General features: G+C 69.7%; 60 protein-coding genes and 1 pseudogene (3 of these 61 cut by a window edge). 35 read left to right on the forward strand and 26 right to left on the reverse strand.

The window, feature by feature from the left end; genetic code table 11:
- Positions 1–614: the 3' end of a nucleoside phosphorylase-I family protein gene (locus tag I8N68_RS04270; RefSeq protein ID WP_200207868.1), read on the forward strand. 778 nt of this gene lie to the left of the window's left edge; the window shows 614 of its 1,392 coding nt (coding positions 779–1,392); its start codon lies off the left edge, out of view; it ends in the stop codon at positions 612–614.
- A 50-nt stretch (positions 615–664) separates the two neighbouring features.
- Here the strand turns inward: I8N68_RS04270 and I8N68_RS04275 are convergent, their stop codons facing one another.
- Positions 665–1,330, reverse strand: coding sequence for a response regulator (locus I8N68_RS04275; protein ID WP_200207870.1), 666 nt, complete (start codon positions 1,328–1,330; stop codon positions 665–667).
- The gene (locus I8N68_RS04280; protein WP_234038794.1) at positions 1,327–2,439 is read right to left on the reverse strand and encodes a sensor histidine kinase; all 1,113 of its coding nucleotides are present in this window, start codon (positions 2,437–2,439) and stop codon (positions 1,327–1,329) included. Before I8N68_RS04280 ends, I8N68_RS04275 begins: the two co-directional genes overlap by 4 nt.
- A 154-nt stretch (positions 2,440–2,593) precedes the next feature.
- Here I8N68_RS04280 and I8N68_RS04285 point away from each other — a divergent pair, with 154 nt between their 5' ends.
- The 7 genes from I8N68_RS04285 (at position 2,594) to I8N68_RS04310 (ending at position 9,384) form a co-directional block, all read left to right on the forward strand.
- A complete protein-coding gene (locus I8N68_RS04285; RefSeq protein WP_200207879.1) occupies positions 2,594–3,538 on the forward strand; it encodes an ABC transporter ATP-binding protein in 945 nt (314 codons plus the stop codon).
- The gene (locus I8N68_RS04290) at positions 3,535–5,034 is read left to right on the forward strand and encodes an ABC transporter permease subunit (protein ID WP_200207886.1); all 1,500 of its coding nucleotides are present in this window, start codon (positions 3,535–3,537) and stop codon (positions 5,032–5,034) included. Before I8N68_RS04285 ends, I8N68_RS04290 begins: the two co-directional genes overlap by 4 nt.
- A gap of 74 nt (positions 5,035–5,108) precedes the next feature.
- Positions 5,109–5,831 carry an ABC transporter permease gene (locus I8N68_RS04295; protein ID WP_234038692.1) on the forward strand — a complete coding sequence of 241 codons (723 nt, stop codon included), beginning with the start codon at positions 5,109–5,111 and terminating at the stop codon, positions 5,829–5,831.
- 294 nt (positions 5,832–6,125) lie between these two features.
- A complete protein-coding gene (locus I8N68_RS34175) occupies positions 6,126–6,383 on the forward strand; it encodes a DUF6993 domain-containing protein (protein WP_372433672.1) in 258 nt (85 codons plus the stop codon).
- A 231-nt stretch (positions 6,384–6,614) separates the two neighbouring features.
- The gene (locus tag I8N68_RS04300) at positions 6,615–8,150 is read left to right on the forward strand and encodes a SagB family peptide dehydrogenase (protein WP_200207890.1); all 1,536 of its coding nucleotides are present in this window, start codon (positions 6,615–6,617) and stop codon (positions 8,148–8,150) included.
- A gap of 303 nt (positions 8,151–8,453) precedes the next feature.
- Positions 8,454–8,942, forward strand: coding sequence for a hypothetical protein (locus tag I8N68_RS04305; protein ID WP_200207892.1), 489 nt, complete (start codon positions 8,454–8,456; stop codon positions 8,940–8,942).
- 40 nt (positions 8,943–8,982) lie between these two features.
- Positions 8,983–9,384, forward strand: coding sequence for a type II toxin-antitoxin system VapC family toxin (locus tag I8N68_RS04310; RefSeq protein ID WP_200207894.1), 402 nt, complete (start codon positions 8,983–8,985; stop codon positions 9,382–9,384).
- 169 nt (positions 9,385–9,553) lie between these two features.
- Here the strand turns inward: I8N68_RS04310 and I8N68_RS04315 are convergent, their stop codons facing one another.
- On the reverse strand, positions 9,554–10,432 hold the full coding sequence (locus I8N68_RS04315) for a dihydrodipicolinate synthase family protein (protein WP_200207903.1): 879 nt from the start codon (positions 10,430–10,432) through the stop codon (positions 9,554–9,556).
- Positions 10,433–10,502: 70 nt separating this feature from the next.
- Here I8N68_RS04315 and I8N68_RS04320 point away from each other — a divergent pair, with 70 nt between their 5' ends.
- Entirely contained in the window at positions 10,503–11,393 is an 891-nt protein-coding gene (locus I8N68_RS04320) for a LysR family transcriptional regulator (protein WP_200207906.1), read from the forward strand.
- A gap of 234 nt (positions 11,394–11,627) precedes the next feature.
- Positions 11,628–12,077 (forward strand): iron chaperone, encoded by a 450-nt coding sequence (locus I8N68_RS04325; RefSeq protein WP_200207909.1) that lies wholly within the window; start codon positions 11,628–11,630, stop codon positions 12,075–12,077.
- Positions 12,078–12,496: 419 nt separating this feature from the next.
- On the opposite strand, the gene I8N68_RS04330 is transcribed toward I8N68_RS04325, so the two are convergent.
- The 3 genes from I8N68_RS04330 to I8N68_RS04340 form a co-directional block, all read right to left on the reverse strand.
- Positions 12,497–12,667, reverse strand: coding sequence for a hypothetical protein (locus tag I8N68_RS04330; protein WP_200207911.1), 171 nt, complete (start codon positions 12,665–12,667; stop codon positions 12,497–12,499).
- Between the two features lie 90 nt (positions 12,668–12,757).
- Positions 12,758–12,913 (reverse strand): hypothetical protein, encoded by a 156-nt coding sequence (locus tag I8N68_RS04335; RefSeq protein ID WP_200207915.1) that lies wholly within the window; start codon positions 12,911–12,913, stop codon positions 12,758–12,760.
- A gap of 253 nt (positions 12,914–13,166) precedes the next feature.
- A complete protein-coding gene (locus I8N68_RS04340; RefSeq protein WP_234038693.1) occupies positions 13,167–13,865 on the reverse strand; it encodes a GAF and ANTAR domain-containing protein in 699 nt (232 codons plus the stop codon).
- Positions 13,866–14,701: 836 nt separating this feature from the next.
- Here I8N68_RS04340 and I8N68_RS04345 point away from each other — a divergent pair.
- The 3 genes from I8N68_RS04345 (at position 14,702) to I8N68_RS04355 (ending at position 18,986) form a co-directional block, all read left to right on the forward strand.
- The gene (locus tag I8N68_RS04345; protein WP_200207919.1) at positions 14,702–15,064 is read left to right on the forward strand and encodes a hypothetical protein; all 363 of its coding nucleotides are present in this window, start codon (positions 14,702–14,704) and stop codon (positions 15,062–15,064) included.
- Positions 15,065–15,108: 44 nt separating this feature from the next.
- Entirely contained in the window at positions 15,109–16,338 is a 1,230-nt protein-coding gene (locus I8N68_RS04350; RefSeq protein ID WP_200207921.1) for a cytochrome P450, read from the forward strand.
- A gap of 377 nt (positions 16,339–16,715) precedes the next feature.
- Positions 16,716–18,986 carry a hypothetical protein gene (locus I8N68_RS04355; protein ID WP_200207923.1) on the forward strand — a complete coding sequence of 757 codons (2,271 nt, stop codon included), beginning with the start codon at positions 16,716–16,718 and terminating at the stop codon, positions 18,984–18,986.
- Positions 18,987–19,098: 112 nt separating this feature from the next.
- Here I8N68_RS04355 and I8N68_RS04360 read toward each other — a convergent pair whose 3' ends face one another.
- The 5 genes from I8N68_RS04360 to I8N68_RS04380 form a co-directional block, all read right to left on the reverse strand.
- Positions 19,099–20,172: an FUSC family protein gene (locus I8N68_RS04360; protein ID WP_307812575.1), complete on the reverse strand. Its 1,074-nt coding sequence runs from the start codon at positions 20,170–20,172 to the stop codon at positions 19,099–19,101.
- 264 nt (positions 20,173–20,436) lie between these two features.
- Positions 20,437–21,381 (reverse strand): hypothetical protein, encoded by a 945-nt coding sequence (locus tag I8N68_RS04365; RefSeq protein ID WP_200207927.1) that lies wholly within the window; start codon positions 21,379–21,381, stop codon positions 20,437–20,439.
- Positions 21,378–21,869, reverse strand: coding sequence for a hypothetical protein (locus tag I8N68_RS04370; protein ID WP_200207929.1), 492 nt, complete (start codon positions 21,867–21,869; stop codon positions 21,378–21,380). Before I8N68_RS04370 ends, I8N68_RS04365 begins: the two co-directional genes overlap by 4 nt.
- Positions 21,870–21,872: 3 nt before the next feature.
- Entirely contained in the window at positions 21,873–23,090 is a 1,218-nt protein-coding gene (locus tag I8N68_RS04375; RefSeq protein WP_200207931.1) for a macrolide family glycosyltransferase, read from the reverse strand.
- A gap of 169 nt (positions 23,091–23,259) precedes the next feature.
- Positions 23,260–24,099, reverse strand: a complete 840-nt coding sequence (locus I8N68_RS04380; protein ID WP_200207933.1) for a helix-turn-helix domain-containing protein — start codon at positions 24,097–24,099, stop codon at positions 23,260–23,262.
- A 107-nt stretch (positions 24,100–24,206) separates the two neighbouring features.
- Between I8N68_RS04380 and I8N68_RS04385 the strand changes: the two genes are divergently transcribed.
- Together I8N68_RS04385 and I8N68_RS04390 are read left to right on the forward strand one after the other, a co-directional pair.
- Entirely contained in the window at positions 24,207–24,800 is a 594-nt protein-coding gene (locus I8N68_RS04385) for an NADPH-dependent FMN reductase (protein WP_200207934.1), read from the forward strand.
- 367 nt (positions 24,801–25,167) lie between these two features.
- Entirely contained in the window at positions 25,168–25,797 is a 630-nt protein-coding gene (locus I8N68_RS04390) for a cysteine hydrolase family protein (protein WP_200207936.1), read from the forward strand.
- A 16-nt stretch (positions 25,798–25,813) separates the two neighbouring features.
- On the opposite strand, the gene I8N68_RS04395 is transcribed toward I8N68_RS04390, so the two are convergent.
- From I8N68_RS04395 to I8N68_RS04410, 4 genes are all read right to left on the reverse strand, one after another.
- Positions 25,814–26,233 (reverse strand): DUF2267 domain-containing protein, encoded by a 420-nt coding sequence (locus tag I8N68_RS04395; protein ID WP_200207938.1) that lies wholly within the window; start codon positions 26,231–26,233, stop codon positions 25,814–25,816.
- Between the two features lie 200 nt (positions 26,234–26,433).
- Positions 26,434–27,174: a VOC family protein gene (locus I8N68_RS04400; protein ID WP_200207940.1), complete on the reverse strand. Its 741-nt coding sequence runs from the start codon at positions 27,172–27,174 to the stop codon at positions 26,434–26,436.
- Positions 27,175–27,440: 266 nt separating this feature from the next.
- Positions 27,441–28,223 carry a transposase family protein gene (locus I8N68_RS04405; RefSeq protein WP_200207942.1) on the reverse strand — a complete coding sequence of 261 codons (783 nt, stop codon included), beginning with the start codon at positions 28,221–28,223 and terminating at the stop codon, positions 27,441–27,443.
- Between the two features lie 444 nt (positions 28,224–28,667).
- A complete protein-coding gene (locus I8N68_RS04410; RefSeq protein WP_234038695.1) occupies positions 28,668–29,339 on the reverse strand; it encodes a class I SAM-dependent methyltransferase in 672 nt (223 codons plus the stop codon).
- Positions 29,340–29,439: 100 nt separating this feature from the next.
- On the opposite strand from I8N68_RS04410, the gene I8N68_RS04415 reads away from it, so the two are divergent.
- On the forward strand, positions 29,440–30,036 hold the full coding sequence (locus I8N68_RS04415; RefSeq protein ID WP_200207944.1) for a helix-turn-helix domain-containing protein: 597 nt from the start codon (positions 29,440–29,442) through the stop codon (positions 30,034–30,036).
- Positions 30,037–30,345: 309 nt separating this feature from the next.
- Positions 30,346–30,648 carry a GNAT family N-acetyltransferase gene (locus I8N68_RS04420; protein WP_200207946.1) on the forward strand — a complete coding sequence of 101 codons (303 nt, stop codon included), beginning with the start codon at positions 30,346–30,348 and terminating at the stop codon, positions 30,646–30,648.
- A gap of 116 nt (positions 30,649–30,764) precedes the next feature.
- On the opposite strand, the gene I8N68_RS04425 is transcribed toward I8N68_RS04420, so the two are convergent.
- Positions 30,765–31,829 carry a saccharopine dehydrogenase family protein gene (locus I8N68_RS04425; protein ID WP_200207955.1) on the reverse strand — a complete coding sequence of 355 codons (1,065 nt, stop codon included), beginning with the start codon at positions 31,827–31,829 and terminating at the stop codon, positions 30,765–30,767.
- A 102-nt stretch (positions 31,830–31,931) separates the two neighbouring features.
- On the opposite strand from I8N68_RS04425, the gene I8N68_RS04430 reads away from it, so the two are divergent.
- Positions 31,932–32,870: a helix-turn-helix domain-containing protein gene (locus I8N68_RS04430; protein WP_200207957.1), complete on the forward strand. Its 939-nt coding sequence runs from the start codon at positions 31,932–31,934 to the stop codon at positions 32,868–32,870.
- 78 nt (positions 32,871–32,948) lie between these two features.
- Here I8N68_RS04430 and katG read toward each other — a convergent pair whose 3' ends face one another.
- From katG to I8N68_RS04465, 7 genes are all read right to left on the reverse strand, one after another.
- Positions 32,949–35,225, reverse strand: a complete 2,277-nt coding sequence (katG, locus tag I8N68_RS04435; RefSeq protein WP_200207966.1) for a catalase/peroxidase HPI — start codon at positions 35,223–35,225, stop codon at positions 32,949–32,951.
- On the reverse strand, positions 35,226–35,678 hold the full coding sequence (locus tag I8N68_RS04440; protein ID WP_200207967.1) for a Fur family transcriptional regulator: 453 nt from the start codon (positions 35,676–35,678) through the stop codon (positions 35,226–35,228).
- 304 nt (positions 35,679–35,982) lie between these two features.
- Positions 35,983–36,432: a CBS domain-containing protein gene (locus I8N68_RS04445; protein ID WP_200207969.1), complete on the reverse strand. Its 450-nt coding sequence runs from the start codon at positions 36,430–36,432 to the stop codon at positions 35,983–35,985.
- 3 nt (positions 36,433–36,435) lie between these two features.
- On the reverse strand, positions 36,436–36,639 hold the full coding sequence (locus I8N68_RS04450; RefSeq protein WP_200207971.1) for a rhodanese-like domain-containing protein: 204 nt from the start codon (positions 36,637–36,639) through the stop codon (positions 36,436–36,438).
- Positions 36,639–36,965 carry a DF family (seleno)protein gene (locus tag I8N68_RS04455; protein WP_200207973.1) on the reverse strand — a complete coding sequence of 109 codons (327 nt, stop codon included), beginning with the start codon at positions 36,963–36,965 and terminating at the stop codon, positions 36,639–36,641. Before I8N68_RS04455 ends, I8N68_RS04450 begins: the two co-directional genes overlap by 1 nt.
- Before the next feature lie 87 nt (positions 36,966–37,052).
- The gene (locus I8N68_RS04460; protein WP_200207975.1) at positions 37,053–37,274 is read right to left on the reverse strand and encodes a hypothetical protein; all 222 of its coding nucleotides are present in this window, start codon (positions 37,272–37,274) and stop codon (positions 37,053–37,055) included.
- Positions 37,275–37,634: 360 nt separating this feature from the next.
- The gene (locus I8N68_RS04465; protein ID WP_200207977.1) at positions 37,635–38,642 is read right to left on the reverse strand and encodes a glycoside hydrolase family 15 protein; all 1,008 of its coding nucleotides are present in this window, start codon (positions 38,640–38,642) and stop codon (positions 37,635–37,637) included.
- 53 nt (positions 38,643–38,695) lie between these two features.
- Here I8N68_RS04465 and I8N68_RS04470 point away from each other — a divergent pair, with 53 nt between their 5' ends.
- The 6 genes from I8N68_RS04470 (at position 38,696) to I8N68_RS04495 (ending at position 42,594) form a co-directional block, all read left to right on the forward strand.
- Positions 38,696–39,091 (forward strand): patatin-like phospholipase domain-containing protein, encoded by a 396-nt coding sequence (locus I8N68_RS04470; protein WP_200207979.1) that lies wholly within the window; start codon positions 38,696–38,698, stop codon positions 39,089–39,091.
- Between the two features lie 68 nt (positions 39,092–39,159).
- The gene (locus I8N68_RS04475) at positions 39,160–40,341 is read left to right on the forward strand and encodes an AI-2E family transporter (protein WP_200207981.1); all 1,182 of its coding nucleotides are present in this window, start codon (positions 39,160–39,162) and stop codon (positions 40,339–40,341) included.
- A gap of 86 nt (positions 40,342–40,427) precedes the next feature.
- On the forward strand, positions 40,428–40,850 hold the full coding sequence (locus tag I8N68_RS04480) for a low temperature requirement protein A (protein ID WP_267909505.1): 423 nt from the start codon (positions 40,428–40,430) through the stop codon (positions 40,848–40,850).
- A 15-nt stretch (positions 40,851–40,865) separates the two neighbouring features.
- Entirely contained in the window at positions 40,866–41,024 is a 159-nt protein-coding gene (locus tag I8N68_RS04485) for a hypothetical protein (protein WP_200207985.1), read from the forward strand.
- A 51-nt stretch (positions 41,025–41,075) separates the two neighbouring features.
- Entirely contained in the window at positions 41,076–41,363 is a 288-nt protein-coding gene (locus I8N68_RS04490; protein ID WP_200207987.1) for a low temperature requirement protein A, read from the forward strand.
- 88 nt (positions 41,364–41,451) lie between these two features.
- Complete coding sequence (locus I8N68_RS04495) at positions 41,452–42,594, forward strand: FUSC family protein (RefSeq protein WP_307812581.1); 1,143 nt, start codon at positions 41,452–41,454, stop codon at positions 42,592–42,594.
- A 36-nt stretch (positions 42,595–42,630) separates the two neighbouring features.
- On the opposite strand, the gene I8N68_RS04500 is transcribed toward I8N68_RS04495, so the two are convergent.
- Positions 42,631–43,278 (reverse strand): TetR/AcrR family transcriptional regulator, encoded by a 648-nt coding sequence (locus I8N68_RS04500; protein WP_200207991.1) that lies wholly within the window; start codon positions 43,276–43,278, stop codon positions 42,631–42,633.
- Positions 43,279–43,421: 143 nt separating this feature from the next.
- Between I8N68_RS04500 and I8N68_RS04505 the strand changes: the two genes are divergently transcribed.
- From I8N68_RS04505 to I8N68_RS04530, 7 genes are all read left to right on the forward strand, one after another.
- Complete coding sequence (locus I8N68_RS04505) at positions 43,422–44,552, forward strand: VOC family protein (RefSeq protein WP_200208000.1); 1,131 nt, start codon at positions 43,422–43,424, stop codon at positions 44,550–44,552.
- A complete protein-coding gene (locus I8N68_RS04510; protein WP_200208002.1) occupies positions 44,549–45,487 on the forward strand; it encodes a fumarylacetoacetate hydrolase family protein in 939 nt (312 codons plus the stop codon). The genes I8N68_RS04505 and I8N68_RS04510 overlap by 4 nt, the downstream gene beginning before the upstream one ends.
- The gene (locus tag I8N68_RS32700) at positions 45,484–47,367 is read left to right on the forward strand and encodes an acyl-CoA synthetase (protein WP_234038799.1); all 1,884 of its coding nucleotides are present in this window, start codon (positions 45,484–45,486) and stop codon (positions 47,365–47,367) included. The genes I8N68_RS04510 and I8N68_RS32700 overlap by 4 nt, the downstream gene beginning before the upstream one ends.
- Positions 47,364–47,720, forward strand: coding sequence for a DoxX family protein (locus tag I8N68_RS04515; protein WP_200208004.1), 357 nt, complete (start codon positions 47,364–47,366; stop codon positions 47,718–47,720). Before I8N68_RS32700 ends, I8N68_RS04515 begins: the two co-directional genes overlap by 4 nt.
- A 14-nt stretch (positions 47,721–47,734) precedes the next feature.
- Entirely contained in the window at positions 47,735–49,195 is a 1,461-nt protein-coding gene (gene mhpA / locus I8N68_RS04520) for a bifunctional 3-(3-hydroxy-phenyl)propionate/3-hydroxycinnamic acid hydroxylase MhpA (RefSeq protein WP_200208006.1), read from the forward strand.
- 224 nt (positions 49,196–49,419) lie between these two features.
- Entirely contained in the window at positions 49,420–49,776 is a 357-nt protein-coding gene (locus tag I8N68_RS04525) for a hypothetical protein (protein WP_200208008.1), read from the forward strand.
- Positions 49,777–49,878: 102 nt separating this feature from the next.
- Positions 49,879–51,195: an ISL3 family transposase gene (locus tag I8N68_RS04530; RefSeq protein WP_200208010.1), complete on the forward strand. Its 1,317-nt coding sequence runs from the start codon at positions 49,879–49,881 to the stop codon at positions 51,193–51,195.
- Positions 51,196–51,691: 496 nt separating this feature from the next.
- On the opposite strand, the gene I8N68_RS04535 is transcribed toward I8N68_RS04530, so the two are convergent.
- Positions 51,692–52,000, reverse strand: coding sequence for a transposase family protein (locus I8N68_RS04535; RefSeq protein WP_234038699.1), 309 nt, complete (start codon positions 51,998–52,000; stop codon positions 51,692–51,694).
- A gap of 534 nt (positions 52,001–52,534) precedes the next feature.
- Positions 52,535–52,690 (reverse strand): annotated as a pseudogene (locus I8N68_RS04540) (IS5/IS1182 family transposase); the annotation flags it as partial.
- 287 nt (positions 52,691–52,977) lie between these two features.
- Here I8N68_RS04540 and I8N68_RS04545 point away from each other — a divergent pair.
- The gene (locus I8N68_RS04545) at positions 52,978–53,592 is read left to right on the forward strand and encodes an RNA polymerase sigma factor (protein WP_200208012.1); all 615 of its coding nucleotides are present in this window, start codon (positions 52,978–52,980) and stop codon (positions 53,590–53,592) included.
- A complete protein-coding gene (locus I8N68_RS04550) occupies positions 53,585–54,493 on the forward strand; it encodes a CU044_5270 family protein (protein ID WP_200208014.1) in 909 nt (302 codons plus the stop codon). Before I8N68_RS04545 ends, I8N68_RS04550 begins: the two co-directional genes overlap by 8 nt.
- A gap of 243 nt (positions 54,494–54,736) precedes the next feature.
- On the forward strand, positions 54,737–55,239 hold the 5' portion of the coding sequence (locus I8N68_RS04555) for a hypothetical protein (protein WP_200208018.1). 7 nt of this gene lie beyond the right edge of the window; 503 of the gene's 510 nt are visible here — the first part of the coding sequence; the start codon lies at positions 54,737–54,739; its stop codon lies off the right edge, out of view.
- Positions 55,207–55,239, forward strand: the 5' portion of a protein-coding gene (locus I8N68_RS32705; RefSeq protein WP_234038800.1) for a hypothetical protein. 864 nt of this gene lie beyond the right edge of the window; only the first 33 of its 897 coding nucleotides appear in the window; it begins with the start codon at positions 55,207–55,209; its stop codon lies beyond the right edge, outside the window. The genes I8N68_RS04555 and I8N68_RS32705 overlap by 40 nt, the downstream gene beginning before the upstream one ends.

Below are 55,239 nucleotides of genomic sequence, written 5' to 3' on the forward strand. Positions count from 1 at the left end.
CGACGCCCGACAGCGAAAGCCCTGAGGCGGAATGGGGATTCGAACCGGCGTTACGGGACGAGGCGACCGCGTTCGCGCGCCGACACGGCTATCAGGTACGGCGGCTGATCTTCGACGACCCCGAGGACCTCAGCCCGCTCATCGCGGACCTGTATCGCTGGTGGTACCGACAACGCGGCCTGCCAACCAACCGACTGCTGGTGGAGTCGTTCATCCTCGCCGACCCCTGGTGGGCTCTCCGGACCGGTTGCGTGCCCTACTGGAGCACCTTCCCCGTCCAGAGTTCAGCCGACGCACTCGAGCGCTATCTCGATCAGTCGGACACCTACGACTACTTGCACCTCACGCTTTTCTGCCATGGTGTGGAATCCGTGGGACTGGCAAGCGTCGACCAGTGGCACCGGGTGCTTCAACATGCCCGAGTGGCGGGATCGTTCGCCGGAGTGGAGCCTGGTCGGTACCCGAGCGACCTTGCGACGTTCTTCCGCTACCAGTCCGCTCTGCGCGCCCTACCCGCCCGATACCCGATCCCCGAGCCACTCCAGCTGAGGGAGTTCGAGGGATTCTTCGCGCAGCGTTGCCATCGCTATCCAGCCGTGCGGATGGAAGGCTGAAGTCCCAGCGTCGGTTCAACACGCCCGCCGATCCGACAGCGCACGGCGCCTTACCGGTCGCCTGGGACCACCAGGCCGGACTCGTACGCCACGACGACGGCCTGGGTGCGGTCGCGCAGGCCGAGCTTGGCGAGCACCCGGCTGACGTGGGACTTGACGGTCTCTTCCCCGACGACGAGCCGGGCGGCGATCTCGGGGTTCGACAGCCCCTCGGCGATCAGCCGCAGCACCTCGGTCTCCCGGGTGGTGAGCGCTTGGAGCGCCGCATCCGGTTCGCGGCGGCGTACGCGGATCCTGGCGAATTCGGCGACGAGCCGTCGGGTCACCGTCGGGGCGAGCAGGGCCTCCCCGGCGGCGACGATGCGGACGGCGTCGAAGAGGCGCTCGGCGGTCGCGTCCTTGAGGAGGAAGCCGCTCGCGCCCGCATCGAGGGCGTCGTACACGTGCTCGTCGAGGTCGAACGTCGTCAGGATCAGCACCCGAGGCGGCTCGGGGTCGGTGAGGAGGCGGCGGGTCGCTTCGATGCCGTCCATCCCCGGCATGCGGATGTCCATGAGGACGACGTCGGGGCGCAGGTCGCGGCAAATCCGCACGGCCTGCTCGCCCTCGGCGGCCGAGCCGACGACCGCGAAGTCGGGCTGGGTCGCCAGCAGGACTTCGAAGGCGGCCCGCACGACGTCCTGGTCGTCGACCACGACGATGCGGGTGGCCGTCACGGCGTGGCTCCCTTCGTCGGCAGGACGGCCTCCACGAGGAACCCGGCCCCCGTTGCGGCGCCGGCCGTGACCTGGCCACCGACCATAGCCGCCCGTTCCCGCATCCCGGCCAGCCCGTGCCCGCTGCTGCCGTTCGAGGCCGGGCCGGGGCCGTTGTCGTAGACCCGCACGTTGAGGTCATCGCCGCGGTAATGCAGCTCCACGTCGACGGCCGCGCCGGGCGCGTGGCGGCGGGCGTTGGTCAGCGCCTCCTGCACGATGCGGTACGCCGTCAGCTCCACCCCGGGGTCGAGCGGTTCGACCGAGCCGCTCACGATCAGGCGTACGCCACCGCCCACAGCCGCGTCGCGTACCTCGTCGAGAAGGGCGTTGAGCTGGCCGAGCCCGGGTTGAGGGCGAAGCGTGGGCTCGGCGTCCACATCCTCCCGGAGTACGCCCAGCAAACGCCGCATCTCCGTCAGGGCCATCCGCGCGGTGTCCCCGATGGCGGTCAGCCGACGAGCCCCGTCCGGTGGCAGGCCCGGTGTCGCGAGCCGGGCCGCCTCGGCCTGCAAGGCGATGATGGTGATGTGGTGCGCCACCACATCGTGGAGTTCCCGGGCGATGCGGGCTCGTTCGCCGCGGGCGGCGTGCTCCATCAGCGATGCGGCAGCCGACTGTTGAGTAGCGCGGTGGCGGCGCCGCTCGTCCCGCAGTTGCATGGTGGCGCCGGCAGCCGTCGCCAGCGCCGCGACCGCCAGCAGGATCAGGGCGAAGGGCTTCCCGCCCGGCCGGTCGCTCGACACCGGCACCGCCGCGTACCCGGCAAACGGCAGGATCAAGGAACAGGCCGTCCGTAGTGGACGCAGGCGGCCGGCGACCCCGTAGAGCAGGGCCAGAGCGGTGACCCCGGCGACGGTAACCGGATAGGAGATCATCAGGCCGGACAAGGCCGCCGAAGCGGACAGGACAGCCGCCGTCGCGGGCCAGAGGCGTACCAGGGCGACGGGTGCGACGACCGCGAGAGCGATGAGGGCCGCGATCGCCGTCGGCGGCCGGTCGGACGCGCGCGCCGCCGCCTCGGTCACCGCCACGGCGCCGAGTGCGGCCGTCGCTGCGGCCAGCCCCATCCCCCTCACGCCAGCCATTGTGACCGGCCCGGGCGCCGGTGTCGTCCATCGCGGCAGGGATGCGGCCTCCCCCGCAGGAGGGAGGCGGCCACCGGCAGAAGACCCCTCTGCGCCGTGACGCGCCCGCCGGGCGCCGCCGCATAACCTGCCTGCCATGGAACCCACGATCGAGGTACGCGGGCTACGCAAGCGCTACCGCACGACCGTCGCGGTGGACGGGCTGTCGTTCACCGTTCGGGCCGGCGAGGTGACCGGCTTCGTCGGGCCCAACGGCGCCGGCAAGTCGACGACGATGCGGCTGATCCTCGGGCTCGACGCGCCGGACGAGGGCGAGGCTCTGGTCAACGGCCGCCCCTACCGCTCGTTGCGTACGCCGCTGACCTACGTCGGCGCCCTGCTGGACGCCTCCGCTGTGCACCCGGGCCGGCGAGCCCGCGACCACCTGCTCTGGCTGGCTCACAGCAACGGCATCGGCAAGCGCCGGGTGTCCGAGGTGCTCGACCAGGTGGGCCTGGCCTCGGCCGCCCGCCGCCGGGCCGGAGGCTTCTCGCTCGGCATGCAGCAGCGGCTGGGCATCGCCGCCGCGCTGCTCGGCGATCCGCCGGTGCTCATGTTCGACGAGCCGGTCAACGGGCTCGACCCGGACGGCATCGTCTGGATCCGGGGCCTGATGCGGTCGCTGGCCGCCGGGGGCCGGGCGGTCCTGGTCTCCAGCCACCTGATGGGCGAGCTCGAGGGAACCGCCGACCATCTGATCGCGGTCGGCCGGGGCCGCCTGATCGCCGACACGAGCGTGGCCAAGCTCCTAGCGGCGGCGTCCAAGGACCGCGTCGAGGTCACCACCGCGCAGCGGGCCGAGGCGACGACCGTGCTCGCCAACGCGGGCGCGACAGTCACCGTGGCCGGCCCGGAGACCGTCGTCGTCGAAGGGCTGCGCGGCGACCGGGTGTCGGCGCTGCTGACCGAGGCCCGCATCCCGTTCTCCGAACTGCGACGGCACCGGGCCTCCCTCGAGGAGGCGTACATGGACCTGACGCGCGGCGCCATCGAGTTCGCGCCCGAGACCGGCGCGCCGGCGGCCGAAGGGAGCGTACGGTGACCGCTCGCGAATCCTTCCCGCGTTTGCTGCTGGCCGAGTGGACCAAGCTGCGGTCGGTGAGCCGCTGGGCCATCACGCTCATCGGCGCGGCGGTGCTCACCATCGGCCTGAGCTACCTGGCCGCCTCCGGGAACAAGTGGGACCCCCGAGCGCAGGCCGAATTCGTGACCGGGCCGCTCGGCAAGCCGGTCGCCGACAACTTCTACTACGTCCACCAGCAGATCACCGGCGACACGACGCTCACCGTGCGGGTCGCGTCGTTGACGCCCGCGCAGAACCGGCGCGCCGTCCAGATGGGTTCCGACCAGATGACCAAGGTCGACGATCCCAGCCCGTTCGCCCAGCCCGCCGCCGGCATCATGATCAAGGACGGTACGACCCCGGGCTCGTCGTACGCCTCGGTGATGTTGACCGCCGCGCAGGGCGTACGCATGCAATGGGATTTCGACGCGGACCGCAAGGGCAGCGCGAGCACCGGAACCCGCTGGTTGAGGCTCGTGCGCTCCGGTCCCACGATCACCGGGTACGAGTCGGCCGATGGTGCCCAGTGGCAGAAGATCGCTACGGCGACACCGAAAAACCTTCCGTCCACGGTGGCGGTCGGCTTCTACGTCTCGTCACCGTCGGCCTTCTACACGACGCGGGGCGGCGGCAGCTCGTCGCTGGGCGAACACCCGACGCGCGCCGATGCGACGTTCGACAACGTGCTCGGATCCGGCGCCACATGGCACGGCGATGCTGTCGGCAAGGTCGTGCCGACCGGGAAAGGCGGGGCCCCCGAGGGGCAGTTCACCGAAGCCAACGGCACGTTCACGGTGAAGGGCACGGGCAAGGTCGGCCCGAAGCAGCCCGACGACGACATGGTGGAGGCGGCGCTGATCGGCGTCATCGCCGGGCTCATGGCCCTCATCGCGGTCGGCGTCCTGTACGCCACCTCGGAGTACCACCGGGGCATGATCCGGACGACGTTCGCCGCGACCCCGCGCCGGGGCCGTGTGCTGGCCGCGAAGGCGATCGTCCTCGGCACCACCTCGTTCCTCGTGGGGCTGGTCGGTGCCGTCGGGTCGTTCGTGCTCGCCATCCCGATCCTGCGGAAGCAGGGCTTCACGACGCCGGCCTTCCCCCGACCGTCCCTCATGGATGGTTCTGTGCTGCGGGCGCTGCTGCTGACCGCCGCGTTCATGGCCGGGGTCACCGTCGTCGGCCTCGCGATCGGCGTACTGCTGCGGCACAGCGCGGCCGCGATCACGATCACCATCGTGCTGGTCCTCGGACCGCTGATCGTCGGCATGATCCTGCCGGGCACCTCGCCGAAGTGGCTGATGTACACCACGTTGGCGGGCGGGATGGCGACTCAGCGGGCGAAGCCGCCGACCATCACGCTGGCCGAGCCGTGGGCCATGATCGGGCCGTGGGCCGGGATCGGTGTGGTCGCGGCGTGGGCCATTGTCACCCTCGGGCTCGCCTGGTGGCAGCTGCGAAGGCGGGACGCATGACGGCGCCGCGCCCCCTGCGTGCAGTTCGGGCGGAGTGGACGAAGCTGAGGACCCTGCCGAGCACGGGATGGCTGATGCTGCTCGCCATCGCCGGCACGGTGGGCCTCGGTTTCGCCATCACCGGATCGCTAAAGTACACCCACTGCGACTCGCCCTGCACCCTCGATCTCACGAAGCTGTCGCTGGCGGGCGTACGCCTCGGCCAGGTCGGGATCGTGGTCCTCGCGGTCCTGGCGGTGACGGCGGAGTACCGCACGCGGACGATCCAGCCGACGCTGGTGGCCGTACCACGCCGGTTCCTGGTGGTGCTGGGCAAGCTCGGTGTCCTGGCCGTTTTCGGAGTGGCCACCGGGGTACTGGCCGTTGCCGGGTCCCTGACCGCCGGCCGGACGATGCTGCCCGGCAACGGGTTCACCGCAGCACACGGCTTTCCGGCGCTCTCGCTCGCCGACGACCTCACCCGGCGGGCGGCCATAGGTACGGTCATCTACGTAGGGCTGGTCACCTTGCTGGGGGCGGGGCTCGGGCTTGTCCTGCGGGACACCGCCGGTGCGCTCACGGCAGCGCTGGCACTGCTCTACGGATCGCCGGTTGTCGCCATGTTCGTCAGCGATCCGAAATGGCAGCACCGCATCCACCGGTTCTCCCCGATGGACGCCGGGCTGACCATCCAGTCCACGCGCAACCTCGCCGCCGAACACATCGGGCCGTGGTCCGGGCTCGGCGTCCTGTCCCTGTACGCCACGGCAGCGGTCATCGCGGGGCTGATCATGTTCCAGCTCCGCGACGCCCACTGACCGCCCGACCAAGGCCGACCGCCACACTGGGGTCTTCGTAATTGCCAGTATTGCGGCGCTGATGGTGCCGATCGTCCGGGCTGCATCGAGCTCGCCGGAGGCGGCTGCCACACCGTCCGGACTCCCTCGCATGGCGGTCGCCTGCGCAGATGTGCCCAGCGATGACTATTGCGAGAGGTACGCCCAGGACATAGGGCGGCGTGTCCCGCTCAGTGAGGTCCAGCGCATGGAGGCTGAAGCGGTGCGCCAACAGGTCATGGCGGCTCTGCCGCGGGGCCAGGCCGGACCGCCATCTTGCGGCGGCCCGACGAGCCGTGTTCGCTCACCTACACCCCACCCACCGCTGATCAGGTTCGTCGCGCGCTGGTCGAAGCCGGCTACAGGGATGTCGTGGTTCGCACGGCCAAGATGGGTGATCCGGCTCCGCTCGCGAGCGTGCTGATTGCGGTCCCGGTCGGTCCCTCCTGCGTCGTGGTGCATATTCGCCAGGACTCCACGGCTGCAAGCAGCATCAGCGGCAACCTACCCGACGGCCGATGCCTGGGGGCCTGATCTAGGCGATCCGTTAGGCATGAGCTGGGCCGAGGCCGTGACCAGCGAAACCCGGGTCACGGCCTTGATCGGTTCTATTCAGCCTGAGTAGCCGCAGGTCAGGCAGTGGCACTGCTCAGGTTGGATGCAGCACACGTGCGGTCCGGCGGGGGCGGACCGCGGGACGGCTGGCCGCGCCCGGCACCGCGCTCGTTGCGGTGTATGCCGGGTACCGGCGGGTATGCCCGGCGGATGCGTACCGGCGAGGTGACCACCCGGCTCTACCACCATCAGACGAACCAGTGTCGCGGCGGCCGGCGGCCGGACGTCCCGGGGTTCGTCCCGATGGACCCGAGCAACCAGCCCCAGCCCTTCAAACGCCACCTCGGGGCGCCGGTGCACCCCCTGCCCCGCGACCTGCCACCGACTGGGCCGCCGGCCGCGGCGACCCTGTCCGGGCGGGTACCGCCGAGCGACCCGAGCATCGACGGCGAACTCCTCGCCCGGCTGCTGTTCTACTCGGCCGGCGTCACCCGAACCGCCGGAGACAACCTCTGGTTCCGGGCCGCCCCCTCCGCCGGCAATCTCCATCCCCTTGAGATCTACGCGGCGGTCACCGAGGTGGCTGGGCTCGACGCCGGGCTGTACCACTTCGCGCCTGAGGTGTTCGGCCTGGAGGCACTCGCGGCCGGGGATCACCGCCGGGCACTGGCCGACGCCACCGCTGACCCGGACGTCGCAGCCAGCCCGCTCGCCCTCGTCGTCACCGGCATCCCGTGGCGAACCGCCTGGAAGTACGCCGAACGGGGCTGGCGGCACGTCTACTGGGACGCCGGGACAATGCTGGCGAATCTGCTCTCCGTCGCCGAAGGCCACGGGCTACCCGTGCGGGTGCGGCTGGGCTTCGTCGACGCCGCCGTGTCCCGCCTGCTCGGCGTAGACGGCGTGACGGAGTTCCCGCTGGCGGTGATCACCTGCGGCCGACCCACCGCGACCGCCGCCGCGGAACCGGTCGAGCTACCTCCACCACAGTTCGCGCCGACGCCGCTCTCCCCCGCGCCGGTCGACTTCCCGCTGGTCATCGGGGTGCAGCAGGCCGGTGAGCTCACCACGGGCGACGACGTGACGGGCTGGCGGGCGGCCGTCGGGGGCCTGCCTCGCGCCACCGACACCGTCGGCGCACCGGTTGCCGCCGGCAGCGAGCCGATCGAGTCGGTCATCCTGCGCCGCGGCTCCACCCGGCGCATGCGCCGCCAACTCGCCCCCGCCGAGCTGCTGCACTGGGCGATGTCGGCGGCGACCCGAGCCGTCCCCGCCGACGCAATCCCGCCCGGGAGCACCCTGCTCTCCCACGAGGTCGCGGTCCACGCGGTGCACGGCACGGATCCGGGCCTGTACCAACAGGTCAACGGCTCGCCGCAGCTGCGCCGGCCGGCGCCGGAGCCCAAGGTACGGGCGTTGAGCCAAAGGCTCTGCCTCGACCAGCCGCTCGGCGGCGACTCCGCGTACACCGACTTCGCCTGCGCCGATCTGGACCAGGTGCTCGACAGGTACGGCGAGCGCGGGTACCGGGTCGCCCAGTTCGAGGCCGGGGTGGCCGCCGGCCGCCTGCAACTGGCCGCCTTCACCCTCGGTCACGGCGGCACCGGCCTGACCTTCTGCGACCAGGACATCTCGGATGCGTTCGACACCCGTGCGGCCTGCATGCTCGCCGTCGCCATCGGGCCACCCGCCTACCGGTCCAAGCCGGGCGGCCCGCCGGGCCGGCCCCGGCGGATCACCCGCTGACGGGGCACGCAGTGGTCGATTACGCGGCACCTCAACCCGGCAGCACCTTCGGATGTGGGGCGGGCGTTTTAGGCTAGGCACCCGGGTGGGCCGAGCAGGACGTGAAGAGGCCCGCCGAGACCAGATGCACGCTCCATGCGCTTGGTCGGTCGTTGGCTGCTCGGCGGGTGCGGAACTCCGACCATGCCAAGTTGCGGAAGTCGTTCCGGCCGGTGCGATCATGCTTGCGGACGAAGGTGCGAGTGAGATGACACCGTTCGTGCAGCGACGAAGTACGCGGCGATGCACGGCAGGCGGAGCGTGATGATTACAGGACACGACACGGTCTTCGTGACCGGCGCACCCGTCGATGCCGGCATCCGGGCGATGCTGGACGCTCTTCATCGCCAATGGCCCAACATGCTGGTTGCGGTCAGCGGGGTTGCCGACGGCGTGTTCCTACCCTGGCTGACGTCGCGTAACGACGTACCGGCTGGCACAGGCGAGCTGCTCGTCGCGCGTGATGCCCATATGGAACAGCGTTGGGATGAGGTCGGCTACTCGCTCATGGAGTACGACGAGGGACCATTCGCGGTGCTCTACCAACCATCCGGTCGGACCGCGGTCGAGATCCAAGTCGACGAGGACCCATATGGCCGGTCCAGATCCGGATTCGAGCCACACTCGGCGACGTTGGTCACCGCCGGCCTGTCACTCGTCACGGTGGTGACGCCGGACCTCGAAAGTCCGTTCAGCCGGCGGATCCTCGATGCGCTCAGGCAAGCGCTGATCAGCCAGACCCGTCACACCTGATGCATTGTTGTCCGATGACGTCCCAACCATGCAGAGGGGGATGACCTTGACCAAGTTTGTGATCGGTCCGGACGTGGCTCTTCGCCTGGCCCGCGACGAGGCCGTGATCCCCGACGAGCACCGGCTCCTGGCTCCGACACTTCTTCGCTCGCAGGTGCTGTCGCTGCTCTACCGAGCAGTTCGCCAAGGTGAGCTGAGCAGGAAGGACGCCGATCGCCGGCTCAACTACGTGCGCGGCCTGCAGATGCGACTGCTCGGAGATCGTGTCCTCCAGAACGTCGCCTGGAAGATCGCCGACCAGCTCGGGTGGCCCGACACGCTCCACGCCGAGTACATCGCGCTGACCCAGCTCCAAGCCGACGCGTTCATCACGCTCGACGCCGAGCTCGCCCACGCTGTGGAGGGCCTGGTGATGGTCGCACCCATCGAAGCGCTGTCCTGATCGAGAGGCGGCGGCAAGCGCGGTGAGATCGAGCGCTGCTGCCAGAGGCTCCTCGTGAACAGCATGCTCCATTTCCGCGAGGGCCGGTCTCCCGTGGGCCGGCCCTCGCCGCGTTCAATGACCTGCCCTCCGGGAAGCGGAGGCCGGAACGTGCCGCACCTGCTCAGCCTCACGCGGACATGGCGACCGTCTCGTCGACGTACCGCAGGGCCCGCGCGGTGGTCTCGGGCCCAGCGGGCAGCAACGGCGGGCGGACGTCCGGCTTCGGGATGCGGCCCTGGGCGTGCAGGACCGCCTTGACCACAGACGGGTTCGGCTCGGCGAAGAGCGCCGCGGACAGCCCGGCGAGCCGGTGGCCGAGCGGCCGGGCGCGGGCCACGTCGCCCGCCAGCCAGGCCGCGACCAGCGCGGCGAACTCGGCGGTGGCGAGATGCGCGGAGGCCAGGATGCCGCCGTGCGCGCCGAGGGCCAGCAGGGGCGAGACGAGCGCGTCGTCGCCGCCGAGCACGGCGAAGTCCGGTGGCACGTCGGCGAGGAAGGCGACCGTTTCCGCGTCGATCCCGCCCGCGGCGTACTTGATCCCCGCCACGCCGGGCAGCTCGGCCAGCCGGCGCAGCGCGCCGGCCGAGAGCGGCTGCCCCGTCCGGTACGGCACGTGGTAGACGACCAACGGCACCGGGGACGCCGTGGCCAGGCGGGCGAAGTGGGCGAGCACCCCGGCCTCGCCGGGCCGCAGGAACGGCGGCACCAGGCAGAGCGCAGCCGCCACCTCCGGCCGGCCGGCGAGGCCCCGCAGCGCCTCGACGGTGTGCGCACCCACCAGCAGCGGGGCACGACGGTCGCGGCACACCGAAGCGACCACGTCGATCACCACCCGCCGCTCTGCGTCGTCGAGAGTGTCCGGTTCGCCGGTGGTGCCGAGGGCCACCAGGCCGGCCGCGCCCGCGTCCAGCACCTGGTGAGCGAGTGCGGCCAGCACGTCGGCGGCGACGGCTCCCCGCTCGGTGTACGGGGTGATCAGCGGAACGTAGAGCCCGGTCGGTGTCATGCCTCCAGCGTGCGTCCCGAGATAGTGAAGAACCAGTTCCGATTCCTCACCTCATCCGTAAGCTCAACTTATGCTCGAGGTCCGTCGCCTGCGCCTGCTTCGGGACCTGGCCCGGCTCGGCACGATCGCCGCCGTCGCCGAGGCGCACACCTACACCCCGTCGGCGGTGTCCCAGCAGCTCGCCGCGCTCCAGCGGGCGGCCGGGGTGACGCTCCTGCAACGCGTCGGGCGCCGGGTCACCCTTACCCCCACCGGGCAGGCGCTCGTACGGCATGCCGAGGTCGTCCTCGCCGCCTTGGAGGCGGCCGACGCGACGCTGGCGGCCGCGCGGGGCGGGCTCTCCGGCGCGGTACGCATCGGCGCGTTCCCCAGCGCCGTCCGTACCCTGCTGCCGGCGACGCTGGTCACGCTGGCCCGGGACCACCCGGCGCTCGACCTCATGGTCACCGAGCTGGACCCGGTGGCCGTACCGGCCGCGCTGCGGGAGCGCCGCCTCGACGTGGCGCTCGTGCACGACTACGACATCGTGCCGAGCGAGCCCGATCCGGCGCTCGACACGGTCCCGCTGCTGGAGGAGCCTGTCCTCCTCGCCGTACCCGCCAACAACGCCGTGGCTGGGGAACCGCTGGACGCTGCAAGAGACGCGAACTGGATCCTCGGCAGCCCCGGCACGCTCTGCCACACCTTGGCGCTGCACGCCTGCCAGGTCGCCGGGTTCACGCCGCGGGTGCGGCACCACGCCGACGACTTCGACGCCGCGCTCGCCCTGGTCGCCGCCGGCCAGGGAGTCGCCCTGGTCCCGGAGCTGGCGGCCGGCCAACCACCCCCGGCGGTACACCTCCTGCCGCTGGGCCTACGCCGGCGAACAGGGGTTGCGTACCGGAAGGGGGCGGGCGAGCATCCCGCGGTGGCCGCCTGCGTCGCGGCGCTGACGGCCACCGCCGCTAGCCTGCGGCAGTGACCTCGGCCAGGTCGACCGCGTTGACGAACGCGACGAGGACGGGCTCGGTGGCCGGTCCAATGGGAGCAGCTCGCCGGTGCGGGCTTCGGCCAGTGTCGGCGGACAGTACTCAAACGCCTCGTCTGGGCCTCCGATCCGATCAGGATTCGAGAAGCGCCAGGGTGTCGTCGGGCCTAGCCTTCTCCCAGATAGTCGGCATCACGCCGAGCCTTTAACGGCGAAGGGGATCCGAGAATGTCCGCAGAGAAGTCCAAGACCGGGTCCGACGGCTTCAGCCCCGAGGAGCGTGCCGCGATGAAGGAGCGCGCCGCCGAGCTGCGCGCCGAGGGCAAAAAGGGCGCCAAGAAGGCCGACGGGCTGCAAGCGGTCCTCGACAGGATCGCGCAGATGGCGCCGGAAGATCGGGCGCTCGCCGAGCGCGTGCATGTGACGGTGACCGATGCCGCCCCGGAGCTGTCGCCAAAGACCTGGTACGGGATGCCCGCTTACGAGAACGCGGACGGCAAGATCGTCGTCTTCTTCCAGGACTCGGGCAAGTTCAACTACCGGTACTCGACGCTGGGCTTCCAGGACACGGCCAACCTCGACGACGGGGACATGTGGCCGGTGTCGTACGCGCTCCAGAAGTGGAGCCCCGTGGTAGAGAAGAAGGTCGTCGAGCTGGTGAAGGCTGCGGTCTCCTGACCGTTGCCACGACCGCCGCAGAGCACGAGTGGCTCTCGGTTGGCGGTTCGGACGGCTCCGCCTCAGCACTCGCCGTCACGACCCACCCTCCCACATCTCTTTCTGGCACGGGTGAACGACGGCACCGACAGCAGCGGATCCGGATACCTGCAAGATGCGCTGCTTCATGACGGACGGCGCGGACCTGCGCGCGGGCCAGGTCGTAGTCCTTCGCGACACTCGCGACAGCCGTCGCGGTCAGCGGCGCGATGCCGGGCTGGACCCGCCCCTGGTAGTCGCGGTAGTGCACGACGCGGTGGACAAGCGGGGGCATCAGGGGCTCCAGCCGATGTCCGGCAACCGCGGCCTGCTCGATCATCCACGCCCGGCGGGACGGTCCCAGGTCTGCCATCCATACCAGCGCAGCCCTCGCCCGCCGCTCACGCAACCACGCCGGGCGACTGAGCGACCGTACTGAACAGCGGGAAGGTGTTGTTGTCCCAGACGTCCGCGATCTCGGCGATAGCCTGCCGGTCGAAGCGGCGGCCATCGGCTGCCAACTCCCCGATGCGGGCCACCGGGCGGTCCAGCAGCGCGGCGAACATCGGCATGACAGCTGCCCAGGTCATGACCGCGAAGCCTAATACCGCAACGGCAGTCAGAGTGGTGACCCAGGAGGCTTTGCTCCTGCCGGACCCCGATTAGTTGTACAGCCAGATGGCGGCACAGCCGAAACACAGCGCGAGCAGCACGGCCGAGGCGAGCAGCAGCACGAGCAGCGTGAGCAGTTTGCTGCGTGCCGTCGCCGCGGTCGCCTCCGGCGGCGGACTGCCGTCGGTGGACTCGGGGTCGGGCACGTCGTGATCATGTCAGACCGGGGATTCGTGGATCTAGACGGCAGTGGTCAGGGGTAGCCGCGTCGTCGGTAGTGGCAGTTACGGCCTTGATGTTGGCGTCGTCGGCGCCCTCACATCGGGTAACCGTCGAGCGCCACCGCACGCCGTCACGCACTAGGCCGCCCGGTCTGTCGAAGGCGTTTTGGGGGCTGGTTTCCAGCGCATGGTCCACCGCCGGCCGAGCCTTCGCTGATGTGCGCCGAGCCCGGCCGCTCTACGGTGTGGGGGGTCCCGCGGCTTTGGCGACGAGGGCCGCCGCGACATCGCGGAGTTTGCTGTTGGTGTCCTGCGACAGCTTGGCGAGGATGGCAAAGGCTTCATCAGGGGTGCATCGTCGCTCGCCCATGATGATGCCTTTGGCCTGTTCGATGACGGCCCGGTTCGCCATGGCGGCCTGCATGTGCCTGGCCAAGGTCGCCTGAGTGTCGTAGAGGTGGATGTTGGCAAGGGCCACGGCGGCGTACCCGGCGAACGTCTGGGCCAGGGTCGTCGCTTCCTCGTCGAAGGCATCGGGCTTGGTGGCGTAGATGTTCAGCGCGCCGGTGACTTTCTCCTGCACCGGCAGGCCGATCGACAGGGAGCTGTTGGCGCCCGCTCCCAGGGCCCGCTTCGTCCAGTTCGGCCATCGGCTCTCGTTGGACATGTTCGAGACCAGCACGCTCTCCGTGGCGACCGACGCGTCCAGGCAGGGTCCCTGGCCTTGCTCGTACTGCCACTCGTCGAGGGCGATCGCCAGCTCGCCGGTAAAGGCGGCGGTGTGTGCGTCGTCCCCTCGGATCAAGGTGACGGAAACTTCACTGGCACCCGGGATTGTGCACTTGGCCAGCTCGGCGATCTTCGCCAGCACCGTGTCTAGATCAGCTTCGTCGAGCTTGATCCTGCCCAGCTCAGCGAATGCGTTGTTCGGATCCATGGGTTGGATGTGAGCCATGACGGTGTGTCCTTACAAAAAGGAAGGCACATCACCGGAACCGAGAGTGGTCGCCGGACGGCATGCGATGGTCACTGCAGGACCCTCGGGGAAGGCTCCAGGACCCGCGCCGCATTGTTGACGCCGGTTCGTCGACGTCGTCAGGCGCCGACCACAGGTGTTCAGCCTACGCCGGGTCACGCTCAAGCCGACACCGTCACCATGCGGCGGCCTCGTCGTGTGATCACCGGGCACGAGCCAGCAGGGGAAGTTTCGTGCCATTCGCGTGCAAAGCACAGGCGAACGCGGGCAAGAGGGGCACATTCAGGGTCAACCGCGCACCCGGGCTCCCCTGCGACGCAAAGCAGACCGCGCTTTCGATCCCGCGCTCCTGCAGCTGGCCAAACGCCATGTGACCCGGGCGGGGGCCGAATCACCGACCTTCCGGCTTGCTCCCAGGCGGCCATTAGGCCGTCGGGCCAGTACCGGCGAGCTACAACCGTCAGGAGCACGCAGGCAGGTGGTCGGCGTAGAAGTGTGTATCCCTAGGTAGGTACGGATGAACGTGGCAGGTGCGGACGACGTTGGCTCGGCCGCCGATGTCGCTGAGGCGGTTCCTGAGCTGGTAGCTGGGTCCGCTGATGACGACGACGTCGCAATAAGGGTAGGAGGCGAACGAGGATGGGCGCGGCCCGCCGGAAGATGACGATGACCGGCCACTGGGAGGTGCTGCACGTCGCGCCCCGCCGGCTCCTCGGGCGTCCGCCGTTGGAGGAATGACGTCGACCGGGGTGGGCAATCGGCCCGGGTACCGGCGGACGAGACCAGTGAGGTGCGCGATGGCAGGCAGCAGCGGCCGGGGGGACGAGCAGCAGCCGGAGGCAGCGACCCCGTGGGTCACCCGGGACGGCTTCGACGCGGACCCGCCGTGGGGCGCGGGCGAGGATGATCCGATGGACGAGGGCAGCGAGGAGACCGCCGTACCCGAGGGGCGCCGGGGCGAGCTGCGCGCCGGTGCGCCCGCCGGCCCGTCGGGCCGCGCGGGCCGGCACGGGTTAGGGCCGGTCGAGCCCACTCGTACGCCAATGGCAGGTCCCGGCGCGCCCCCGGACCCGGCGCCGTCACGCCGGTCGTTTCCCGACGACGCGGACATCGACTTCCAGTCGGAGGACGCGCTGCGCACGCGCGGCCGGCGGTCCTGAGTGAGGCCAGGTTTGAGCCGCCCCGAGACGGGCACGACCAGCTGATGTGGCCCCCGACCCGCCTGGACAGCACCCTGCCGCTCGCGCTGGAGGGCTACGCATGGCTGCCCAACCGGCTGCGCCGCGCCGACTCGGACGTGCTGGCCACCCGGTTGCTCGGGCAACGGGCCGTCGCCCTGCACGGGCCCGAGGCGGCCCGCTTCTTCTACGACGAGCGGCACATCCGGCGCCACGGCGCCATCCCGGAGGCGGTGCGGGGGACCCTCCTCGGCAGAGGCGCCGTGCACACCCTCGACGGTGACGCGCACCGCGTCCGCAAGGCGATGTTCCTGGCGTTGCTGACCGGTGGTGGTGTCGAGGACCTGGTCGCGCGGACCGAGGCGGCCTGGGACGCGGCGGCTCGTTCCTGGGCCGGCCGGCGGGTGATGCTCTTCGACGAGACTGCCCGGGTGCTCACCCGGGCGGTCTGCGACTGGACCGGAGTGCCCCTGCCGGGCGCGGAGGTGTCCGGTCTCGCCGCCGACCTGGTGGCGATGGTGGACGGCTTCGCCACGGCGGGGCCGCGGCACTGGCGGGCCCGCCTGGCTCGGGGTCGCCGGGAGCGGTGGTTGACCGACCTCATGCAGCGGGTACGGCACGACGACGCGGTGGTGCCCGAGGAGTCCGCGGTGGCGGCCGTCGCCCGACACCGGGACGCCGACGGCTGGCCGCTCGACCCACGGACCGGCGCAGTCGAGGTACTCAACATCGTCCGGCCGACCGTCGCCGTGACGTGGTTCGTGGCGTTCACCGGGCACGCCCTGCACCGCTGGCCGGCATACCGGGAGCGGCTGGCCGGTGGCGACCCCGCGTTCGCGGAGGCGTTCGCGCACGAGGTCCGCCGGTTCTACCCGTTCGCCCCGTTCGTCGGTGGCCGTGCGGTGACGGACCTGACCTGGCGCGGCGTACGGATCCCGGCGCGCACCATGGTGCTGCTCGACCTGTACGGGCAGAACCACGACCCCCGGGTCTGGCCGGACCCGTACCGGTTCGAGCCGGAGCGGTACGTGGGCCGGGAGATCGGACCGTTCGAGCTGGTGCCCCAGGGTGGTGGGGACCCGCGTACCGGGCACCGCTGCCCGGGCGAGGCGATCACGGTGGCGCTGCTGCGGTCGCTCGCCGTGCGGCTGGCCCGCCTTGACCACCGGGTGCCCCCGCAGGACCTCCGGATCGCCCTGCACCGCATCCCGGCCCGCCCGGCCAGCGGGGTCCTTGTCGACGTACCGCCGGTCTGAGCGCTGGTGACCCAGCCGAGTGCGCCGGACTGGCTGCGCCGTTCGGGCTCAGACCCTGGCCGTCCTCACCGCAGGGACCGACGGGTCGGACGACACCGGCCGGCCGCGGTCGTCGACCGTGCCGGGGGTTCATTCTGCCGGAGTGCGCCTCCTGCGCCTCCCGGGTCGCGCGCCGCCGCCACCGACATCCCCTGCCGAGGTCATCACGGGCGAAGACGTCCGGGCCGGCGACGTTGCGCCGTGCCGGGCGGCACTTGTCCCGCGTCCCGGGGTTAGACCCGGTCGGGTGGGGTAGACGCGTCCGCCACGCGGGTGGCGGGACCAATCTCGGCAGCCCGCCACCTGCGGTGGGGCTGCCGAGATGCCTCGGAGGGTCGATGTCAGATGGATCAGCGGGGTTGAGCGGCCCGGCGACGCCGGACGACGTGGTGGAGTTACGGGTGCACGGGATCGCCGCCGCAGGTGCCGGCCAGGTGTTGGACCAGCCGCACGTGCAGCAGGTCGCGGGGGATCGCAGCGCGGGCTTCTACCGGCCACGACCCCGTTGCCCGCATGCCAGCGACGCGGGCGGGGTTATCCGGGAGGCGTACCGATGGAGTGACCTGCCCTCCGGCACTGCGGTTCGGACCCTGTCGTTGGTGTTCCTGCTGCCGTTCATGCTGCTCAACATGGCGATCTGGATGCGACCGGGAGACCCGGCTTCCGATGCGGTGGTCAGATCTCTGTGCCGGGTGCTGGGCCTCACCCTGACCGCGCTGTACGTGCTTGCCGCCGTCGGCGTCGCGCTGGACCTGGTCGCCTGGCAGTGCCTGTCCTCCTCGGCCTGTCTGTCTGGTCGTAGCTGGCTGTCCTGGCTGGGTGAACGCCCCACCGGGTTGCGGCTGACGGTGCTCGCGCTGGTCCCGGCCGCCGCCATCGCCCTGATCTGGCGGGTCAGCACGCGCCCGGGACGGTCGTTCACGGCGTTCCGCCCGCCGGAACCCACGGTGTCCGGGCATCGGCTCAGCGCGGTCGGCCAGTGGGACGCCGAGCCGCTGGTGGGACGGCTGCGCTCGATCCACGTGGCTGCGGCGTTCGCGACACTGGACGGCAGCCTGCTCGCCGCCCGGGCCGCACAGGGCGCCTCAGCCTTCACCATCGTGTTGGCGGTGGCAACGGGGGCCGTCCTGGCCATCTGTGTGGCCCTGCTCTGCATCCCCCCACTGATCGACCGGGCCCCCGAGAACCGGCGGCTCGACGGTGCCGCCCGCCTGCTGCGGACGATCGCCGTCGGTCTCACCATCGTGGTCCCCGCCCACGTCCTGGCCACCCCCACGCGTTGGCACGAAGGGGGTGGCCTGCCCGGCTACGGCTCGACCCTCACCTGGCTGTTCATCGCTCATGCCGGGCTGCTGGCCGCCCTGGCATCCGCGCTGCTGTGGCGCCGGGACCGACAGCCGGGTCACCCGCCGCTGATCGGGCTGGGGGCGCTGGCGACCGCGGCCGTGGCCGCAGCTTTCGGGGTGGCGTTCTCCGCCGAACTCGTCCACCGGGTGGCCGACTTCCTGGACCGCAACGCATCAACCGCGGAAGACCTGGTCCCCCGCCCACCAGGGGCGTACACCTGGGCGATCTACGGCTTTTTCCGGGCGGCGCTGGTCACGCTGGTCGTCGCCGGCCTGGTGGCCCTGATCTCCCGACGCGGCCGCTCCCGCGCGGCGGCCGCGATCGTCGCGCGCGACTTTCCGGACCCGCCGGCGGAGGCCGCGCCCCGGCTGCGGCAGGTGCAGCAGGCGATCGTCCGGGCCCGGTTCACCGAACTGCTGATCCCGCTGGCCGTGGTCTACGCCTGCCTGGCCGGACTCGGCGCGGCAACCACCGCACTGGACCTGCTCGGGCTGTATCCAGGCGGCACAATCGAGCGGTACGCAGGGGTGCCGGCCGATCTGGTCAACTTCGGCATCGGGATGGGCAGCTACCTGATCGGGGCGACCGTGCTCAGTCTGGTCATCGGCGGAATCTTCGCCTACCGGACCGCCGGGTTCCGCCGCCACGTCGGCGTTCTCTGGGACCTGGCCACCTTCTGGCCTCGCGCCGCCCACCCCTTCGCGCCGCCCTGCTACGCCGAACGGGCCGTGCCGGAGCTGGTACGACGCATCACCTACCTGGTCGAAAGCGGCAACGCCGTCCTGATCGCCGGGTACAGCCACGGCTCCGTACTGGTCACCGCCACCGTCCTGCAACTGCCGCCCCACGTCAGCGGCCGGGTCGCCCTGCTCACCTGTGCCTCACCACTGCGCCGGCTCTACGCCCGGCTCTTCCCCGCCTACATCTACGACGACATGCTGCACGATGTGGGTGGTCGAGTCGGCTGGCGATGGTTGAACCTGTGGCGCGACACCGACCCAATCGGGGGATGGATCTTCTCCGCCCACCGGCCAGACGAGCCGCTCACCGTCACCGGCCCCGCAGCAACGGTGGACCGCCGCTTCCGAGACCCCAGCGACGTGGTCGCCCCACCCGGCGACAGCGTCCCGCCACCGATCAAGGGACACGGGCCCCGTGAGTCCGACGAGCCGTACATCGAGGCGGCGCGCGAGCTGGTCGAGCGCCTCCGCAAGCCGGTGGACCCAGGGCCGCATCCGGCCGACCGACCGGCCGGACAATGAATTCGACGCCTCGGCCTCCCCCGATCGGCTCCTGCCGTTGGTCCCGCTGGCCCGCCTGGCGATCAGAGCCGGCGGGCCGACGCATTCGGCGTCAGGCGCGGGATGATCGACGCTATCGCCCGGTAGTCCTGCTTTGCCGGGCTTGTTGCGACGGATCCGGCAGCCTGCCGAAGGCGCACCGGACCCGGCTGTTGGCTTCCGCTTGGGAGAGGCCGGACGCGACGAGTAGGTCGCTGGCCGTCGTGCGTACCTGGGCGAGGACGACGGTCCCGGAGAAACCAATGTCATCCCCGTACGCTGCGCCTGCATGTTGAACGGCTTGCTGGGCTATCGCCCGCGCCTTGTGCGGCTCTCGTCGAGCGGCAAACTCGTCCCGAAGGGTCCGCACCGCCTCGGCCAGGGCGAGGACCGCGTTGATCATTTCAGCCGGGACTGGCTCCTTGTCTTCAATGACAGTGACAGCTCGACGGATCATTGTCCCGCTGTTGCTCATCGCCCTCTCCAAGGGCTCGGCGGTTCGGGCGTAGTGACTGAGCACACCGTGCCGGTGCCGCCATGACAACGGAGACAGCCGGGTAACCTCCCGTGCGCCCGCCACCGCCTCCCGCAACACCCGTAGTTCCTCCTGGTTACCGCGCAGGCGGCCCCGGGCACGGATCGCCCGCTCGATATCGCGCTCGCACAACGCCTCTGCCGTTTCGGTCAGTTGTTCGACCAGCGTTCGCAGCGCCGGTCCGGCAGCACGCCTGACCACTCTCAACGGGTTGACCGGCAAGAGGATCGCCGTGGCCAGTGCGACACCACCGCCGAGCAGCGCGTCAACGAACCGGGAAAGCTCCAGGTTCGGGGCCTGCGGGCTCAATGTGGTGATCACTACTGCCGTGCTCGCCGTCTGGATCACCACCGCCGCTCGACTGCTGAGTGCAAAGGCGGTGAGGATCGCCATAACGACAACCAGGCCGAGCTGCCAGGGCCCGGTGCCTATGACCGACAGCAGCGCGTCACCAACAAGCACCCCCAGCGCCACACCCACGACCAGCTCGACGATCCGCCGCACCCGCTGCCCTACAGACACGGCCAAAGCCCCGACCGCAGAGAGCGGAGCAAACACGGGACTGGGATTGCCGATCAGTTCGTGCGACAGCAGCCAAGCGGTTACCGCAGCGATGCCCGCCTGTAGGGCCACGATGCCTCCGCCGTACACCCGGACCGCCCGCTCTCGCACCTTGAGCCGTTGGACGAGCCGGTCCTCGGCGGCACCCCGTCCACCCGCCCGCACGAACCGTTCCCAGCGGGAGCCGGGACTCCTCTTCGGGTCTCGGCGCGGTGGCACCTGTTGATGCATGCTGCGCTTTACCCGAAAAGGTGCGCCTTACCCAAGCCAATGGCGATCTGCGAGCGGAATACCGGGACTGCACAAATAACTCTTCAGGTCACCGGCCTCGTCCGTTCATGGCAGCGGGCCGTCGGTCTGCGCAGCCGCGCCGAGGCGATCCCGGATCAGCGCGATCACGGTGTCGGCGGTCAGGTCGAGGTGACTGCGACCATCGGGTAGCCGGGCCCCTGGGCTGATGTAGCTGCGCGGACCGATGTGGGTGGCCGGGTCGAGCCGGTGCACGGTGATCTTCCCTTCGCGGTCAGCCCGGTTCCATCCGCTCCGGCGGAACAGCCGCCACCGCTGCGGGAACATCCAGGTGCCGACTCGCTCAATCCAGTCGCCGGCACTGGTGAGCCGGTCGAGGTGCTGGGCGTGGCTGATGTCGTTGGCGCCGTTGTGGAACCCGCCGAGAGTGATCAGCCAGAGCGGGGAGCGCAGCTGGGACCACAGTTCGTCCACCGCGCCGGTGGCGACCTGGGCGCCGCCGCTGTAACTGAGCATCACCACGGGGATGCCGCTGTCATGCCGGTAACCGGCGAGCCGGAGCTGAGTGGCGATCTGCGAGCCGACGGCGCGGTTGTACAGGGGACGGTACCGGCGATCGGCGGCGACGAAGATCTGCATCACGTTGTGCAGGAACAGCACCAGCCCGATGTGGCGGCGCAGCCATGTCCACACCGGTCGGTCGGCGAGCGGAACGGCCAGCGGAGAGTAGGGCTGCACCTGGCCCAGCACCCTGAGCTCCGGCGCACCCTCGATCAGGGACTTGACCAGTCGGCCGCCGTCGCGGGTGTCGTGGAAGCGGCGTTTCCCGATACCGTCCAGATAGACCAGGTAGGCGTCCGGAGGGCGGTCCGGGTCCGCGCCCCGGGCGTAGGGCATGCCCCTAGGGCGTGCGACGGTGGGAGTCCGCCAGCCTGCGGCATAGACCAGCACCTCGTAGCGGGCGAGCAGAGCTTCGGCGATCAGGACCAGTCCGATCCCGCCGAGCAGCAGCAGGAGCGCAAACTCGATCACGTGAGTGGCTCCGGTGCCCTTGTCGTATTGAGCCTCACGACCAGGCGGCGGACGCCCTCGACGGCGACGCCAAGCCCGATTCCCGCGATGGCTACACAGCCGGCGGCATCCCACCAGCCGAGCCCGGCCACCTTGGCGAGTGCGGCGGCGAGGCCGGCCCCCACTCCCACCATGAGGACTAGGTGCAGCAGCGGCCCGAGCAGCGGGAACGCGAGGACTGCGGCAAGCAGCAGCGGGGCGGCCAGGCCTGGTGTCCAGACCAGCGCGGCCTCGTCGGACGGTGAGGTGGGCAGCGCCAGCTCGGCAAGGGTCCACGCGGACAGCGGCCAGAGCGCGAATACCGCGCCGTCGACCACGGCGCCGGCCAGCATCAACCCGACCACCCTGGTGCGCGACGCGCCGGACAGGCGTGCCACCAGGGGCAGGAGACGCCCGGCGGCCTCGGACAGCCCGGCGAACAGCAGCAGGATGGCGACGACGGGGGACATCGGTCAGCCCTGCGGTGGCAGCTCGGCAGAGCCCGGCTGAGTGACTCGGCCGGTCTGCTGCACATAGCGCTCGAGTTCGTCGGCGGCGCGCGGATAGCCGCCTGCCTGACGCTGGGCGACCTGCAGGGTGCTCGCGCCGGCCCGGAATCGGGGCTCGTCGAGCAGGCGCTGGGCAAGGGCGCGCACGACCTCCACGTTGATGTCCTCGGTGCGGATCGAGAGGCCGGCATCGAGCTCGACGACGCGGGAAGCCACCAACGGCTGGTCCGCGCCCTGCGGGACCACCAGCATCGGGACGCCGGCGTACAGGGCCTCATTGACGCTGTTCACCCCGCCGTGGGTGATGAACAGCGCTGCGCGGGCCAGCACCTCTAACTGCGGTACGGAGCGGAGCGCCATCACGTTGGCCGGCAGCGGACCGAGCGCGGCGGGATCGGTGTGTCCGGTGGAGACGATCACGGTGCCGCCCAGCGGGGCGAGCGCGTCGGCGAAGCTGCGCAGCAGCTGCGGGCCGGCGGCGAACAGCGTGCCCATTGAGGCGTACAGCACCGGGTCCCGCAGCCGATCGACCGGGAACGACGAGTCGGCTGGGCGGGCACCGATGCTCGGTCCGACGAACCGGTAGGACTGGTCGAAACTGTCGGCCACGGGGTGGAACGCCCGCGAGGTGTAGACCAGATTGAGCGGCTGACGGATGTTCGCCAGGTCGATCAGGGGCAACCCACGCGTGTCGTACCGGCGGCGCAACTCCCAACGCGACCTCAGGTACCCCCCGGCGTGGCGGGGCAGGGCCGCCGCCGCGGCGAGCAGCTCCCGGGAGCCGTGGGTGGGGCTGGGCAGGTGCCGGTTGAACGCGAACGTGGTGAACGACGACGCTGCCGGCACGTCGAGTTCCCGGGCGGCCACCGGCCCCCACGGGCAGAGCGAGTCGTGCACGATCAGATCGGGCCGGGCGCCGCGCAGATCGGTGAGGACGGCGGGCAGCACGCGTACGGCGGTGCGCGCAAGCTGCTCCATCAGCGTGACCGGCGTGCCGGAGAGCGGTTGGTCATCCCCGGAGTAGGGAAGCACTCGCGCGCCGGTGGCCGCGATCTCCTCCGCGTAGGCGGGCGTCGTGTGGTACGTGACGGCGTGGCCGCGACGAACAAGCTCGGCCACGACCGGCAGCGTCGGGTTGATGTGCCCGTGCATGGCGATGTTGAGGAATGCGACTGCGCTCATCGGCCGACCCGGGACACGGAAGGAGTCAGTGCCCGGCAACATGTCACGATCATGATCCGCCTTTCTCGGTAACAGCGTAGATGCTGCCGGATGGCACAGTGCCGCGGACAAGGTACTCGCCCTGTTTCGCGGGCAGGTTCGAGCGGGTCGAGCCGCGCCGCACGGCGACCTAATTGACCGCGCGGAGGATCCGGTCGGGTTGGCGGCGCAGCCGCTCCATGGCCCGCGCCGTCACGTCGTCGGCGGGCAGGAGAACGACCAGCTCCTGCGCGTCGGTTCGCGGCAACTCGAGCTTCTCTCGCTGCCACCGAAGCTCGTGCGCGATGGGGTGGTTGAGCCGAAGCGGGACGTGCGGTGGGGGCAGGTGGCGGTTGAGTCGTCGGGTGAACTCCTTGCCGGCCAGGGGGGCGAGCTCGGCCCTGAACCATTCGGAGGTCTCCGCAGACGGCCCGAGCCACAGGTCGAAGGCTCGTTCGTCGGCCACCTGCTCCCAGTCGGGGAAGAACGCCCGGGCGCGCGGATCGGTGAACACGTAGCGCGTCAGGTTCGGCGTTCCGCCCTCGAGCAGCCCGATCCCACGCATCAGCAGCTCGAACTCACTCGTGTATGCGAGCACGTCTCCCAGGCGGTTGGTGACGAATGCGATGCCGGGCTCAAGAAGTTGGAGGGTCGCCAACACGGTGGGCCGGACATGGCGATTGGGTGGCACTGGCCGCCCGCGCCCTGGGCACCCTCCGCCGGTGATCTTGGCGAGGTGGCGCAGGTGATTGCGCTCGGCGGCATCGAGGCTCAAGGCGTCCGCAAGAGCATCGACCACGGCAGGGGACGGGTTGCGATCTCGTCCTTGCTCGATGCGGGTGAGGTATTCGACGCTGATCCCAGCACGCGTGGCGAGGTCTGAGCGTCGTAGTCCAGGGGACCGGCGGCGGCCACGATCAGGCAGCCCGAACGACTCCGGCTGGATGCTGTCGCGCTTGGCACGGATGAAGTCGCCCAGCGGCGTGCTCATGTTCCGAGCCTAGCGCGATCTTCCCAGCGCTCCCGCAGGGTAGCCCCACGGGGGCCAGCCTACGCCCGGTCTGGTTGCCATCGTCCGAACGATGGACCGTGGAGTGCATGAGTGAGAAGCACAAGTTGGTCATCATCGTCGGGAGCGTTCGAGAGGGCCGGTTCGGGCCTGTCGTCGCCTCCTGGGTCGCCGACCAAGCGCGCGAGCACGGCGGGTTCGACATCGACGTCGTCGACCTCGCCGACGCCGAGATCCCGCTGTCGTTGCCGGCAGTACCACCGAAGTTCGCCGGCGACTCATACCCGCGCCCCGACGGAATGGCGTCCTTGACGTCCCAGCTGGAGGACGCGGACGCGTTCATCATGGTCACGCCGGAGTACAACCACAGCTACCCCGCGTCCCTGAAAGCCGCCATCGACTGGCATTACACCCAGTGGACGGCCAAGCCCGTCGCTTTCGTCAGCTACGGCGGCGCAGCTGGCGGCCGCCACGCTGTCCTCCACCTGGAGAACGTGCTCACCGAACTGCACGCCGTGACAATCCGCGACGGTCTGGCGTTCCCGAACTACCGCACAGCGTGGGAACACGGTCGGCCGCTGGACCCCCAGGCGCCCGGATATGCCAAAACCCTGCTGGACCAACTCGCTTGGTGGGCCGCCGCTCTGGCTGCGGCACGCAACTCGGTCCCGTACCCGGCCTGAAGGGATCACTCAAGGAGTAAGCCAGACTCGGAACCTCAGGGCTGAGAGAGAGCGGCATCGCGCTCGGTGGTCTTCGGTGAACCTCACACCTCGGCGAGCAGTTCGTTGATCTGCGGCTCAGTTGCTGTACAAGGTGGAAAAGGCCGTCTCTCCGCCACGGAGACGGCCTTTGCCGTGGATGGAGCTGAGGAGATTTGAAGCCTGAACCCCTCCGGCGCGGCATGGATCGTGCCGGATAGGACCGATCGGCCCTGTGACCTAGGCCTGTGTCCCCCCATCGCGCTCCGACATGCCAGAACACGGCAACCGTCGGCAGGGCGCGGGCTACGTTGAGGTCGACCGCCAGCGCTATCGAGAGGGAGTTGTCGTGTCCACCACCGCGTACGAGACCGGGCGCATCGGCCTACTTCTCATTGACACAGTCAACGAGATCTTCTCTGAAGACGGCAAGGGATACTCGAAGTTCAAAGACGAGTTCGACCGGATCGGCACGTTCGCCAACATCAAGCACCTTCTCGCCGGAGTCCGCGAACAAGGATGTCCAGTATTTTTTGCTCCCATGTCCTACACCGAAAGCGACTATACCACCTGGAAACATCTGTCCGGCATCCACCGGGAGATGTACGACGACCGCATGTTTGAGGCCGGAAGTTGGGGTGCCGAATTCCACCCGGAGTTGTCACCCCACCCGAATGAGATGGTCATTTCCCCCCACAAGAATATCGATGTTATGGCCAACACCGATCTAGACGTCCAACTACGGCAGCACAATGTCGAGTACCTGGCGATCGGTGGCATGATCGGGACGATGTGCGTCGAGTCAACCGCGCGCAGCGCGATGGAGCGCGGTTACCATGTCACCACGTTCACTGACGCCACCGCCGCTGCAGGTGGTAGGGCGGCATACGACGCAATGATCCTACGGTTTCCGATGATCTCGCACGCGACGCTCTCTGTCGACGAATTCCTAGCAGATATCCGCAAAGCAAAGGGTTAGCCTCAGAATCCCTCGGCTATGCGCTGCGCGGCCTGACCTCGGCCCCCGCGCCGGCCTGAATGATCTCCCAGAACTCCTTCGGGAGCTGCGAAACCAGATCCTCCAACTCGTCCTTGCTCACGGCCTCACCGATGGTGCTGAGCACGGCCCGCATACCGGCGTCGGCCATCGGCACATCGACCCCGGCGCGTCTCGCCACCCGCTCGACGAACTGGTTCAGCGCGAACGACTCGGCGTTCTGAGACCCAATAGCGGTGGTGGTCTTGTGCAGATGCTGCCGTAGCTCTCTCGGAAGCTGCCCAGCGATGTTGCTCGCCTGACCGGCGGTGACCCGGTCGGTCAACGTTTCCAACGTCGCGCGGCTGACGGCTTCGGCCTTCTCTGACGGCACCCCGGCACGCCTTGCCACAACCTCTACGAATTCGGCGTAATTCATCTCAAAGCCTCCTGTCCGACCAGGCCATCGTCTACCCGCGCCCCTCACGGTGAAACGGCCTCCTCGACCTGGTCCCGGTCCTCGGGGCTCGCCCTGAAGCTATGGATTGCCGGCGAGTTGGTCGCTCACCCTCCTGTGCGCGGGTCGCGGGCGTCGTCCGACCTGTTCGAGGTCGGTCCGGCAGCAGGTCACCCCACGGGTCACCCTGGCACGATGGGCGATCCGGCAGGGCTGTGGTCAGTTCCCCTGACGCAGAACTCGTTGCCGTCTGGATCTGCCAGCATGACTGCGCCGTCCTGACCGATCTCGAGCCGAGTGGCCCCGAGGGAGATCAGCCAGTCGACCGCCGCTTGCTGGTCGCCAGCGGCCGGGTTGAGCTCGAAGCGTTGCCGGTTCGGCTCCATTTTCGGGGCCACGGACGGGCCTGCCCATGCGACCTTGGTGCCGCCGCGCGGCGACTGGATCGCGGTCTCCTCGTCCTGGTCCCACACCAGCGGCCAGCCCAGCGCCTTGCTCCAGAACAGGCCGACTTCCCGGGTGCCGTCACAGGTGAGCTCACCGAGGAAGCCGCACCCGGCGAGGTAGGCGTTGCCGGGCTCGATCACGCAGAACTCGTAGCCTGCGGGGTCAGCCAGGACGACGTGCTCGTCCTCGGGTCGCTGCCCAACGTTGAGGTGGCGGCCACCAAGCTTCAGCGCCATCGCCACCGTGTGCTGCTGATCGTTGAGATCGGCGCTGGTCAGGTGCAGGTGCATGCGGTTCGCTCCGAGTTGGCCCGTGCGGCCCGGAACGAACCGAAGACCGAGCTGTGCGTCCTCGCCCGGCAAAAGCGCACCGGCGGCATCCTCAATGACCTCCCGGCCGAGCAGAGCGGCCCAGAACTGCGCCGCACGAGCCGGGTCGTGCGCCTCGAAGGTCACTGCCAGCAGTCGCGAATGCATCACCAGACAGTAGATACCGCCCCGGCAAGGCAACAAGGCATTAACGAGTTGGTGCACGGTACAAGAGATTGAAGGCCGAGGTCCGCGTCGTTATGGCAGTTCGGGTTCGAGGGTCATGCCGGTTTGGCGAGGAAGCCGGCGATGAGGTCGGTCTGCTGCTGGCCGGCACGTAGCCGCTGTTTGACGGAGTGGGCGAGGTCCCAGACCACCACGATCGGCGCCTGCAACCGCTGGTGGGCCTGGTCGAGGTAGGCGATGAGGCCTTTTCATGCTGCGTAGCGGTCGGTCTCGACGTGGTGCAGAACGAGGATGGCCTGCACGATCGCGGTCGCTCGCCGTGGACAGCAGCGCAGCTTGGCCAGGATCTTCCAGGTCTTGAGGGTGGCGATCGCGCGTTCTCCGCGGGCGCGGATCTTCGCGTGGGCGCGGTTCACGGTCTTCTGCCGGCGTGACAGCTTCGGGCGGAAGCGGCGTCGCTTGAACGGGGTGCGCACGCTGCCGCGGGCTCCTTGGTAGCCCTTATCGGCGAAGGTCATCACGTCCGCCCTGATCAGCGCATCGATGATGCCGTGGGCCCTGGCTGCGGTCAGGTCATGAACCGAACCGGGCAGCGCCGGTGAAGCCCAGACGAGCCGGCCAGCGGCATCGGCGATGACCTGCACATTCACGCTGTGGTGCTTGTGTTTCCCAGAGTAGTAAGGTCGCTGGTCGGCGACCCGATCGATCGGAATCAGGGTGCCGTCCAGGATCGCGTACGCCAGTCGGCGGATCCGTTCCATGGCGGTGGCCAGGTCATCGGCGGCCGTCGCGAGCAGGGCTATCGCTTCCTGGATGTAGCGCCAGGCGGTGGCGACGCCGATCTCGAAGCCGGCCGCGAGTCGGGTGTAGGTGTCGCCGTTACGCAGATGAGCCAGGGCGAGCAGCGCCTGCCGGCCGGGTTCGAGGCGCCGCCACCGCGATCGGCGCTGCTTACGGTGGCCGCGGATGCGTTCGGCCAGGTGGTTCAGGGTGCGGCTGGACAACGGAATCGTGGCGGGGTAGGACAGCATGGCGAGAGTCCCGGTCGGGGCTTCGAGTCTTGGTCGACAGCTGTCCTACCTGGAGCCTCGCACCCATCGATCAGCGGGCCTGCCGCACCCATCCTGAGCTGCAAGATCAGCTTGGAAAAGGCTCGATGTAATCGTCCTCGCTGAAACTGCCCCGCTCGCCGGGCCGGCCGCGGTGCAGCCGGTGTCCAGGACAGCAGCGAGCTGATCCCGCTGCTCAGCGGAGAGTCGGCAGTCCGCGCCGCCGGTTCCCGACGAGGCCAATGCTGCCGCCCACCGGCAGCCCATCTGCGCCGCCAGTCCCCCACCGACTTCGCGTGACCCGCGAATGCACGGCGATCACCGCGGTCGGCTCGAACATCGCCGCAGCCTGGCGGGGACGGTGTATCGGATCCTTCGCCGGAACAACCTCGTTCCGGCGGTGCCACGGAAGCGTCGGCGGGCGGACTACCGGCGGTGGGAACGTCCGGAGGGGCGTCGTGTGGCGCGCACGACGACGTCGTGCAGAGGGATCGCCTGGCCCCCGGGGCCGGTGACCGTGCGGAGGTGCTCCTCGGCGGTGACGACCTCCCACCTGGTGCTGTCCAGGCCGGCGGTGATGTCCGCAAGGGTGACCGATGCCTCGGCAGGAGGTTGGTGCCCGTGCCCGGTGGCTCCCGAGGTGTGCAGATGCCCGACGATCAGCAGGGTGCCGCCGGGCGCCACCCATGCGGAAATGCGGTCGTAGAAGGCCAACTGCGGCATCGCCGGGTGCGCGTAGTGCGTCGTGACCAGATCGAACCGCATGCCCGGGTCCCAGACGGTCAGGTCGGCTTCGACCCACTGCACGCGCCCGGACACCTCACTGTTCGTCGCGCGCTCGGCGGCGCGGGCGAGGGCTTCGGGCGCGATGTCGGTTGCGGTGACATGCCAGCCGTGGGAGGCGAGCCAGATCGCCTCGGCGCCGGCGCCGCACCCGGCATCCAAGGCCGTGCCCGGCACCAGGCTGCTGGTCTCGCGGGCGAGATACGGGTGCGGTGCACTCCCCTCCATGGCTCCAGGTCTGTTGCGGTGCGCCTGTTGCCAGTGTTGTTTCCAGTAGTCCTTGTTGAACGCGTGCATCTCTGCCTGCTCGGCCATCTCGAAGCTGCTCCTTCACCGTCTTCGCCTGTCACCAGCGATCGTGCGCGCCGACGAAGCAGATGCGCAAAGCTTCTTGCCAAATGGCAAAATGGCGAGCATGGATGAGGAACTGGACCGCACGCTCGACGCTGTCGGGCCGAGGCTGAAGCACCTTCGGCTCCGCCGCGGCATCACGCTCACCGACCTCGCGGCGGAAACCGGCATCTCCGCCAGTACGCTGTCCAGGCTTGAAGCGGGCCTGCGTCGCCCCACGCTCGAGCAGCTACTCCCGCTCGCTCGCGCCTACGGCGTCACTCTCGACGAGCTCGTCGGCGCGCCAGCAACCGGCGATCCCCGCATCAACCTGCGCCCCATCGCCTGCAGCGACGGATCGATCATCCTGCCCCTGACCCGCAGGCCCGGAGGCATCCAGGCCTACAAGTTCGTCCTTCCGACCGGGGCCGACGACCGCGAACCCGACCTGCGCACCCACGAGGGCTACGACTGGGTCTACGTCCTCAACGGCACGCTGCGCCTGGTCCTCGGCGAGCACAATCTCATCCTCAAACCCGGCGAAGCCGCGGAGTTCGACACCCGCACCCCGCACTGGTTCGGGGCTACCAGCTCCGGTCCTGTCGAGTACCTCAGCCTCATCGGCAAACAAGGCGAACGCGTGCACGTCCGCGCAGCACCGAAACCAGGCCAGTCCGAGTAAGGGTGTACGGCTGCGTAGCGGGACGTTGTCGCCCAGGCTGGTACCCGGACAAGCAAGACCACTTCACTCGGGAGGACGTCAACCATCTCCTGAGCTCGCGGTGCGCGCCTCGGCCGCACCCGCGCCCGTGCCCTTGGTGCGGCCTTGTGTTCCCGACCTGCTCCCCAAGGGACGTCTCGTAGGCGAAGCACAGGTCGGTCAGGGGCGGAGGGCAGGGCCGCGGGGTTGAACGCCGTGATCCGGATCAGCCGCCAGTACCGTGACCGCGCTCACCGGTCGGTCGGCTGTTGAGTCTGGTTGGATGACCTGGTGCAGTTCACCGTGACAGACGCGCCGACGCGGGAGCGATTCGAGGCGCGCGACGAGGCGGGCGTGGTTGCCGGGGTGGTCACCTACCAGCTGACCGGCACCATCATCGTCTACACCCACACCGAGGTCGATCCGGAGTTCGAGGGCAAGGGCGTCGGGTCGGCCCTGGCTCGCGCGGTGATGGACGACGCGCGGGCCAAGGGCCGGACCGTGGTGCCAATCTGCCCGTTCCTCGGCGAGTGGCTGGTCAAGCACCCGGAATACGAGGGCATCGTGGCCCGATCGACTCGCAAGGTCAAATAGGTCCCGCCTGACCCACGGCGGCGTGCGACCGGGTCCGCCGCGACCGCCGGCGCCCGGGTCAACGGTCGGTGAGGGCGCGGCGCACCCCCCACTCCACCGCCCGGCCAGCAGGAGTCTTACGCTCCGACCGCCATCCCGCGAGACTCATGGCGCGGTTCGAGCGGGATGTGCGCGGACAGCGCGCGGAGGAAGTCGGGCGCGTCGAAGATCTCGCCGGCGGAGGCGACGCCGCTCGTCCTCGTCTGACTGCCGAGAATGCGACGGACCGCTTCGACCGCCAGCGGTGCGCTGATGGCGTAGATGTCCTGGCCGCTGGCGACGACGCGTCTTTGCGTGTCGCCGGAGCGCACGATGACATCGACGGTGAACGTCTGCGCGGACCGGCCGAGTTCGTCGACCGCGGTCGGTGCGGGTGTTTCTGGAGCGGCCAGGTCCTTGGCCGCGTCGGTGGTCATGTACGTGCGCACCTCGGGGATGGGCAGGTGGCTGGGGACGGTGACGACGTCGGCCATCGTGAAGTCGCCGAGGACGGTCCGGCGGCCCATCGGAGCGGGAAAGTCCCATTCCAGGGTCGGCAGGTCGCACTCGTCGAGGTAATACTCCAGCCGGCCTCCGGTGAAGCGGACACGTTGGCCATCGCGCCGTTCCCGGGAGACGGCGCCGGCGGCGAGGGTCCCGGCCGTGGGGTGCCAACTGCTCAGTCCGTACGCGACGTGCGCCTCGTCGGCCGCTGTCCAATCGCCCATCGCCGTCGTGACCAGCAGATCGCCGAGTCCGCCGAAGAAGGCCATTGCCGGGACCACCGCGACGCCCGCGGTCCGGGCCCGGTCGGTGAAGTGCGTGAACGTGTCGAGGTTGGCCTCGATCTCGGCCGCCACATCGACGTACGGAATCCCGGTGCGCAGGGCGGCCTCGATCACGGGGGCCGCGGTCAAGGCGAACGGGCCGGCGCAGTTGATGACCGCGGCCGCACCCTTCAATGCCTGGTCGAGCGAGGTCGGATCGTCGACCGACGCCACCCGGTATTCGAGCCGCGGATGCGACGCCGCGAGCGCCTGCAGCTTGCCCGCGTCGCGACCGAGGAGAAGCGGGACGAACCCGCGATCGCGCAACTCCGTCACCACGAACCGCCCGGTGTGTCCGTACGCACCGAAGACCGCCACGCTCTGACCCGTACCCATCTGCAGTTCCCCCTGCTTCTCGAAGATCGACTAAGGAGAGCCTCCCAGCAGCGCCGACCAGGGACTAGTGTCTGGAACGCCGTGCCCCATACAATTTCGGACATGGCCACTATCGCGCTCGCCGCCACCGACGCGATGCTGCACTTCGAGCTCGCCATGGCCTGCGAGGTATTCGTCCGCGACCCCTCCGGTCTGGCAGACCCGTGGTACGACCTCGTGGTCTGCGGCCCGGGCCCGGTCCGGATCGGCAGATTCCGGATGGAACCTGACGACGGGTTGGACCGACTCGCCCGCGCCGACACCGTGATCATCCCGGCCGTGGAAGACATCGACGCGGACGTGCCACCCGACCTGCTTGACGCCGTCCGCGCGGCCCACGAGGCGGGCGCCCGGATGGTCTCGTTGTGCACCGGTGCGTTTGTGCTGGCCGCGGCCGGGGTGCTGGACGGGCTGCGCGCGACCACGCACTGGGCCCACACCGAGGCGCTGGCTGCCCGCTATCCCCGGGTGAAGGTCGACCCGGACGTGCTCTACGTCGACAACGGCAGCGTGCTCGCCTCTGCCGGCAAAGCCGCCGCAATCGACCTGTGCCTGCACCTGATCCGCCGCGACCACGGCTCGACGGTCGCTAACGCCGTCGCCCGCCGCCTGGTCGTACCGCCGCATCGCGCCGGCGGCCAGGCCCAGTTCGTCGCCACGCCGGTGCCCGCCCGCGACGACCATCCCCTTGCCCACCTGTTTCCCTGGGCGATGGAACGGCTGAACCGTCCGCTGACCGTGGAGGACCTGGCTCGCCAGGCGAACATGAGCTCGCGCAACCTGGCCCGCCACTTCAAGTCGGTAACAGGCACCACGCCGCTGCAGTGGCTGTCAACGCAGCGGATCCGCCGGGCCCAGGAGCTGCTGGAGAACACCGACAACAGCATCGACGCCATCGCCCAGGCGGCTGGGATGGGAACCGCCACGACGCTGCGCCGACACTTCAACCGCACCGTCGGTGTACCTCCGGACGCCTACCGTCGCACCTTCCGCAGCGCCTGACCCTCGCCCGAAACCAATGCCGGGCGAGCCCCGGTCGATCGCTGGTGGATCGACCGGGGCTCGTCGTTTGAAGCCGGGTCAGGCGAGGTCGAACCGGTCGAGTTCCATGACCTTGGTCCAGGCTGCGACGAAGTCGGCCACGAACTTGTCGCGGGCATCCTGGCTGGCGTAGACCTCCGCGAGGGCCCGTAGCTGGGAGTTGGAGCCGAAGATGAGGTCGACCGCGGTGGCGGTCCATTTCACCTCATCGGTGGCCAGGTCCCGGATCTCGTATACGTGCTCGTCGGACTCCGACGCCTTCCACCGGGTACCCGGGGAGAGCAGATTGGTGAAGAAGTCGTTGGTGAGCACGCCGGGCCGGTCGGTGAGGACGCCGTGCTGCGTGCCGCCGACGTTTGCCTCGAGCGAGCGCAGGCCGCCGATGAGGACGGTCATCTCGGGCGCGGTCAGGTTGAGCATGTAGGCACGGTCGACGAGCAGCACCTCCGGCTGGGTCTTCTCGCCGGGACGCAGGTAGTTGCGGAACCCGTCGGCGCGCGGCTCCAGGACCCGGAAGGACTCGACGTCGGTCTGCTCCTGAGTGGCGTCGGTGCGGCCCGGGCGGAACGGCACGGTCACCTCGACGCCGGCATCGCGCGCCGCCTTCTCGACGGCGGCCGAGCCGGCCAGCACGATCAGGTCCGCGAGCGAGACCTTCGCGCCGCCGGCGGAGTTGAACTCCCGCTGGATGCCCTCGAGGGTCTCCAGGACCGTCGCGAGCTGCTCGGGCTGGTTGACCTCCCAGCTACGCTGCGGCTCGAGACGGATCCGCGCGCCGTTGGCACCGCCGCGCTTGTCGGTGGACCGGAAGCTCGCGGCGGAGGCCCAGGCGGTGGAGACCAGCTGGGCGGTCGTGAGGCCGGAATCCAGGACCTTCGCCTTGAGGGCGGCGACGTCGGCGTCACCGACGAGCTCGTGGTCGACGGCCGGCACCGGATCCTGCCACAGCTGGGGCTGCGGGACCCACGGCCCGAGGAAGCGGTCGACCGGACCCATGTCGCGGTGCAGCAGCTTGTACCAGGCCTTGGCGAACGCCAGCGCGAACTCGTCGGGGTTCTCCAGGAAGCGGCGCGAGATCTTCTCGTACGTCGGGTCGACGCGCAGCGCCAGGTCGGTCGTGAGCATCGTCGGCTTGTGCTTCTTGTGCGGGTCGTGGGCGTCCGGGATGATCGCCTCGGCATCCTTGGCGACCCACTGCTTCGCGCCGCCAGGGCTCGTGGAGAGTTCCCACTCGTAGCCGAAGAGGATCTCGAAGAAACGGTTGCTCCACTGCGTCGGCCGGTCGGTCCACGTCACCTCGAGTCCGCTGGTGATCGTGTCCCCGCCCTTGCCGCTGCCGTAGGTGCTCAGCCAGCCCAGGCCCTGCGCCTCCAGCGGGGCGGCCTCAGGCTCGGGGCCCACGTGGTCATCCGCGACGCCGGCGCCGTGGGTCTTGCCGAAGGTGTGGCCACCGGCGATGAGGGCGACGGTCTCCTCGTCGTTCATCGCCATCCGGGCGAAGGTCTCGCGGATGAAGTGCGCCGCCGCGGCCGGGTCCGCGTTGCCGCGGGGGCCCTCCGGGTTGACGTAGATGAGACCCATCTCGGTCGCCCCGACGCCGGCCACCATCTCCTTCTCGGAGGCGTAGCGCTCGTCGCCGAGCCAGGTGTCCTCCGGACCCCAGAAGATCTCCTCGGGCTCCCAGACGTCCTCCCGGCCGAAGCCGAAGCCGAAGGTCTTGAAGCCCATCGACTCCAGGGCCACGTTGCCGGCGAGCACGAGCAGGTCGGCCCAGGAGACCTTCTGGCCGTACTTCTGCTTGACCGGCCACAGCAGCCGGCGGGCCTTGTCGAGGTTGGCGTTGTCCGGCCAGCTGTTGAGCGGGGCGAACCGCTGACCACCGTCGCCGGCGCCGCCGCGACCGTCGTCGATGCGGTAGGTGCCCGCGGCGTGCCAGCTCATCCGGATCATCAGGCCGCCGTAGTGGCCGAAGTCGGCCGGCCACCAGTCCTGCGATGTGGTGAGGACCTTGATGATGTCCTGCTTGAGGGCCTCGACGTCGAGTTTGGCGAACTCCTTGGCGTAGCTGAAGCTCTCCCCCAGCGGGTTGCCCTTGGGCGAATGGGCATGCAGCACCGAGAGGTCGAGCTGGTTGGGCCACCAGTCCCGGTTGGTGCGCGGACGACCTCCGGTCTTCGGGGTCGGCGAGTCGATCGCCGGGTTCTCGCTCTCGCTGCCGTGCGCGGTCACGGAGTCGTGCGCGATCGGGCAGCCGGCCGCCGCCTTCTTGTCCACGCCCTGCGCGCTGGAGGGGCCGTTGTCCTGAATGTCGCTCATCTACTTCCTTCCGAACTGGCGGATCAGTGGGGACGTGCGTTCGGTCGCACAGTCGGGGCAGGTGCCCCAGTAGACGACCTCCGCCTCGTCGACCTCGAAGCCGTGGTCGTCGGAGGCGGTGAGACAGGGAGCATGGCCGACGGCGCAGTCGACGTCGGCGATCGCGCCGCAGGAGCGGCACACGACATGGTGGTGGTTGTCCCCCACGCGGGACTCGTACCGGGCGGTCGCACCGGCAGGCTGGATGCGCCGCACCAGACCGGCGTCGGTGAGCGCACGCAGCACGTCGTACACCGCCTGGTGGGAGACCGTGGGCTGATCCGCCCGTACCAGGGCGATCACCGTGTCGGTGTCGACGTGCGGGTGGTCGCGCAGCGCTGCGAGCACCGCCAACCGGGGCCTGGTCACGCGCAACGAGACCGCCCGCAGCTGAGTCTCGAAGTCGGACGTCATGTGATGAACATAGTCCAGTCTTTTGGAATGGATCAAGTTTTGCTCGACCTCAACCCGCACCCCTTCCACGCAGACCCGGTCGCCCAGTCGTCGGGCAGGCCCGGGCGGCCGGATTGCACTGCTCCTCGTCGCGTGAGGTACGGGGCCTCCTGGTCATGCCCGTTATGCGCGGATCCTCGGATTACGCCGGGTTTCTAGCGCTGACATCGCTCCGTCGTGCTGATCGACGCGATCGATACGACGCTTAACGACTGACCTCGGGGCGGCGCAACTGATGGTCGTCCCCGGTCGTGCCCCTCAATTCCTAGCGGTGAACCGTTCCCAGCAAATGGCCCTCCGGGTCCGTGACGATCACATAGGCCAGCTGGTGGACGCGCAGGTGGGACTCGACGTCGGCCAGGGCCAAGTGGGGGCGCAGTGTCAAGGGACCGGACTCCATCACTTCGTGGACCGCAGTGCCGGGGGCGGCATCAAGGGCGGCGTGCCGGAGTCGGCCGAGCAGAGTGCGATCGTCGGCGACAACGAGGGCGAACCGGTACGGGGAGGCGTCGACGCGGGCCCGGACGGCGGCGAGCGTCTCGTCAGGGCGGGCGGTGGGCACGTCGTGGCGCAGGCGGCTACCGGCGGTTGGTGCGTTGGCCGCGGCACCCTCGCTGGGCAGGTTGTGCGCGAGCCAGTCCTCCTTGCCGGCGGCATAGTCGTAGACGTCGGTGAACCCGAGGGCTTCGAGCCGACACGCGGCTCGCGGGCTCATGTCTCAAAGGCCGTCCCAGCAGTAGACGACCACCGGGCGGGTGCGGTTGAGGGACGCGGTCGTGCCGGGGCTGACGGTCTTGAGGGGGATATTGATCGCGCCGGGCAGATGCTGGTCGGCGTACTCGGCGGCGGGCAACACCTCCACGAGCTGAGCGCCCACGTCGAGCAGTGCATGCAGCCGCCGTAGATCGATCTGGGCGACCATCAGCCGGCCGCCAAGCCAGATGCCCGGCGCTGCAAGGCGGCCAAAATCCACTTGTCGGGCGGGGTGCCGCGAAGGCCGTCCTCGGTCGGGTAGAGCCGGCACTGCAGGCCGTAATCCGTGCGCTGCGCGGCGGTCGGGTCGACATCGACGCCGTCGATCCGCAGCGTCGGCGAGCCGAGGAACGCCAGCGTCTGGGCGTCGGCGCCAGTCTCCACCGCGCGCTCGTGGATCGGATCGTCCACCCCGGCGCGGTCGAGCAGCGCCCGCAGATGCGGAATGAAACCCTCGTGGTTCGGGCAGCCGTCGAAGTGCAACACCTCGATCACCCTCATCCGTCCTTCCCCCTCCGCAGACCGAAGGGCAGCAACTCGGTGTGCGGGTTGGAACCGGCAGCAGTGGCGCCCGCACCTGCGTCAGGTCATTTCGCACTGGGCCCCGTCGCGCGATTGACCGCCGCCTGAATGTCCTGCGGACATGTCGACTTTAGCGATACCCCGCCGGTTCCGTTCCGGATCGGTGACGGCATCGGTCACCACGTACATCAGCATGCTTGCTGCAGACCCGCTGCCGGTGCTGTCGATGCCGGTCACCGCTTGGCGGGCGACGGCCAGCAGCGCGTCGAGCTTGGGTTCCACCGGATCGCCGACACACGCAGCGATGGTCTGGTCGAGGCTGAGCCCGGCGCGCCTGGCGGCCGACGTGTGCGCGGCCTGGCAGGAGTCGCAGCGGTCGGCGGCTCACGGCAAGGGCGATGGCCTTGCGGGCGCGCGCATCGAAGGTGCCGTGTTCGACGGTCGCGGCCTGCACTGCGGTGTATGCGGCCAGCACCACTGACCCCCGCCGCCCACCCCGGTCGGCGCGAGGATCAGTTGGCCCGCGGAGGCCCGCCCCACCACCCGGTGGGAGTCGCTCGCCCAACAGGCGAGGATCCACAACACCCACCGCAAACCCGGTGAACGTCAGTGGACACCGCACCAGGTACCTCGGACGAGTTTTCACGGACGCGGTGAATCTTGCTCGACCAAGGTTTCGAGCGGAGCGCGACACGGTGCCGGTGCGCCGTCCATGAGGTAATCGAGGGCCATCGCGGCCCTGATCAGTGCGAGGTGACTGAAGGCTTGGGGAAAGTTGCCGACTTGCTCGCCGGTCGGGCCGATCTCCTCTGCGAAAAGACCGAGGTGAGTGCTGTAGGTGAGCATTTTCTCGAAGTTGATCAGCGCGTCGTTCAAACGTCCTGAGCGGGCCAGGGCTTCGACGTACCAGAAGGTGCACATGCTGAAGGTGCCTTCGTTGCCGGGCAGGCCATCGGGCGATGCGGTGGGGTTGTACCGGTAGACGAGGCTGTCCGAAACGAGTTCGTCGTCCATGGCCCGCAGTGTGGACTGCCACATCGGATCGTCGGGCGCGATGAACCCCACGGCCGGCATGATGAGCAACGCCGCGTCCAGGACGTCGCTGTCGTGGTGCTGCACGAACGCCCGGCGTGCGGGGTGGTAACCCCGGTTCATGATCTGGTGGTAGATCCGGCCGCGCTCGGCGCTCCAGCGGTCGATTTCGCCGGGTACGCCATCGGGTGCGATACGGAAATGCCCGCCCCGCTTCCGGTCGAGCAGTCCGGCGAACAGGCTGGGCGAGTCGAACCGCGGCGCGCAGAACCAGTCAAGGGTGCCGTCGTCCGCGATCAGCGCCGCTGTTTGCAGGTCGCCGATCAGGCCATGTGACTCGGCGAACGGATACGACTCCACGCACCGGCCTCCTGCCCGGACTCCTGCAACTGCTCTCACCGTAGGTGCTGGCCGGAGCTCGGCGGCGGCACATCGGTCAGGACCAGCGCCAGGATCACGCTGCATGTCGCGGCGAGCAGTCCTCCCGACGACGCCAGGGTCGAGCGCTATTGACGTGTTCCGACCTCTCGCGGGCCGCACGAGGCCCGGGGCCGGCGCAGAGGAGGTAACGAGCCGCCACTGACTCACACCGCCGCACTCGCCGCTCGCGCTCCTCATCCTCGCCGGCCAGAACGCCTTGCCGGAGGCGGCTCCATCTCGAGACTGATCTCATGCCGGCCGACGCGGTCGTCGCCGTGTCCCTCAAGGGTGCGCGCGTCAACTCCCATCCCGTGGCGGCTGTCCGGGAATCGGCCGATCCGCACCTGGGCCCACGGTGGGGAGAGCACCCGGGCAGCCGCGCCTTCGAATCCACCGGTCAGGTGACCGACGACGGCATGCTTGGCGAACTCCCCGCCGACCTGCGCGCACGTGATGTCATGAGCCTGTCGTTGGAGGCCGTCGGGGATCTCCTCATCCGCTACCAGTTGGCCGGCTACCCGCCGGACCTCCTGATCGAGGTACCGGCGGACGCCGCCCGGACGCACGAGTTCCACCGAGCGAACGAGATGATCGAAGTCGGCCGGCGAGCAGCGCTCACCGCCCTCGCGTCGAGCCCGTTCATCTGACGGCACGCCCAGAGATCGAAACTGCTCCGATCGTGTTTCGCTTGTCCCGGGGAGGGTAGCCGCGCCCGATGAGCGACGCCGACGATCGGTCCACGGCCCGCCGGGCGCTGATCGTCATCGGTCTGATCCTCGCCACCCTGGTGGGGCTGGCGCTGGTGTGGGAGACCCGGCGGGTCTTGATCTGGGTGGTGGTCGCCGCGTTCTTCGCGGTGGCTCTGAGTCCCCTGGTGGACCGGGTGCAACGACGGATCGTCCGGCGTCGGGCGGCGGCCACGCTGGTCGTGTTTCTGGCCGCCTTCGTGGCTCTCGCCGCGCTCGGCCTGGTGATCGTGGTGCCCCTGCTGGACGAACTGGCCCGGTTCGCCGACCGGGCGCCGGACCTGTTGCGCGAGGCCCGGGCCGGACGCGGGCCGGTCGGTGAGCTGCTGGAGCGGTTCCACCTGCGGCGGCACGCCGAGGCCCATGTCGACCAGATCCAGCGCTTCGGCGGCCAACTCGGCCGGTCGACGGTCGGCCTGGTCCGTGGGACGGTTCAGGGCGTCGCCGGAGTGTTGACCGTGGTGGTGCTGGCTTACCTGATGGTGGTGCAGGGGCCGCGGATCACCGCCGGGACGCTGGCCCTGGCCGGTGGCACCCGAGCGGAGCGGCTACGCCGCATCGGCCGGGAGTCGGCGCGCACCATCACCGGTTACCTGAGCGGCAACCTGCTGATCAGCCTGATCTGCGGCCTGGCGACCTTCGTGGTACTCGCGCTGACCGGCGTGCCGTTCGCCGCCGTGATCGCGCTGTTGGTCGCCATCGCGGACCTGATCCCGCTGGTGGGGGCGACCCTCGGCGCCATCGTCGCGGCCGGCGCGGGCTTCCTGCACTCCCCCACCGCCGGGGTCGTCGTGCTGGTCTTCTTCGTGGTCTACCAGCAGGTCGAGAACCACCTGCTGCAACCGGTCATCATGTCCCGAGCGGTCCGGCTCAACCCACTGACCGTGCTGGTCAGCGTGCTGCTCGCCGCAGAGCTGGGTGGCCTCCTGGGAGCCCTGCTGGCCATCCCGGCCGCCGGCATCGCGCAGATCCTGCTGCGTGAGTTCGTCCCCGCCAACCGGCGAGCCGGCTCCGTGCTGGCAGCGGCCGGCCCCGCGGACCGCGCGGGGGGCGGCGGTCCAGACCAGCCGGCGGGCGACCACCCGAGGGACGGTGGGACGACCCGCAGCCGGCACTCCGGTCACCGGGACCGGCCAGCGGCCGCCGACTGACCGGGCTGACCGGCGGCGTGCCGCCATCTCAGGCGCACCCGGTCCAAGTGGAAGCGCTGGGCAGAAACGGCAGAAACGGGCGACCGATGACGACGGGTGTTCGTCCTCGCGTTCTTCCGCCTCCCGCAGCAGCTGCTGGAGCATCTGAGACCGGCGCGTTCCAGACACTGGTGTTGCTGCTCCCCGTGGTGCATGTCTGGGCCTATACGGCGAGGTTTACCGACCTGTTCGACCCGCGGAATCCGCTGATACAGCTGCTGGTCATGTCGATGATGTTCGGCACCCTCGTGATGGCGGCTGCGGCGCCTGAGGCCTTCGGCCGCAACGGCCTGGTGTTCGCAGGTGCGTACGTCACCGTCCGGGTTGGTGTCCTCGCTGTCGGGGTGCTTTTGCTGCGTGGCCACGAGGGACAGCGCAACGCCGTACGGCTACTGTTCTGGGTCGGCGTGCCTGCGGTGCCATGGATGACGGGTGCGTTCCTACCCGCTGGGGCACGTGGAGCGCTGTGAATAACGGCGGCGGCCGTGGAGTACGGGGGGATCGCACTCGGCTTCCGCACGCCGGGGCTGGGCCGCGCCGGTACCCGTCGTCGGGCCGACATCGTGGTCGCCGAGGAGCACGTGGCCGAGCGGTACCAGCAGTTCTTCATCATCGCGCCCGGCGCGCCGATCCTGGCGACCTGACTGACGTTCGGTGCCGGCGAGTTCGGGGCTGACCGCAGTACCGCCGCCCTGGTGGCGCACCCGCTCGGTCACCCGGAACCGGCCTGGATCCCCGTCATCCTCGGCGGACGTGCCTTGATCCTCGCCGGACGGGCCATCTTCGAGTACGGGGTGTTCGGGCGCGTGTCTCTCCCCCGTGTGATCGGCGCACTCGCCCTCGTCGCCCTCACCCCAGCGATGGCGCCGGCGCCGCCGCTCGCGGTAGCCACCGCCGCCGCACTCATCCTGGCCGGCGTCGCCGTAGCCGACGCGGCCCGCACTCGAAAACTCCCATCCGAGCGGCCGTCACCACCCGGCTGAAGATCGCTGGCGGGCAGCGGCAGGAAGGGTCGGAGGTTTGTGGGGGCCGCATCGGGTAACCCGCGCCATGGCTGGTGACCGGCGAGACGTGTCTCGCACCGGCGCCGTTGCCGAGCATGCCAAGGACGTGACGGCGAAGGCCCGGCGTCGTGGTGGTGAGGCAGGCCGGCTCAGGCTGCGGCTGTTCACGATCATCCTGTTCGTCGCAGCTCAATGTGGGCTTGCCGCGACGTTGTCCTGGGGGCTGGCGCACGACGTCCTGGGTCGCCCCGCACCGATCTTCGCGCCCAGCGCGGCCGTCGGCACGATCGTCGCCGCCCTCGGGCAGCGCGCCTTACGTACCGCCGAGCTGATGCTCGGCGTGGGGCTGGGCCTGGTTGTCAGTGATCTTCTCATCCGCTACCTCGGGTTCGGGCCCTGGCAGATCGGCCTGGTGGTGATGCTGGCCATCGCCGTCGCCCTGTTGATGACCGGGCGCAGCGGTGCGCTGGTCGCTCAGTCGGGCAGTACCGCTGTGCTGATCGCCACGATCTCCCATGTGGAGCAGGGCCTCGAATGGGCGCGGATCATTGACGCGGCAGTGGGTGGCGCCATCGGCCTGGCGGTGGTGGCGTTGCTGCTACCGATCAACCCGATGCGCATTCTCGACCGCGCCACCGCACCGGTCGCCGCGACCCTCCACACGCAGCTTCGAGAGGTGGCACACGCACTCGCCCGGCGTGACCCGGACCGCGCGATACGGGCGCTGGATCAGCTGAACGTAATGGAACCCGATCTCGCCCGGATGCACGAGGCCCTGGATGGCGCCGAGGAGGTAACGACCATTGCGCCGGCGCGTTGGCGACGCCGGCGCGATGTCGAGCACTACCGGCGTGGCATCCAGCACATCGATCGGGTGACCCTCGGGTGCCGGGCGCTGGCCCGCTGGGCCGCGACCACGCTGCAGTACGACGAGCCGGTGCCGGAGGAACTCCCCGGCGCCGTGGACAGGTTCGCCGAGGCAATCCAGTTGCTGAAGCGGGAGGGGCGGGCGGGCGGGCCGTTCGACCAGACCCGCAACGCGGTGTTGGACGGGGCGTGCCTGGCCGGCCAGGCGTACCACAAGGGCCTCAAGCCCTTCTCGGATGCCATCGTGATCCAGCTGCGCACCATGGCGAGTGACCTGCTCCGCGCGACCGGGTACGAGCCGGAGACGGCCAACCGGATGGTGCGCGAGGCGGCCACTGCCTAGGGTCGGCCGGCGGTCTCGGGCGGATGGGCATCGGTCTTACGGGCGGACACCGTCGAGCGCGGGTAAGGGGCGCAGGCAGATCTCGTGCGCATCGTCGGGCGGTAGACCGAGCGTGCGCAGCAGGTCCTCGGTGACCCGGTCGGTTGCTGCGGCGTCGTCGCGCTCGGGGTGGTCGTGCAGCAGTTGCCCGAGAACCAGCGCGGCGCCGGCAACAATCACCATCGCCAACTCGGGGTCGCGTACGCTGAACCGCCCGGCACGGACGCCGTCTTCGATGTCGCGCAGGGCTCGCGGCGCGAGTCCCTTGTCGGAACCAGCCAGGGCCAGGCCGTTGCTGAGCAACACCTTGCTCAGCTCCGGACTCCGGCGGTGGAGACGTCCGGTCAGCCGGAAGCTCTGCGCGAAGACATGGGCCGGGTCGTCCAGGCCCACGGTCAGCTCGTCGAGCAGGGCGCCGTAGCGCTCGAGGGCGTCCTCCACCGCGGCCTGGTAGAGCTGCTCCCTGCTGTCGAAGTGGTTGTAGAACGACCCCATCCCCACGTCCGCGGCCTGGGTGAGCTCGAGGATCGGGGCGTTCTGCTTGCCGGCCGCAATGAAGGTCTGGGCCGCGCGAACGAGCGCCGATCGGGTGTGCGCCTTCCGCCGTTCCAGGCGGTTGGGGGCATGCCTGGTCTGTTGCGCCATGCCTACTTGTTCACCTCTCCCAGGTTCGGTCTGCGCCTACCTTAACCCCGGCGACCCTCAATTATGACGGAATCGTCATCCGTGCTTGACTGACGCTACACTCGTAAGTGACGATTTCGTCAGCGCCTTGGAAGGAGCGGGACATGATCGAGCGGCACGACCCGCACACGGGTCTGCACAGCGAGCAGGGTGCGTTGCCCGGCGAGCACCCGGGGCGGGCCCGCAACCCGATCGTCAAGGTGCACGACCTGGCCTGGCTGGAGTTCCAAAAGCCCGATCTGGAGCGGGCCGAGCTGTTCGCTCAGGCCTTCGGCTTCACGACGTCGCTGCGCCAGGACGAGCTGCACCTGCGGGGCACCGACCCGGGTTCGCCCTGCGTGCTCATCCGCCGGGGGCCCCGTTCGCGGTTCATCGGCCCCGCCTTCCGGGCTGCCGACCCGAGGGACGTGCTGCGGCTCGCGGAGGCGACCGCCAGGACGATGGTTTCCCTGCCGGAGAGCCTGGGCGGGGTGACGGTGGATCTGGTCGACCCGAGCGGGGTGCAGGTCCGCGTGGTCGCGGACACGCATGAGCTTCCGGCGCTGCCCACGCAGCAGCCCTTGACGTTCAACGTCGGGCACGACGTGGTGCGGGTGAACGCCACCCAGCGGCCGTCGCGGGAGCCGGCCAAGGTACAGCGCCTCGGTCACGTCGTGCTGCAGACCACCAGATACCTCGAGACGCTCAACTGGTATCTCGAGCACCTGGGCATGATCGTCAGCGATTTCCTTTTCCACCAGGGACAGCGCGAGCGGGGCCCGGTCATGAGCTTCGTCCGCTGCGACCGCGGCAGCACACCCACCGACCACCACACGCTCGCGATGACCCTCGGGCCGGCGAACCGGTACGTGCACTCCGCCTACCAGGTCCCCGACCTCGACTGTCTGGCCGCCGGCGGGGAGCACCTGCTCGACCGGGGCTACCAGCGGTCCTGGGGGATCGGCCGGCACATCCAGGGCAGCCAGATCTTCGACTACTGGCGCGACCCGGACGACTTCCTGGTCGAGCACTTCACCGACGGCGACCTGTTCGACCGCACGCTCGAGCCGGGCTGGGCACCGATGGCCGCCTCCGGGCTCGCCCAGTGGGGTCCGCCCGCCACCAAGGACTTTCTCGGCATGAGACCCGGCCGGGAATCGCTTCGCGAGCTGCGCGCGGTCATCGGCGCGCTGCGCGAGGACAACGAATTCGACCTCCACCGCCTGCGCGGCCTGATGAAAGCGTTTAATTCATGAGCACCTCTGTCCTGCGCACCGCCGACGCCTGGTGGGTGCTCACCCCCGCCGGTGCCGCCAAGGTGCACACCAGCGCCACCACCACCAGCGAGCTGCTGGCCGACCGGCCGGCGATCCTCGCCGCCGCGACGAGCAGCGACACGGTTCCGGTGGACGACCTCGAGCTGGTCTCCCCGGTGACGGCGCCCTGCCGCGTCGTCGCCCAGATGACGAACTTCGCCTCGCACGTCAAGGACAGCGGCGGAGATCCCGCAACCGTCCCCTTGACCTTCTTCCGCAAGACCTCGGGCTCGATCAGTGGGCCGTTCGCCGACGTGGTCCGCCCCGCCCACGTGCGTCTGCTCGACTACGAGGTGGAGATCGGCCTGGTCTTCGGCCGCGAGATGCCGGTCGGCACGACCGTCACCGACGACAACCTCGCCGACTACGTCGCGGGCCTGGTGGTCACCAACGACATCTCGGCACGCGACGTGCAGCTGCCCAAGACCCAGTTCTACGAGGGCAAGTCCTACCCGACCTTCACCCCGGTCGGCCCCGCGCTGGTCCTGCTCGACGCCGACGAACTCAAGCGGTTCACCGACCTCCGGCTGAAGCTGCGGGTCAACGGCGAGCTCCGGCAGGACATGACCGTCGCCGACATGATCTACCGCCCGGCTCAGGCGCTGCAGGCGCTGACCCGCTTCCAGCGGGTCGACCCCGGCGATCTGCTGCTGACGGGCACGCCCGTCGGGACGGCCCTGAGCGCGCCGCCGAAGCCGATCGCGTTCGTCGCCTCGCTGCTGCCGCCCGCGGTGAAATGGAAGATGTTCTTCAAGGGCCAGGCTCGCAACCCCAAGTACCTCAAGGATGGCGACGTCGTCGAGGCCACCATCGCCACCGACGACGGCGCGATCGATCTGGGTCGCCAGCGCACGGTCGTGCGGTACGCCCAATGACAGAGCCCCTGCTGTGGCCGGACTACGCCACGCCCGCGGACCTCGCCGCGATCGAGGCCGTTCCGCTCGAGGCGCGGCGCCTGCCGGAATCGACGTACGCGTTGCTCGCGCGAGCGGCCACGCGCTGGCCGGACCGTACGGCGCTCAACGTCCTGCCGGACGCCGCCCGTTGGCGTGAGCCGCTGCGCCGTACCTTCATCGAACTCCTGGCCGACGTCCACCGGGTTGCGAACCTGTTCCACGACCTCGGGGTGCGGCGAAATGACGCGGTCGCCCTAATGTCGCCCAACTGCGCCGAGCTGATCACCACGACGCTGGCCGCACAGCTCGCCGGGATTGCGGCACCCCTGGGCGGCGGCCTGTCGCGGCGGCACCTCGCCGAACTCCTCCGGCGCTCCGGTGCCCGCGTCCTGGTCACGGCCGGGCCCGAGCTCGCGCCCGCCACCTGGGACACCGCGCAGGCTCTCGCCCGCGACGGCCTGCTCGACGCGATCCTCGTGCTGCGGCCCACCGGCGCCGCCGGCGCGCCCGAGCCGCTTCCCGCCATCGACGGGGTGCGCATCGGCTACCTCGGCGAGCTTGCCGCGGCCGAGGATCCGTCCGCCTTCACCGGTGATCTGCCCCGATCCGCCGACCTGGCCGCGATGTTCCACACCGGCGGCACGACCGGCGCGCCGAAGCTGGCCGCGCACACGCACGCCAACGAAGTCGCCGACGCGTGGATGCTGGCCGCCAGCTCCCTGTTCGACGAGCAGACCGTGGTCTTCGCGGCCCTCCCGCTGTTCCACGTGAACGCGCTCGTCGTCACCCTGCTGGCGCCCCTGTTCAAGGGACAGACCGTGGTGTGGGCCGGTCCATCGGGCTACCGCGACCCCGCACTGTTCGGCGCGTTCTGGAAGATCGTCGAGCACCACCGGATCGCCGCCATGAGCGCAGTGCCCACCGTGTACGCCGTACTGGCGCAGGTCCCGATCGACGCCGACATCAGCAGCCTGCGATTTCCGATGGTGGGGGCCTCACCGCTGCCCACCGCTGTCCGGGACAACTTTCAGGCCCACACCGGGATAACTCTGGTCGAGGGCTACGGGCTTACCGAGGCGACGTGCGCGAGCGCACGTACCTTCCCCGACGCGTCGCGGCCGGGCTCGGTCGGGCAGCGCCTGCCCTACCAGCGGGTGCGGGTGGTCGCCGCGGACGGCACGTGGGAAGAGCGATCCGTCGGCGCGACCGGCGTGCTGGCGATCAGCGGCCCGACAGTCTTCCCCGGCTACGTCACCGACCGTGACCAGAACGGCCCCGTCCTCGACGGACTCGGCAAGCTCGTCGACGGCTGGCTGGACACCGGGGACCTCGCGCGCGCTGACGAGGACGGCTTCGTCTACCTCGCCGGTCGGGCCAAGGACCTCATCATCCGCGGCGGACACAACATCGACCCCGCGATCATCGAAGACACGCTGCTGGCCCACCCGCAGGTCACCGCGGCCAGCGCGGTCGGGCGCCCCGACGTCCACGCCGGCGAGGTGCCCGTCGCCTACGTCACCCTCACGCCCGGCGCCACCGTGACGGAAGACGACCTGCGCGACTGGACAAGCGACCGGGTGCCCGACCGCACCGCCGCGCCCAAGACCGTGACGATCCTCGACGAACTGCCCGTCACCGCCGTGGGCAAGCTGTACAAGCTCGCCCTGCGGAAGGACGCCGCCCGCGCGGAACTCCGTGCCGCGCTCGACCAGATCGCCGGAGTACAGGACATCGAGGCCGCGATCGAGGGCAGCTCCATCGTGGCCACTGTGAAAGTTCATCCCTCTGCCCAGCAGGAGGCCGTCAAGGCGATCCTGGGCCGGTATGCCATCGAATGGCGATTGGTGGTTGTGTCATGACGCTCGCTTCGGCCATCCTCGCGGTGCTGCTCGCGCTGATCTTCTCCGCCCTGGGCACGGCCAAGATCCTGGCCGTCCAGCCCATGCGTGCGCTGGCCGCGGAGGCCGGCTTCTCCGTCCCGGCCTACCGCCGCATCGGCCTGCTCGAGGTCGCCGCAGTGATCGGACTGCTCATCAGCCTGTTCAAGCCGTTGATCGGCGTCCTCGCCGGGGCCGGGCTGCTCCTCCTGCTCGGCGGAGCCGTCGTCGTACACCTGCGTAAGGGAGACGGCCCGCGGAAGTACGCCCCGGCCGTCGTCTGCGGGCTCCTGGTCGCCACCTATCTCGTTCTTCAGCTGCTGGCGGCACGATGACAGCGGTTCCGGTAGTGATCGTCGGTGCAGGCCCCACCGGGCTCACCGCCGCGACGCTGCTCGCCCAGTACGGCGTCGAGTGCCTGATTCTCGAGCGGTGGGATTCGGTCTACCCCCTGCCCCGGGCCGTCGCCCTCGACGACGAGGTCCACCGCATCCTGGCGCGCCTCGGGCTCCGTGACGAGTTCGCCGCCATTTCCAGGCCACACCGAGGTCTACGGCTCGTCGACCGGACCATGCGGGTGCTGGCCGAGTTCCAGCGCTACCCGGCGAAGGGCAGGCACGGCTATCCCCCCGGAAGCCTGTTCGACCAACCGGAACTGGAGGCGATCCTCCGCCGGAATCTCAAGAAGTACGGCAGCGTCACCCTGCGCGGCAGCACCGAGGTCACCACGCTGATCCAGGACGTCGATGGCGTACGGCTCGACGTCACTGACACGGTCACCGGCGGGCACGACGTCATCCGCGCGGGGTACGTCCTGGGATGCGACGGCGCCAACAGCCTGACCCGGGCCGCGATCGGCTCCACCATGCAGGACCTGGGGTTCACGCAACGCTGGCTCGTCGTCGATGTGGTCACCGAGGCCGACCTGGGCCAGTGGGAAGGCGTGCACCAGCTGTGCGACCCGGCCCGCGCCGGCACGTACATGCGGGTCGGGAAGACCCGCTACCGCTGGGAATTCCCGCTGAAATCCGGTGAAACCGCCGACGACTATCGCGACATGACCCGGCTCCATCCGTTGATCTCGCCGTGGACGGGAAACATTCCCGCCGGGGAGTTCACGATAGTCCGTGCGGCCGAATACACCTTCCGCGCGCAGGTCGCCGACCGGTGGCGCGACCGGCGAATGTTCCTGCTCGGCGACGCTGCCCACCTCACCCCACCGTTCATCGGGCAGGGCATGGGTGCGGGGTTGCGCGACGCGATGAACCTGGCCTGGAAACTCGCCGGCGTGCTCGACGAGGCTCTGCCCGAGACCGTCCTCGACACCTACGAGATCGAACGCAAGCAGCACACCCGGGCCATGATCAAGCTGGCGAAGATCATCGGCACCGCCATGACGGCCGGCGGCAGAGTCAGCCACATCATCCGCCGCGCGGTGGCACCACGGCTCCACCTCGTACCCGGCCTCAGGGAACTGGCCACTGACAGCCAGACACCCCCGCTGCACCGGTCCGACCTGGTGATCCGGCCACGCCTGCGCCGCACCCTCGCGGGCCGGCTGTGCCCGAACGCGACCGTCGACGGCGATCGATTCGACGACGTGGCCGCCGGCCGATTCGCGATCGTCACATCTTACGAGCCGTCCGCCACCCAACGAGCCGACATTGAACGGCGTGGAGCAGTTCTCATCACTGCGGAACCCGGCAGCGAGCTACACCAATGGCTGAGGACAGGTGGGGCCCGGGTGGCGATCGTCCGTCCCGACGGCACCGTCCTCAATGCCGGCCGCCAGCTGCCCGCCTGTCACTGACTCACCCCGCCCTATCCGCCGCTCGCATTCCTCACCAGACTGCCCAGCCGGAGGCCCCTCCCCCATATCCCGAAACCGATCCATGGTGGTGAGGTCACGCCCTCGCCAACCAGGTCGCACATCCCAGCAACGTTTACCTGCGGGAGGAGGCCCTCACCGACGCGCTCGACACCTGGCTGGCCTCTGCCTTCACACCTCACCGCATCGCACAGACCATCACCGCGATGGCCGATGCCCAGCCGCTGGACCAACCGCCCGCGCTCGCCCCGGCGGCTCAGGCGATCATCACCGAGTGCGACGCCGAGCTAGAGCGCTACCGCGCCGCCCTCGACGTCGGAGCGGACCCCACGGTGGTGACGGACTGGATCTCTCAAACCCAGGTCGAACGCGCTCGCGCTGAAGCCGATCTCCACGGGCAGTCGGGCGACAGCCCGCGCCGGATGAGCCAAGCCGAGATCAATGACCTGGTACAGGCGCTCGGTGACATGGCTACCGTGCTCCGCGACGCCGACCCGCCGACAAGGCCGAGGTCTATCCGCAACTCGGCCTCCGGCTCACCTATCAGGGCTCTTCGAAGTTGAGCGGGGTTCGCGGCTGAGGCGACCCGAGCGTGAAGGGCTCGCAGCCCGTCAGTGATCATCTGAGTGTCTAGTTCGGATGGTCACAAGTGAAGAGCTGCGAGCATGGTCAACGATACGACCCGGTTGCTGGGCCTGGACGGCCTGGTCGCTGAGCGGGTCGAGCTGGACGTCGCCGGCGTCCCGGTGGTGGACGTGTCCACCGGTTGTGAGCAGGCGCGATGCTGCCCGCAGTGCGGGCAGCGTGCACTGAAGGTGAAGCAGTGGACTACAACCCGGCCGCGGGACCTGCCGGTCGGAGGCCGGACGGTGCGGCTGCGCTGGCGGAAACGTCGCTGGTACTGCCCGACGCTGGGCTGTCCGCGTAAGTCGTTCACCGAGCAGGTCGCGCAGGTCCCGGCCCGTGCCCGGCTGACCAGCCGCCTGCGACAGGCGGCCGGGGCGGCGGTCGCCGACGCGGGGCGCACGATCGTGCAGGCCGCCCGGGACCACGGCGTCTCGTGGCCGGATGTCGCTGCCGCGTTCGCCGCTCACGCGAGTACGGTGTTGCCGGCCGAGCCGGAGCCGGTCGCGGTGCTGGGCATCGATGAGGTTCGCCGCGGCAAGCCGCACTGGATCTGGGATGAGCAGGCCGGTTCGTGGACCGTGACTGCGGACCGCTGGCACGTCGGCTTCTGCGATCTGTCTGGTGGTCAGGGCCTGCTGGCGCAGGTCGAAGGCCGTACCACGGCGGCGGTGACCGGCTGGCTGACCGCCCGCCCGCCGGCCTGGCGTGAGCAGGTCCAGGCGGTGGCGATCGACATGTGCACCGTGTTCAAGTCCGCGATCCGGCAGGTGTCACCGCACGCAGTGCTGGTCGTTGACCACTTCCACGTCGTGCAACTGGCCAACCGGGCGGTCACCGAGGTCCGCCGCCGCATGACCCTGACCCAGCGGGGGCGCCGTGGTCGCGGCAGCGACCCGGAATGGCGGATGCGTAACCGGCTGACCCGCTCGGCCGCCCGGATGCCCGGCAAGCACGTCGACCGCCTCATCGACACCCTCGAGGCCCTCCCGACGGCGATCGGTGCTCCGATCCTGGCCGCGTGGAACGCCAAAGAAGACCTGCTCGACCTGCTCGCGATCGCCCGCACCCAGCCCAACAGGGAACACGTCCACCGGCTTCTGCACCGCTTCTACGCCCCCTGCGCCGCCTCTGACCTGCCCGAACTCCACCGGCTCGCCACCACGATCGAAACCTGGTGGCCACAAATACTGGCGTTCCTGACCACCGGCATCACCAACGCCGGCTCGGAAGGAACCAACCGGGTTATCAAGACCATCGCCCGCGACGCCTACGGCTTCCGAAACCCCGAAAACCAGCGCCTACGGACCCGCACCGCCACCACCCGACGCCACCGCGGACACCTCAACCCCGCATAAATTCGAAGAGCCCCTATCAGCCGGAAACGCAAACGGTGCGCGCTGCAGTGGATCTCAGCGCGCACCGTGGGGTAATGGTTCGTGTCCGAGGGGCGACGGCAACGGACATCCATGGTCGCCATCAACGGTGATCTGCAACTGGCGCCCCGGTAGCGAGAGCCAACCGACTGGCGATGCCGCTGGGATTCGGTTCGTGTGCCAGGAGCGATACGAACCAATAGCCAACCCGGCTGCGCCTTCTCGGCGCCGCGCGGCTGCTGGCCACGGCCACGTGCAGGTGGAGCAGCCGCCGCCGCCGCAGGCCACCGACGACCGGTCCCCGCGGCCAGCAGGTGCGGGGACCGGTCGTCCCCCAACCGGCGCTCCGAGTCCGACAGCAGAGCCCGGACGCCGCGCCGGGTCATCACCCCTCACGTACCGTCGGACGGCGGACGTGCTGCTACTCGCTACCCGAGGCCGCGGCGCGATCCTCGCCCGCTCGATAGCTGGAAAAGCGTCAAGTGGCCAACTCGTCCATGACTAACTCTGACGGCCGCCGGTCCGCGTCGATCCCGAGCACAGCCGCGGTATCAGCAGGTAGATCAGCGACGCACTCACCGATCGCCGCGTACGAGCGGTAACCGGCGACGACCGCGCACACCTCCGCCGCGACCACGGTAACCAGAGCATGTCGGACCCCACGTCGGGCACGCGGATCGGGCAGGGAACCCAACGCGGCGAGCAGGCCGGCGGCCGAGGCCACGGCAGATGACCCGGGCGGTGCGGTCGACAACGATGAGATCAGCGATGAGATCAGCGCGGGCATGGCTCACTTCAGATAGATCAAAAGGCCTCGAGAACCTTGACGATCTTCTGGAACGGCCATGCCCGCCCCGCTACCCGCGCCAAGGGCGCGTCTACACCAACCACCTCAAGCCGGACACCCTCACGACTTTGCCGCGGCCCTGGGGACGGCTGGTGGCTGTCGTGGGCCTTCCGCTCGGATGAGAGTGGTGAGGTGGTGGCCTGCTTCGATGGTGTCGATGGGTTGTCCGGCGAGGCGGCTGAACAGCGTGTCGAGCGGGTAGCCGGCCAGCACGTGGTAGCGGGCAGCCGGTGGACTTCGACAACCCTCGGCAGCTGGTGCTGCTGGACCTGCTGGGCGTGCACTCTCAGCGGGAGGTGTCCCGGGCCCGGCATCGGACGACTGCGGCAATGCGTGCTCAGGCCGAGTTGCAGGGCCGTCATCTCGGCGGCCGTCCGCCCTACGGTTACCGGCTCGTCGACGCCGGCCCTCATCCGAACCGGGCTCACGCCGCCTGGGGACGACGGCTGCACTGCCTGGAACCCGACCCGGCCAGAGGTCGAGGGCCCACTGCCGGCCCGGCCGGCCGTCGGCGATAGCGTCCCCGTCGCGTTCGGCGACCAGGCGGACCAGCTTGCGGAACTGGGCGGGCTGCAGACCGGTGAACGGAAAGATCCACTCCGGCAGGGCTGAGGAGATCACCTGCGCCACGACATCTTCGGTGACCGTCCTCAGGGCACAGAAATCGGGTTACGAGACGTCCTTAGTTGTTAGGGAACGTTGCTCTATCCCTTGAGCTACGAGGGTGCGAGCGCTCAGTCTCGCGACTGCGCGCTGACCTGGGGCGGCAGGGAGTGCTGCCCGCTCCGGGTGTTGGCTCCGCGCCGGGCGCTCCACCCAGCGGGGTGGGTTCCCCCGCACCAGCGCCAGCCCGTGAACCGTTTTGCTCCGGCCTACGGATAACAGGTGATGATTCCCGGCTCTGCGAAAGGTCGTGCATGCATCGTTCAAGACGAGTCAAGGCTGTCGACGTCGGAACACTCACGGACGCGGCGGTCATCGAACGGTCCCTCCGGGCCCCCGAGAGCTTCGCGGTGATCTTCGACCGGCACGCGCCGTACATCCATCGCTACCTGGCGAGGCGTCTCGGTGCCGGGATCGCGGACGACCTGGTCGCCGAGACGTTCCTGGCGGCGTTCCGCCGTCGGGGACGATTCGACAGCGCCTACCCGGACGCCCGGCCATGGCTGTACGGGATCGCCACCAACCTCGTCGGCCAGCACCGGCGCGAGGAGGAACGCGAATACCGGCTGCGGCAGGCGTACATCCCCGCGCTGAGCGAGGCGTCACACGCCGACCGGGTCACCACCGTGGTCACCGCGCAGTCGCTACGCCACATGTTGTTCGCCGCCCTAGCCAAGCTCTCCACCGGCGATCGCGACGTACTGCTGCTGATCGCCTGGGAGGAACTGACCTACGACGAAGCAGCCAGCGCATTGGCAATCCCGGTCGGCACCGTGCGATCACGACTCCACCGCGCCCGCAAGCTGCTCCGCGAGGCGCTTGGCAGCGATCCCACCAACACAATCGAGGAGATATCAAGCAATGGATGACATGCAACTGCTCCGGCAACTCGGCGCGGAGATCCCGCCGGCAACCCCCGAACTGTTGTCCTCGGCCCGCAACCGGCTGTTGGCCGCGACGACCCCTGCGTCCCCCGCTCCCACCAAGATCCGGCATTCAACCCGACGGAGGTGGCGACTCGTGCTCAGTGGGGTGGCGGCGGCGGGTATCGCCGCGGCGGTCACCTCGGTACTCGTGCTCGCCCCCGATCGATTCGGCGGTGACGCCCCGGCTGCCAAGGCCAACGCCACCCAGGTGCTGCGGAACGCGGCGACGGCGGCGCTCCAGGTGCCCGACGTCACCCCCGGGCCCGACCAGTTCATCTACCGCCGCATCAAGGACGGCCCGTCGACCCATGAGAGCTGGCTGTCGGTGGACGGAACCCGGGACGGCCTAGTAAGGGAAGCTGCCGCCGGCAACCGCACGGAAACGCCCGTTCCGGGCTGCCGGAACGGGCGGGCCGCCGCGGTGAAGGGCGGTCAGATGGTGCCGGGCCGGACCGAGCCGTGCACCTCGGAACCCGCGTACCGCCCCGACATGCCCACCGACGCGACTGCCATGGGGGCCTACCTGGCCGAGCATCGCAGCGGCGAACCCGGTTCGGTGAACGCCGCAGGCAAGGACGTGTTGTACCTCGCCGAGAGCTATCTGCGGCCGGCGTCGCGGGCCGCACTGTACGAAGCCGCGGCAGCGGTGCCGGGTCTGCGCGCCGTGGAGAACGTCACGGATGGCGCGGGCCGGTCAGGCATCGGCATCGCCTGGCCGTCGACGAACGGAGGGGAGGAAATCATCTTGGTCTTCGACGCTGAAACCTACGCCTTCCTCGGCACCTCGGGATACTCAGCTGTGCTGACCCTCGCAGTCGTCGACAAAATCGGTCAGACCGGCTGACCTCCGTACCACTCGGGCGGGCCGTCCCCAGCGCGGCCCGCCCGCTACTAGTGTGGTGCGCCGGAAATTCGCCGAAATCGTGCGAGTGATTCGAGGATCTCTGTACTTCGATGGACGCCCCAACGGGGACACCCCTTCCTCTGGACCAGCGTCCAGTCTCAGGGTGTCCACATCTCAGGGGGAAGCCCACAATCCCTGCAGGTAGCGGACCGCTGGCACCTGTGGCACAACCTGTGCGAGGCCGTGGAGAAGACCGTCGCGGCGCACCACGGCTGCATCAAGACCGCGTTCGACGCGGCGGAGCCGGTCCCTGCCGATCTGCCGTCGCCGCCGTTACCGGACGAGTACTGCGACGTACGTGGTCGTCCCCGCCCGCTGGTGGCCCGCACCCGGAGCAGGTACGCCGCAGTGCAGGAGCTGGTCGCGGCCGGGCGATCACTGCGTGGCATCAGCCGTGACCTGGACCTGGACTACTACACCGTGCGCCGCTACGCCCGCGCCGACAGCCTCGACGTGCTCCTCGCGCCAGCGATCCACCGCCGGACCTTGCTCGACGCCTACATGCCCTGGCTCTACGAGCAGTTCACCCTCGGCCAGCGCAACGCCTCACACCTCTACCGGCAGATCCGCGAACAGGGATGTGGCTGGATCGCCGTCACCGGATCGCCGCTCGGAGCAACGCCCGCCGGCCGTGGGGGTCTAGGCTGGCCCGCATGCCTGCCGATCATCACGCATTTGACCTCGGC

The organism is Micromonospora coerulea, from assembly GCF_016598485.1.
Taxonomy (GTDB): Bacteria; Actinomycetota; Actinomycetes; order Mycobacteriales; family Micromonosporaceae; genus Micromonospora; species Micromonospora coerulea.

What these genes read in the sequence shown, in the direction of transcription:
- I8N68_RS04280 (WP_234038794.1), bottom strand. Translation starts at nt 2,439, where the DNA reads ATGGGGCTGGCCGCAGCGACGGCCGCACTCGGCGCCGTGGCGGTGACC.
- I8N68_RS04285 (WP_200207879.1), top strand. Translation starts at nt 2,594, where the DNA reads ATGGAACCCACGATCGAGGTACGCGGGCTACGCAAGCGCTACCGCACG.
- I8N68_RS04295 (WP_234038692.1), top strand. Translation starts at nt 5,109, where the DNA reads ATGCTGCTCGCCATCGCCGGCACGGTGGGCCTCGGTTTCGCCATCACC.
- I8N68_RS04300 (WP_200207890.1), top strand. Translation starts at nt 6,615, where the DNA reads ATGCGTACCGGCGAGGTGACCACCCGGCTCTACCACCATCAGACGAAC.
- I8N68_RS04305 (WP_200207892.1), top strand. Translation starts at nt 8,454, where the DNA reads ATGATTACAGGACACGACACGGTCTTCGTGACCGGCGCACCCGTCGAT.
- I8N68_RS04310 (WP_200207894.1), top strand. Translation starts at nt 8,983, where the DNA reads ATGACCTTGACCAAGTTTGTGATCGGTCCGGACGTGGCTCTTCGCCTG.
- I8N68_RS04315 (WP_200207903.1), bottom strand. Translation starts at nt 10,432, where the DNA reads ATGACACCGACCGGGCTCTACGTTCCGCTGATCACCCCGTACACCGAG.
- I8N68_RS04320 (WP_200207906.1), top strand. Translation starts at nt 10,503, where the DNA reads ATGCTCGAGGTCCGTCGCCTGCGCCTGCTTCGGGACCTGGCCCGGCTC.
- I8N68_RS04325 (WP_200207909.1), top strand. Translation starts at nt 11,628, where the DNA reads ATGTCCGCAGAGAAGTCCAAGACCGGGTCCGACGGCTTCAGCCCCGAG.
- I8N68_RS04330 (WP_200207911.1), bottom strand. Translation starts at nt 12,667, where the DNA reads ATGCCGATGTTCGCCGCGCTGCTGGACCGCCCGGTGGCCCGCATCGGG.
- I8N68_RS04340 (WP_234038693.1), bottom strand. Translation starts at nt 13,865, where the DNA reads ATGGATCCGAACAACGCATTCGCTGAGCTGGGCAGGATCAAGCTCGAC.
- I8N68_RS04345 (WP_200207919.1), top strand. Translation starts at nt 14,702, where the DNA reads ATGGCAGGCAGCAGCGGCCGGGGGGACGAGCAGCAGCCGGAGGCAGCG.
- I8N68_RS04350 (WP_200207921.1), top strand. Translation starts at nt 15,109, where the DNA reads ATGTGGCCCCCGACCCGCCTGGACAGCACCCTGCCGCTCGCGCTGGAG.
- I8N68_RS04355 (WP_200207923.1), top strand. Translation starts at nt 16,716, where the DNA reads ATGTCAGATGGATCAGCGGGGTTGAGCGGCCCGGCGACGCCGGACGAC.
- I8N68_RS04370 (WP_200207929.1), bottom strand. Translation starts at nt 21,869, where the DNA reads ATGTCCCCCGTCGTCGCCATCCTGCTGCTGTTCGCCGGGCTGTCCGAG.
- I8N68_RS04375 (WP_200207931.1), bottom strand. Translation starts at nt 23,090, where the DNA reads ATGAGCGCAGTCGCATTCCTCAACATCGCCATGCACGGGCACATCAAC.
- I8N68_RS04380 (WP_200207933.1), bottom strand. Translation starts at nt 24,099, where the DNA reads ATGAGCACGCCGCTGGGCGACTTCATCCGTGCCAAGCGCGACAGCATC.
- I8N68_RS04385 (WP_200207934.1), top strand. Translation starts at nt 24,207, where the DNA reads ATGAGTGAGAAGCACAAGTTGGTCATCATCGTCGGGAGCGTTCGAGAG.
- I8N68_RS04395 (WP_200207938.1), bottom strand. Translation starts at nt 26,233, where the DNA reads ATGAATTACGCCGAATTCGTAGAGGTTGTGGCAAGGCGTGCCGGGGTG.
- I8N68_RS04400 (WP_200207940.1), bottom strand. Translation starts at nt 27,174, where the DNA reads ATGCATTCGCGACTGCTGGCAGTGACCTTCGAGGCGCACGACCCGGCT.
- I8N68_RS04405 (WP_200207942.1), bottom strand. Translation starts at nt 28,223, where the DNA reads ATGCTGTCCTACCCCGCCACGATTCCGTTGTCCAGCCGCACCCTGAAC.
- I8N68_RS04410 (WP_234038695.1), bottom strand. Translation starts at nt 29,339, where the DNA reads ATGGCCGAGCAGGCAGAGATGCACGCGTTCAACAAGGACTACTGGAAA.
- I8N68_RS04415 (WP_200207944.1), top strand. Translation starts at nt 29,440, where the DNA reads ATGGATGAGGAACTGGACCGCACGCTCGACGCTGTCGGGCCGAGGCTG.
- I8N68_RS04425 (WP_200207955.1), bottom strand. Translation starts at nt 31,829, where the DNA reads ATGGGTACGGGTCAGAGCGTGGCGGTCTTCGGTGCGTACGGACACACC.
- I8N68_RS04430 (WP_200207957.1), top strand. Translation starts at nt 31,932, where the DNA reads ATGGCCACTATCGCGCTCGCCGCCACCGACGCGATGCTGCACTTCGAG.
- katG (WP_200207966.1), bottom strand. Translation starts at nt 35,225, where the DNA reads ATGAGCGACATTCAGGACAACGGCCCCTCCAGCGCGCAGGGCGTGGAC.
- I8N68_RS04440 (WP_200207967.1), bottom strand. Translation starts at nt 35,678, where the DNA reads ATGACGTCCGACTTCGAGACTCAGCTGCGGGCGGTCTCGTTGCGCGTG.
- I8N68_RS04445 (WP_200207969.1), bottom strand. Translation starts at nt 36,432, where the DNA reads ATGAGCCCGCGAGCCGCGTGTCGGCTCGAAGCCCTCGGGTTCACCGAC.
- I8N68_RS04450 (WP_200207971.1), bottom strand. Translation starts at nt 36,639, where the DNA reads ATGGTCGCCCAGATCGATCTACGGCGGCTGCATGCACTGCTCGACGTG.
- I8N68_RS04465 (WP_200207977.1), bottom strand. Translation starts at nt 38,642, where the DNA reads ATGAGGAGCGCGAGCGGCGAGTGCGGCGGTGTGAGTCAGTGGCGGCTC.
- I8N68_RS04470 (WP_200207979.1), top strand. Translation starts at nt 38,696, where the DNA reads ATGCCGGCCGACGCGGTCGTCGCCGTGTCCCTCAAGGGTGCGCGCGTC.
- I8N68_RS04475 (WP_200207981.1), top strand. Translation starts at nt 39,160, where the DNA reads ATGAGCGACGCCGACGATCGGTCCACGGCCCGCCGGGCGCTGATCGTC.
- I8N68_RS04480 (WP_267909505.1), top strand. Translation starts at nt 40,428, where the DNA reads ATGACGACGGGTGTTCGTCCTCGCGTTCTTCCGCCTCCCGCAGCAGCT.
- I8N68_RS04500 (WP_200207991.1), bottom strand. Translation starts at nt 43,278, where the DNA reads ATGGCGCAACAGACCAGGCATGCCCCCAACCGCCTGGAACGGCGGAAG.
- I8N68_RS04505 (WP_200208000.1), top strand. Translation starts at nt 43,422, where the DNA reads ATGATCGAGCGGCACGACCCGCACACGGGTCTGCACAGCGAGCAGGGT.
- I8N68_RS04510 (WP_200208002.1), top strand. Translation starts at nt 44,549, where the DNA reads ATGAGCACCTCTGTCCTGCGCACCGCCGACGCCTGGTGGGTGCTCACC.
- I8N68_RS32700 (WP_234038799.1), top strand. Translation starts at nt 45,484, where the DNA reads ATGACAGAGCCCCTGCTGTGGCCGGACTACGCCACGCCCGCGGACCTC.
- I8N68_RS04515 (WP_200208004.1), top strand. Translation starts at nt 47,364, where the DNA reads ATGACGCTCGCTTCGGCCATCCTCGCGGTGCTGCTCGCGCTGATCTTC.
- I8N68_RS04525 (WP_200208008.1), top strand. Translation starts at nt 49,420, where the DNA reads ATGGCCGATGCCCAGCCGCTGGACCAACCGCCCGCGCTCGCCCCGGCG.
- I8N68_RS04530 (WP_200208010.1), top strand. Translation starts at nt 49,879, where the DNA reads ATGGTCAACGATACGACCCGGTTGCTGGGCCTGGACGGCCTGGTCGCT.
- I8N68_RS04535 (WP_234038699.1), bottom strand. Translation starts at nt 52,000, where the DNA reads ATGCCCGCGCTGATCTCATCGCTGATCTCATCGTTGTCGACCGCACCG.
- I8N68_RS04545 (WP_200208012.1), top strand. Translation starts at nt 52,978, where the DNA reads ATGCATCGTTCAAGACGAGTCAAGGCTGTCGACGTCGGAACACTCACG.
- I8N68_RS04550 (WP_200208014.1), top strand. Translation starts at nt 53,585, where the DNA reads ATGGATGACATGCAACTGCTCCGGCAACTCGGCGCGGAGATCCCGCCG.